The organism is Paracoccus actinidiae (genome assembly GCF_030863885.1).
In the GTDB taxonomy this organism is placed as follows: Bacteria; Pseudomonadota; Alphaproteobacteria; order Rhodobacterales; family Rhodobacteraceae; genus Paracoccus; species Paracoccus everestensis.
Genome location: NZ_CP132956.1, coordinates 4,220,259 through 4,277,929 on the forward strand (window position 1 = coordinate 4,220,259; position 57,671 = coordinate 4,277,929).

At 60.6% G+C, this 57,671-nt stretch carries 44 protein-coding genes, 12 pseudogenes and 1 other annotated feature (1 of these 57 only partly in view); of the genes and pseudogenes, 24 read left to right on the forward strand and 32 right to left on the reverse strand.

Going from position 1 to position 57,671, the window contains the following annotated elements; translation table 11 throughout:
• Positions 1–362: 362 nt before the first annotated feature.
• The 7 genes and pseudogenes from Q5701_RS20930 to Q5701_RS20960 all read right to left on the reverse strand — a co-directional run.
• Positions 363–551 (reverse strand): annotated as a pseudogene (locus Q5701_RS20930) (ATP-binding protein); the annotation flags it as partial.
• Positions 552–1,194: 643 nt separating this feature from the next.
• A complete protein-coding gene (locus Q5701_RS20935; protein ID WP_306752871.1) occupies positions 1,195–4,254 on the reverse strand; it encodes a hypothetical protein in 3,060 nt (1,019 codons plus the stop codon).
• A 1-nt stretch (position 4,255) separates the two neighbouring features.
• Positions 4,256–5,026: a hypothetical protein gene (locus tag Q5701_RS20940; protein WP_306752872.1), complete on the reverse strand. Its 771-nt coding sequence runs from the start codon at positions 5,024–5,026 to the stop codon at positions 4,256–4,258.
• Positions 5,007–6,929: a hypothetical protein gene (locus Q5701_RS20945; RefSeq protein ID WP_306752873.1), complete on the reverse strand. Its 1,923-nt coding sequence runs from the start codon at positions 6,927–6,929 to the stop codon at positions 5,007–5,009. Before Q5701_RS20945 ends, Q5701_RS20940 begins: the two co-directional genes overlap by 20 nt.
• Positions 6,930–7,500: 571 nt before the next feature.
• Positions 7,501–8,434 (reverse strand): annotated as a pseudogene (locus tag Q5701_RS20950) (IS5 family transposase).
• Positions 8,435–9,263: 829 nt separating this feature from the next.
• Positions 9,264–11,954, reverse strand: coding sequence for an IS66 family transposase (gene tnpC / locus Q5701_RS20955; RefSeq protein ID WP_306752874.1), 2,691 nt, complete (start codon positions 11,952–11,954; stop codon positions 9,264–9,266).
• 459 nt (positions 11,955–12,413) lie between these two features.
• Positions 12,414–13,046, reverse strand: coding sequence for a tyrosine-type recombinase/integrase (locus tag Q5701_RS20960; RefSeq protein ID WP_306752875.1), 633 nt, complete (start codon positions 13,044–13,046; stop codon positions 12,414–12,416).
• Positions 13,047–13,300: 254 nt separating this feature from the next.
• On the opposite strand from Q5701_RS20960, the gene Q5701_RS20965 reads away from it, so the two are divergent.
• The 4 genes from Q5701_RS20965 to Q5701_RS20980 all read left to right on the forward strand — a co-directional run bounded on the left by Q5701_RS20965 (position 13,301) and on the right by Q5701_RS20980 (position 15,510).
• Positions 13,301–13,600: a nucleotidyltransferase family protein gene (locus tag Q5701_RS20965; RefSeq protein ID WP_306752876.1), complete on the forward strand. Its 300-nt coding sequence runs from the start codon at positions 13,301–13,303 to the stop codon at positions 13,598–13,600.
• A gap of 35 nt (positions 13,601–13,635) precedes the next feature.
• Positions 13,636–13,938 (forward strand): HepT-like ribonuclease domain-containing protein, encoded by a 303-nt coding sequence (locus Q5701_RS20970; protein WP_306752878.1) that lies wholly within the window; start codon positions 13,636–13,638, stop codon positions 13,936–13,938.
• Positions 13,939–14,224: 286 nt separating this feature from the next.
• Entirely contained in the window at positions 14,225–14,665 is a 441-nt protein-coding gene (locus Q5701_RS20975) for a GNAT family N-acetyltransferase (protein WP_306752879.1), read from the forward strand.
• 143 nt (positions 14,666–14,808) lie between these two features.
• A complete protein-coding gene (locus Q5701_RS20980) occupies positions 14,809–15,510 on the forward strand; it encodes a ZinT family metal-binding protein (protein WP_373568581.1) in 702 nt (233 codons plus the stop codon).
• Positions 15,511–15,753: 243 nt separating this feature from the next.
• On the opposite strand, the gene Q5701_RS20985 is transcribed toward Q5701_RS20980, so the two are convergent.
• Complete coding sequence (locus Q5701_RS20985) at positions 15,754–16,191, reverse strand: UPF0149 family protein (RefSeq protein WP_306755461.1); 438 nt, start codon at positions 16,189–16,191, stop codon at positions 15,754–15,756.
• Between the two features lie 71 nt (positions 16,192–16,262).
• On the opposite strand from Q5701_RS20985, the pseudogene Q5701_RS20990 reads away from it, so the two are divergent.
• A pseudogene (locus tag Q5701_RS20990) lies at positions 16,263–17,201 on the forward strand (IS3 family transposase); the annotation flags it as partial.
• Positions 16,550–16,666: a sequence feature (AL1L pseudoknot), on the forward strand. (Overlaps the previous pseudogene by 117 nt.)
• A 185-nt stretch (positions 17,202–17,386) precedes the next feature.
• On the opposite strand, the gene Q5701_RS21000 reads toward Q5701_RS20990, so the two are convergent.
• Positions 17,387–18,445 carry an SDR family oxidoreductase gene (locus tag Q5701_RS21000; protein ID WP_444875284.1) on the reverse strand — a complete coding sequence of 353 codons (1,059 nt, stop codon included), beginning with the start codon at positions 18,443–18,445 and terminating at the stop codon, positions 17,387–17,389.
• Between the two features lie 189 nt (positions 18,446–18,634).
• Here Q5701_RS21000 and Q5701_RS21005 point away from each other — a divergent pair, with 189 nt between their 5' ends.
• On the forward strand, positions 18,635–20,305 hold the full coding sequence (locus Q5701_RS21005; protein ID WP_306752880.1) for an alpha-amylase family protein: 1,671 nt from the start codon (positions 18,635–18,637) through the stop codon (positions 20,303–20,305).
• 62 nt (positions 20,306–20,367) lie between these two features.
• On the opposite strand, the pseudogene Q5701_RS21010 reads toward Q5701_RS21005, so the two are convergent.
• Both Q5701_RS21010 and Q5701_RS21015 read right to left on the reverse strand, forming a co-directional pair.
• A pseudogene (locus tag Q5701_RS21010) lies at positions 20,368–20,457 on the reverse strand (hypothetical protein); the annotation flags it as partial.
• A 113-nt stretch (positions 20,458–20,570) separates the two neighbouring features.
• The gene (locus Q5701_RS21015; protein WP_306752881.1) at positions 20,571–20,783 is read right to left on the reverse strand and encodes a hypothetical protein; all 213 of its coding nucleotides are present in this window, start codon (positions 20,781–20,783) and stop codon (positions 20,571–20,573) included.
• Between the two features lie 371 nt (positions 20,784–21,154).
• Between Q5701_RS21015 and Q5701_RS21020 the strand changes: the two genes are divergently transcribed.
• The 6 genes from Q5701_RS21020 (at position 21,155) to Q5701_RS21045 (ending at position 26,195) form a co-directional block, all read left to right on the forward strand.
• The gene (locus Q5701_RS21020; RefSeq protein ID WP_306752883.1) at positions 21,155–21,727 is read left to right on the forward strand and encodes a recombinase family protein; all 573 of its coding nucleotides are present in this window, start codon (positions 21,155–21,157) and stop codon (positions 21,725–21,727) included.
• A gap of 246 nt (positions 21,728–21,973) precedes the next feature.
• On the forward strand, positions 21,974–22,813 hold the full coding sequence (locus tag Q5701_RS21025) for an OST-HTH/LOTUS domain-containing protein (RefSeq protein WP_306752884.1): 840 nt from the start codon (positions 21,974–21,976) through the stop codon (positions 22,811–22,813).
• Positions 22,814–23,104: 291 nt separating this feature from the next.
• Complete coding sequence (locus tag Q5701_RS21030; protein WP_306752885.1) at positions 23,105–23,452, forward strand: helix-turn-helix domain-containing protein; 348 nt, start codon at positions 23,105–23,107, stop codon at positions 23,450–23,452.
• Positions 23,439–24,044 carry an IS630 family transposase gene (locus tag Q5701_RS21035; protein WP_306752886.1) on the forward strand — a complete coding sequence of 202 codons (606 nt, stop codon included), beginning with the start codon at positions 23,439–23,441 and terminating at the stop codon, positions 24,042–24,044. The genes Q5701_RS21030 and Q5701_RS21035 overlap by 14 nt, the downstream gene beginning before the upstream one ends.
• A gap of 229 nt (positions 24,045–24,273) precedes the next feature.
• The gene (locus Q5701_RS21040; RefSeq protein ID WP_306752887.1) at positions 24,274–25,494 is read left to right on the forward strand and encodes a pyridoxal phosphate-dependent aminotransferase; all 1,221 of its coding nucleotides are present in this window, start codon (positions 24,274–24,276) and stop codon (positions 25,492–25,494) included.
• Between the two features lie 14 nt (positions 25,495–25,508).
• Positions 25,509–26,195: an RraA family protein gene (locus tag Q5701_RS21045; protein ID WP_306752888.1), complete on the forward strand. Its 687-nt coding sequence runs from the start codon at positions 25,509–25,511 to the stop codon at positions 26,193–26,195.
• A 264-nt stretch (positions 26,196–26,459) separates the two neighbouring features.
• Here the strand turns inward: Q5701_RS21045 and Q5701_RS21050 are convergent, their stop codons facing one another.
• From Q5701_RS21050 to Q5701_RS21065, 4 genes and pseudogenes are all read right to left on the reverse strand, one after another.
• Entirely contained in the window at positions 26,460–31,706 is a 5,247-nt protein-coding gene (locus Q5701_RS21050; RefSeq protein ID WP_306752889.1) for a peroxidase family protein, read from the reverse strand.
• A gap of 181 nt (positions 31,707–31,887) precedes the next feature.
• The gene (locus tag Q5701_RS21055) at positions 31,888–32,499 is read right to left on the reverse strand and encodes a response regulator transcription factor (protein WP_306752890.1); all 612 of its coding nucleotides are present in this window, start codon (positions 32,497–32,499) and stop codon (positions 31,888–31,890) included.
• A complete protein-coding gene (locus Q5701_RS21060; protein ID WP_306752891.1) occupies positions 32,492–32,947 on the reverse strand; it encodes an ATP-binding protein in 456 nt (151 codons plus the stop codon). Before Q5701_RS21060 ends, Q5701_RS21055 begins: the two co-directional genes overlap by 8 nt.
• 369 nt (positions 32,948–33,316) lie before the next feature.
• Positions 33,317–33,671 (reverse strand): annotated as a pseudogene (locus Q5701_RS21065) (transposase); the annotation flags it as partial.
• A gap of 178 nt (positions 33,672–33,849) precedes the next feature.
• On the opposite strand from Q5701_RS21065, the gene Q5701_RS21070 reads away from it, so the two are divergent.
• From Q5701_RS21070 to Q5701_RS21085, 4 genes and pseudogenes are all read left to right on the forward strand, one after another.
• Positions 33,850–34,470 carry a hypothetical protein gene (locus Q5701_RS21070; RefSeq protein ID WP_306752892.1) on the forward strand — a complete coding sequence of 207 codons (621 nt, stop codon included), beginning with the start codon at positions 33,850–33,852 and terminating at the stop codon, positions 34,468–34,470.
• A 435-nt stretch (positions 34,471–34,905) separates the two neighbouring features.
• Positions 34,906–35,664: pseudogene (locus Q5701_RS21075) on the forward strand (HAD-IC family P-type ATPase); the annotation flags it as partial.
• Between the two features lie 789 nt (positions 35,665–36,453).
• Positions 36,454–37,530 (forward strand): YncE family protein, encoded by a 1,077-nt coding sequence (locus Q5701_RS21080; RefSeq protein ID WP_306752893.1) that lies wholly within the window; start codon positions 36,454–36,456, stop codon positions 37,528–37,530.
• Between the two features lie 195 nt (positions 37,531–37,725).
• Complete coding sequence (locus tag Q5701_RS21085) at positions 37,726–38,025, forward strand: c-type cytochrome (RefSeq protein ID WP_306752894.1); 300 nt, start codon at positions 37,726–37,728, stop codon at positions 38,023–38,025.
• A 51-nt stretch (positions 38,026–38,076) separates the two neighbouring features.
• Here the strand turns inward: Q5701_RS21085 and Q5701_RS21090 are convergent, their stop codons facing one another.
• The 3 genes from Q5701_RS21090 to Q5701_RS21100 are packed head-to-tail and all read right to left on the reverse strand — an operon-like array spanning position 38,077 to position 39,893.
• On the reverse strand, positions 38,077–38,586 hold the full coding sequence (locus tag Q5701_RS21090) for a c-type cytochrome (RefSeq protein WP_306752895.1): 510 nt from the start codon (positions 38,584–38,586) through the stop codon (positions 38,077–38,079).
• Positions 38,587–38,628: 42 nt separating this feature from the next.
• On the reverse strand, positions 38,629–39,618 hold the full coding sequence (gene dmeF, locus Q5701_RS21095; protein WP_306752896.1) for a CDF family Co(II)/Ni(II) efflux transporter DmeF: 990 nt from the start codon (positions 39,616–39,618) through the stop codon (positions 38,629–38,631).
• Entirely contained in the window at positions 39,615–39,893 is a 279-nt protein-coding gene (locus Q5701_RS21100; RefSeq protein ID WP_306752897.1) for a metal/formaldehyde-sensitive transcriptional repressor, read from the reverse strand. Before Q5701_RS21100 ends, dmeF begins: the two co-directional genes overlap by 4 nt.
• A gap of 471 nt (positions 39,894–40,364) precedes the next feature.
• Between Q5701_RS21100 and Q5701_RS21105 the strand changes: the two genes are divergently transcribed.
• Both Q5701_RS21105 and Q5701_RS21110 read left to right on the forward strand, forming a co-directional pair.
• Positions 40,365–41,258, forward strand: coding sequence for a TniB family NTP-binding protein (locus tag Q5701_RS21105; RefSeq protein WP_306752898.1), 894 nt, complete (start codon positions 40,365–40,367; stop codon positions 41,256–41,258).
• 115 nt (positions 41,259–41,373) lie between these two features.
• Positions 41,374–42,876 (forward strand): TniQ family protein, encoded by a 1,503-nt coding sequence (locus Q5701_RS21110; RefSeq protein WP_306752899.1) that lies wholly within the window; start codon positions 41,374–41,376, stop codon positions 42,874–42,876.
• 601 nt (positions 42,877–43,477) lie between these two features.
• Here the strand turns inward: Q5701_RS21110 and Q5701_RS21115 are convergent.
• From Q5701_RS21115 to napE, 6 genes are read right to left on the reverse strand one after another with little or no spacing between them, the layout of a single operon-like run.
• Positions 43,478–44,170, reverse strand: a complete 693-nt coding sequence (locus Q5701_RS21115; RefSeq protein ID WP_306752900.1) for a NapC/NirT family cytochrome c — start codon at positions 44,168–44,170, stop codon at positions 43,478–43,480.
• Position 44,171: 1 nt separating this feature from the next.
• A complete protein-coding gene (locus tag Q5701_RS21120; protein ID WP_306752901.1) occupies positions 44,172–44,630 on the reverse strand; it encodes a nitrate reductase cytochrome c-type subunit in 459 nt (152 codons plus the stop codon).
• Complete coding sequence (gene napA, locus Q5701_RS21125) at positions 44,630–47,137, reverse strand: periplasmic nitrate reductase subunit alpha (protein ID WP_306752902.1); 2,508 nt, start codon at positions 47,135–47,137, stop codon at positions 44,630–44,632. The genes Q5701_RS21120 and napA overlap by 1 nt, the downstream gene beginning before the upstream one ends.
• On the reverse strand, positions 47,122–47,391 hold the full coding sequence (locus tag Q5701_RS21130; RefSeq protein ID WP_306752903.1) for a chaperone NapD: 270 nt from the start codon (positions 47,389–47,391) through the stop codon (positions 47,122–47,124). The genes napA and Q5701_RS21130 overlap by 16 nt, the downstream gene beginning before the upstream one ends.
• Complete coding sequence (locus Q5701_RS21135) at positions 47,384–47,890, reverse strand: ferredoxin-type protein NapF (RefSeq protein WP_306752904.1); 507 nt, start codon at positions 47,888–47,890, stop codon at positions 47,384–47,386. Before Q5701_RS21135 ends, Q5701_RS21130 begins: the two co-directional genes overlap by 8 nt.
• A 3-nt stretch (positions 47,891–47,893) precedes the next feature.
• Positions 47,894–48,079 carry a periplasmic nitrate reductase, NapE protein gene (napE, locus tag Q5701_RS21140; RefSeq protein ID WP_306752905.1) on the reverse strand — a complete coding sequence of 62 codons (186 nt, stop codon included), beginning with the start codon at positions 48,077–48,079 and terminating at the stop codon, positions 47,894–47,896.
• 276 nt (positions 48,080–48,355) lie between these two features.
• Between napE and Q5701_RS21145 the strand changes: the two are divergent.
• Both Q5701_RS21145 and Q5701_RS21150 read left to right on the forward strand, forming a co-directional pair.
• Positions 48,356–48,607, forward strand: a pseudogene (locus Q5701_RS21145) (IS110 family transposase); the annotation flags it as partial.
• Positions 48,608–48,623: 16 nt separating this feature from the next.
• Positions 48,624–48,902 (forward strand): annotated as a pseudogene (locus tag Q5701_RS21150) (integrase core domain-containing protein); the annotation flags it as partial.
• Positions 48,903–48,957: 55 nt separating this feature from the next.
• On the opposite strand, the gene Q5701_RS21155 reads toward Q5701_RS21150, so the two are convergent.
• Together Q5701_RS21155 and Q5701_RS21160 are read right to left on the reverse strand one after the other, a co-directional pair.
• Positions 48,958–50,490, reverse strand: coding sequence for an MFS transporter (locus tag Q5701_RS21155; RefSeq protein WP_306752906.1), 1,533 nt, complete (start codon positions 50,488–50,490; stop codon positions 48,958–48,960).
• Between the two features lie 239 nt (positions 50,491–50,729).
• Positions 50,730–51,418: pseudogene (locus Q5701_RS21160) on the reverse strand (IS5 family transposase); the annotation flags it as partial.
• 158 nt (positions 51,419–51,576) lie between these two features.
• Here Q5701_RS21160 and Q5701_RS21165 point away from each other — a divergent pair.
• The 3 genes and pseudogenes from Q5701_RS21165 to Q5701_RS23005 all read left to right on the forward strand — a co-directional run.
• Complete coding sequence (locus Q5701_RS21165; RefSeq protein WP_306752907.1) at positions 51,577–51,840, forward strand: hypothetical protein; 264 nt, start codon at positions 51,577–51,579, stop codon at positions 51,838–51,840.
• A gap of 244 nt (positions 51,841–52,084) precedes the next feature.
• Positions 52,085–52,282: pseudogene (locus tag Q5701_RS23120) on the forward strand (transposase); the annotation flags it as partial.
• Between the two features lie 2 nt (positions 52,283–52,284).
• A pseudogene (locus Q5701_RS23005) lies at positions 52,285–52,596 on the forward strand (transposase); the annotation flags it as partial.
• On the opposite strand, the gene Q5701_RS21175 reads toward Q5701_RS23005, so the two are convergent.
• Entirely contained in the window at positions 52,568–52,807 is a 240-nt protein-coding gene (locus Q5701_RS21175) for an HNH endonuclease signature motif containing protein (RefSeq protein WP_306755463.1), read from the reverse strand. The pseudogene Q5701_RS23005 and the gene Q5701_RS21175 overlap by 29 nt on opposite strands.
• On the opposite strand from Q5701_RS21175, the gene Q5701_RS21180 reads away from it, so the two are divergent.
• Positions 52,799–53,020 carry a hypothetical protein gene (locus tag Q5701_RS21180; RefSeq protein WP_306752908.1) on the forward strand — a complete coding sequence of 74 codons (222 nt, stop codon included), beginning with the start codon at positions 52,799–52,801 and terminating at the stop codon, positions 53,018–53,020. The genes Q5701_RS21175 and Q5701_RS21180 overlap by 9 nt on opposite strands.
• A 31-nt stretch (positions 53,021–53,051) precedes the next feature.
• Here the strand turns inward: Q5701_RS21180 and Q5701_RS21185 are convergent, their stop codons facing one another.
• The 5 genes and pseudogenes from Q5701_RS21185 to Q5701_RS21205 all read right to left on the reverse strand — a co-directional run.
• The gene (locus Q5701_RS21185; RefSeq protein ID WP_306752909.1) at positions 53,052–53,360 is read right to left on the reverse strand and encodes a hypothetical protein; all 309 of its coding nucleotides are present in this window, start codon (positions 53,358–53,360) and stop codon (positions 53,052–53,054) included.
• Positions 53,361–53,577: 217 nt separating this feature from the next.
• Positions 53,578–54,287: pseudogene (locus Q5701_RS21190) on the reverse strand (IS3 family transposase); the annotation flags it as partial.
• Positions 54,288–54,389: 102 nt separating this feature from the next.
• Positions 54,390–55,418: a 2,3-butanediol dehydrogenase gene (locus Q5701_RS21195; protein ID WP_306752910.1), complete on the reverse strand. Its 1,029-nt coding sequence runs from the start codon at positions 55,416–55,418 to the stop codon at positions 54,390–54,392.
• Between the two features lie 88 nt (positions 55,419–55,506).
• Positions 55,507–57,306: an NAD(P)/FAD-dependent oxidoreductase gene (locus Q5701_RS21200; protein ID WP_306752913.1), complete on the reverse strand. Its 1,800-nt coding sequence runs from the start codon at positions 57,304–57,306 to the stop codon at positions 55,507–55,509.
• Between the two features lie 133 nt (positions 57,307–57,439).
• Positions 57,440–57,671: the 3' portion of a sigma-54-dependent Fis family transcriptional regulator gene (locus Q5701_RS21205; protein WP_306752914.1), read on the reverse strand. It continues 1,559 nt past the right edge of the window; only the last 232 of its 1,791 coding nucleotides appear in the window; the start codon falls outside the window, past its right edge; the stop codon is at positions 57,440–57,442.

The following is a 57,671-nucleotide window of genomic DNA, read 5'->3' on the forward strand; positions in this document are numbered from 1 at the left end:
TTTTTTGTCCCTGGCGCTGATGTGAGTAAACGAACCTACGATCAACTATGGGCTGCGGTCGGCCAGGTCTGCGATCTGTTCTCCGACGAGGAATGCTACAACTACTTCAAAGCCGCAGGTTATGAGGCCGATTGAGTGCAACAGGCTCTAGCAACATCCGACCAGCCGTTCCATGGCTATCTGACCGGTCGGCGGTAGCGATCTGAGGCAAAGTCCTCATCGTTGATCTGGGTGCATCCGGTCAAGGGGTGACGTTGGTGCGGAGCGTTGTCCATGGGAGGGACCACTGGGCAACCCGGGGTCGAGGTCGTCATGCTCATTGGCTGGCCCCGGGGCGGTTGTCGATGCCGGTCTTGCGCAGGCGACGGGCCATCCAGGGAGATCCGGTAGGCATTGTGAACCAACCTGTCGAGGATGGCGTCGGCGAAGGTGGGCTCACCGATGACATGGTGCCAGGTCTCCACGGGGAGTTGACTGGTGACGATGGTCAAGCGGCGGCCGTAGCGCTCCTCAACGATCTCCATCAGGTCGCGGCGCTGCAGTCCGATGAAGTGCGCAACCATGCGGGCGACGATGGATCGGCTGGGGGTCACGCCCTCCTTCAGTCGGCCGCGGGTCAGCAATGACAATCCTTTCTCGAAGGCGCTGTTTCGGAGCTGTAAATACCGGGACGACTGGCCCATGTGTGCGACTTTGCTTCACTCGAGGAGGCGCGGAACCGGGTCAAGGGCTTCAAACGTTGCTATAATGGCGGGAGTTATCATGGTGCGATCCGGTTCGTTACGCCCGAGGCTCGCCATCGCGAGGCAGGACGGTGACATCCTGGCAAAGCGGGCTCAAGTTACGAAGCGGCGCGTGCGGCAAAACCAGGAAGATGGTCAAGGGCGCACGCGGAACTGGCAGCCGATCGGTTCGGTCTGGCTGACCCCCGAGCGATCCAACCCGTGCCGCGATTACCATGGGGCCGGCGACGCGCTCACCCATAAAGCTGGCGGAGCAGACCCCATGGGCGGCGACGAAAAACATGCAGCCTGCAAACGAATACGGGTGACAACTACTTTGACAAACACCGCGCTGTCTTGCGGCTCAGAGTGTGTGCGTAGTCGTGGCGCTGCCGGGTGACGAACTTGTCCCATAATGCTTCCTTCGATCCGTTCGAAGGATCGCACCGTGTCAAACCGTAGAATCAAGAGCCTAGCGGCGTTCGCGCCAGCCCTCCGGATCGACCAGGGAATTGAACGTATCGTTGTCCAGCCTGCCGGTTTCCGGGAGGTTCATTAACTGCTGATATGCGTCCAATCCCGTCGACAGTTCTGCTTCGGACGGTGACACGGTCCCGAAACCCGGATCCAGCGCACCACGAGCTATCAGTATCTCGACCACCGCTTGGCGGGCGTCGGCATCATCGTCCTCCGAGACTCTGCCACCGAATGCGGCTTTCGCTTTCGGCAGCCAGAGCCGCGCCTCGGCGAGACCGTTCGTCCCGCCATTGACAAGGCGGCGCACCTTTTCTACGTCATCATCATCCGCAGGCCGGTTTATGCTCCGCGATGACCAGTAGGCCGTCGCTGCCTGCAGTCCTTCTGTTGGCTTCCGGGCGAGATCCGGGTTGGCTTCGAGCGGGAGGCCGATTTCCAGCCCCCGGTCGCGGAAATTGCCTCGGCCCGTTAGTTGCAGGAAGCCGGAGCCGCGGTAGTTCCAGCCGTCGTCGGGGCCGCCATTCTCCAGATCGCGCCGATTGCCATAGACGTGGTTCGCGATCTGCAGCGGCTTGTGCGCGAGTGCCTGTGCCTGAGCGGCCGTGACACGGTTTGGGAACACCTCTCTCAGCCTCTGCGCCGTGTAGTTCAGGTTCTCCTCGATCGTTCTCATCCCGCCCGTCTCGGTGGCGACCTGTGTCATAAAATGAGCAAGCCGAAGCCCGGGCGTGATATTCTGGTCGACGAGAAGTCCGGCGTGGCAGATCAGCGCCTCGATCAGCTCGGGCTTGGCCGAGGGGGAGAACTGCAGGATGTTCGCCCTGGAAAGGACCCCCCGCAACGCTATTGTGGCGCTGTCAGTTCGACAGATCGGGGCGGCGTCGGACTGCGGTTCACCACCAAACGACACCTGTTCCGAGCCACGAAAGCTCAGCGTCAGGGCGAATGGGCCCGGCTCTTCGCTGCAGGACTGACCTGCCGCATGCCGCCTCCCCCGAAGGGTAATCGCCGGGACACCGCCTGACGTCACCTCGAACCCGTCGACCGGGGATTCACTTGCACCGCACATCGGTTCTGGCCACAGGATCTTACCACGGTAGCTCCCGGATTCGACGCTTCCATCGAACAGGATTGGCTGGCGTGTCACCATGTCACGCAGGCCTTCCACTGGCTTGTAATAGTAAATCTTGCGACTGGCTCCATCCTCGGCCATTCCGACCACGGAATTGTCGGCGCACCAGAGCGAGGAGACCGTTATTGCAGCCTCCGGCATGACAGGCTCGAGCGTGGCGGTCCGGACGCAGGCGGATTCAGCGACCGGCCTGTTGCCCTGTCCGTCACCAATACTTGCAACGAGGGTGAAGTTCAGTGTCTCGGTTCGTGTGGACTGGACAGAACAGTTCGGCCGCAGCACTGACCGCGCTCCGACAAGTTTGATCGTTCTGGTACCATCAATGAGCACCTCCTGTCCCGTGACTTCGAAGGTGGGATCGCCACAGTTGCTGTTGAACTGCAGCGCCCGACCGGTGTAGCGACCGCCTTCGAGAGAGGCGTGGACGAGGATGCGGTTGCGCGCAACCGAGGGCCGCAAGGATCCCTGGGGCTTGATGTAAACGATCTGGCGTTCGCTTCCCTCAGCCACAAGCCCCATGAGCGATCCGTTGTGGCACCATAGAGAGATGACGTCGAACTCTGCAAACCCGTCAACGGGCACAGCGCCGGCCACTGCATCGCAGTCGCCGCTAACCCGCACGCCATATTCCGGGACCAGAACGCCGACATCAGGAACCGGAGCAGCGCCCGCGCCGTCGCGGATGAACGAAAAGATGAGTGTCTCGTCAAGGAAGTGCGGAGTGGCGCAAGCCGCGGTAAAGCTTGGGCGACGACCCGACAGTGTCACGTGGGGAACATTGTCGATCTGGCTCGCCCGACCCGAAATATCGAACAAGCGGTCGCCGCACCGGCTGTTGTACCAGGTCGCCGCTCCGCTCCACGCGCTCGAGTTGCGTGTGGCCTCGACGAGAACCGGCCGGCGGACAGCCACCGAGCGGATCCCCGGGCGCGGTTTGTGATAGATGAACTGTAGGCGATTGCCATTCTCGACCAGCCCCATGATCGAACCGTTGTGGCACCAAAAGGAGGCGAACGCCACCACGCCGCCGGGATCGAGAGGAGTCTCGTTTTCGGCCAGGGCACAGGGCTGAGCGGCGGCGCCTTCTGCGATCTCGAAGCGGCCGTCGAATGCCAGCGCACCGTCGGTGCCGATCGGGGTTTGATTAACCCCGAGGGCCCGCTCATAAGCGAGCACCAATGATGGAAGGTTGTCCCGGTCAGTGCCGGCAGGTCGCTCACTTTCTAGGTGCAGGTGGATCGAAGTGCTGCTGAGGTCTGTCACCTGCGCCAACCTGTCACCGACCGCAACGCGCACGCCTCGGCCATTCTGCGGCATGATCTCGGCGCGTGGCGTGCCGCCATGGCGGTACTTCCACTTAATGCCGCTGTCGCCCACCACCTCGACGAGGTTGTGCCGGGCCTTCACGACGGTGCCGGGCTCGACAGCGACCATCCAGTACCGGTCTGCATCGGGCGTGGGCGGGCGGCAGTCCGACCCCTGATGCGACTTTCGCAGGCGGCCGTCTGCCCCGCTGCCGCAGGCTTCGGTCAGCTGGTCGGCCGTGCCGGCGAAGTCGCGGCTTTCGCAGAAGGTGCTCGTCCAGGGAAACGAATAGTTGCGGATGTGGTTCGACTTGCCGGTCGGCTCTCCGTCATCGTCGAATCCCCAGACTTGGGTGTTGCAATACATGTGCTGCGGGTTGGATGCGCTGTGCGCAGCGGGGTCTATTTCCAGCGGCAGGTGCATGGTGCCATGGACAACGGTCCGCCCGCCGATATAGTTGCTCCACCCCGAGCGGACGGGAACGTGCCTGCCGAGCTGGTAGTAGCTGAATTGCGAGGTGGAACGAGGCAGTTCGTCTATCTCGGGGTCGCCATAGGCCCCGAAAGCGGCACACACCATAACAGCTGTAAGCGCGGGCAGCCGAATGGCCCCGATCATGTCATTCCTCCATCTGTTGAATAGCAATCTGCCCGGCTTTCAGGGACAGGAACCGCGCGTCACAAAGAAGGTCATCGCGGCCGTCGCAGTAGCGCGTGAGCGTACAGGGCCGCGTGCCGGCAAGCACCAGCGTCATTGAAAGCTCGGGATAGCCGTCGGTGTGGTCGTCGTTATATTGTGCAATTTCCGGGAGTTCGGCGAGGAGCCGCGGGTCGGGGTCCACCACCCCCGCCGATATGATGTCGGAGGATACACCCTGTTCATCGCTCCGCAAGAAATCCGCGGTGTCGGTTGCGGTGTCGACCAGCCAGTTGCAGTAAAGCGACATGTTGCAGGGCGATCCGTAGTTGACCTGAAACCAGCCCCGGCGCTCGTCAGGATCCGACGCGACGAGTTCTTCGGGGCAGATTTGCGCTGCCGCCTGTTCGATCAGGTCATCAGATTGCGCTTCGGCGCGAACGACCGCGCGGGAGGGGTCTATGGTGGCGAAGAACTGGTCCGCTGGCAGGCCGAGCTCGCGCGCGTTACGCAATAGATCGCTCGGCTCATCGCGGCTCTGCGAACGGAATTCGACGACATCCGGCGCATCAGGGTTTATTGGGCGCGCCGTGATCGTGGTCTGAGCCATGACCGGACTGGCTATCAGCAGGGAAACGGCAAGGACCTTCAGGTGTGCGCGGGCGAGATGGTGGGTCGGCAGCGCGGCCGAGGTGGTGTGCTCAACTGAGTACATGGTATCACGTCCAACTCGCTCATTGCTGTGGAAGGCCATCGGGGACGGGAATGCGACGCGATTTCGCGGCAGCGGTAATCTGGCGCGAGTGAGGCGTCCCGTTCGTCAGGTCGAGGTCGTCATCGTCAATGTCGAACGTCAGCAAGATTGCATTCTCGATGCTTGTAGGATTGGCAAGCGCCACCTGAAGGGCCAGCCGCCTGGTGATGTCCAGCGCCTGCTGCCGGGAATAGGTTTGCGAGAGCTGCTCAAGCAATTCCCAGTTGAAGCCCGAATAGGCTCTGCCCTGATCGTGAATCGAACCAGATGTGCCGAGCACCATTATTGGCTCGATTGCGCTGCGTAGGCATGTGCCTGGTCCACGTGAATTCTCGCCGTAACAGCTATTATCCTTCATCAGGACTGCCAGTGAATCGCCGAAACCCTCGCTGTAGGCCTTGTTCTGAATTTCGCCGAATGCGAAGTCAACTGCATGCCCGAATTCGTGGAAGATAGTATCGCGATATGCTCGGTTCACGCATTTGTTGGGTCCGGACGCCGGACTGGCCCGGCGCAGCGAAATTCGGTTCAGAAGGGATTCCCATGAGGCATTGCAGTCATTAGCATCGTTTACAAGCAACTCGATCGCGAGGAGTTCGGTCGGGGTCAGAACGTCGCCGACAAAGTCGCGTGCTATATTGGCCCAGTAAAACGCGCTGTGTTGGGCGACGGCAAACTCAGCCCCTTCGCTCAGCGTGAGAAGTGTACCTTCGTCCGGATCGCTAATCACCGAGAGAGTGACGGGAGCGCCGGCGGCGTTGCTGATCTTGAAGTGATCGTTCGAAAGCTCGACTTGCAGCGTCGACACCGGGGACGGCCCTTCGAAGCGGAAGACTCCGTTTTCGTCCGTAATCGCCACGTCGCGCGCGGCATCTTCGGCAACTGGCGTCAGGCTCCCGGAGCCGCTGACGGGCTGAACCTGATCGCCCTGTTCTGATTGTAAATCGCTCGTGGCCTGCCTCGTCACCCGCACCTTGGTGAGTGGCACCAGTCCATCTCCATCCAACGGCGTTCTCTGCCAGACGCGAGCTAGAACGACCCCGTAGTCTTCCCTCAGTACCAGTTCCTCAACCTCAAAGACTTCGGCAGGGGCTTGGCCGGGTTTGGCCTCGACCCAGACCCGATAGGCGGTGCTTTCCTGTTCGGTAACGAGGGGCAGCGCGAGGTCGAGAGACCAAGCCAGATGGCCGATGCGCGTCTCAGGATCCACCCAGATCTGCACCTCCTCGTTTATTATGTCAGCGCCCTGCAATTCCGGCACCGGCACGCCTATTTCGCGAAGTTTCACCATGGCAGCCTCAAGAGCGACGGTTGCGGCGATATCCGGAGACGGCGACAGCGGGCCCGAAACGTCAAAGCTGAAGCTCGTCGGTGTGTTGCGGCCGCGAAACTTCGAACGGTCGGCCGTGGGTGAGTAGAGGCTAGAAATATCCGTCCGGCTGCTGAGATCTATCCCCTTAAATCGTAGTCCGTATGTGGCGATCCAATTGTTGCCGACCTTGCGCGGCTCACTGGAAGTTATCACCTCCAAATCCGGTGCTGACGCCGCATCAGCATCGGTCCGCGTAGATGCCTCATTGTTGCTGTTGAGGTTAGAGGTGATTGCTTCGCGGAACATCAGGTCAACGTCCTGCGCCGCCCGCGCCGCCTCAAATGATCTAGAAGAGGTTGGGCCCGGCTCGCTGAAGGTCCCGAACGTCTCCTCCGTGGGAGCGCGCATTGTTTCCAGATAAGTGCCCGTCTGAGCTGAGGCAGCAAGAGCGGTTGCGAGTGCGAAGCCGGTGCTTGCGAGGACGCAGCCAAGGATGCTCGGGCCATTCAAACCGTGATCCATCGTGCGACCGATAGAGCAACGCCGCACGACTGTATTTCCAACCCAGATCCAATGGTTCATTTCAGACACCAAACCTATTATTCCTCGACGAGAGTTCCTTCAACGGCAATGCCGTTGACAGTAACAGTCGCTATCCTCGGTCGCTCATCCGTCTCGAATTGCGGCAGCTTGGCGACCTCCTGGCAGATCGAATTGGCAAGTGTCCCGGCTGGAGCAGTCCCAGCGCTCAAGAGCGCTGCGATCGCGGCCGCCGAAGGTATGAAATTGCAAGCGGCCTTAGTTCCTTCAACCACAGCTCTCGCGAAATCTTGGTCAGGGGAACTGGTTGGTGGATCGAAGCATCCTACAACGAATAATAGGCAAATTAGTGGTGCAAAACGACTAAACATAGCGTCCTCACGCAAAACCACTCAATCGGCATTGATAATCTTATTCTTACTGCTTTTCAAGATTTATGTCCAATGGTGAACCTGAATATAGACAATACAGTGGAGCTGCAGGGGCGGGTGTTTTGAGCGGCAGGCGGGTATTTCGCGGCTGGGCATACCTCGCTCTAAGGGTTGCAAGCTTGGTTAACCTGTTCAGTGGCTCTGTTGCACAAAACGTCTGAGGGTTGAGGCTCCCCTTTCCCCGGACGGACTCATCCCGTTGCTTCAGTGACGGGTATGCCGAGTGCGGTGAAGCCGTTCAGGACGGCGACCCGGATCTGAAACTCGGCAACCTGTCGGTCGAAGTCCCTGGCAGTCAGACGCTGGCCCAGCAGCTTCACACAATGCATCTTTGTCTCAATACGGCTCCGGCGGTGATAGCCGCTCCATCGTCGCCAGATGGTTCGCCCGAAGCGGCGGGACGCGCGCAAGGCTTCGTTGCGCGCGATTGCTCCGGGAGTGTCGGGCTTCCATGGACTGGCGTTTCTGCGGGGCGGTATGACTGCGGCAGCACCTCGAGCGGCGATGGCATCGTGGCACTTACAGGTGTCAAAGGCGCCATCGGCGGTGACGCTGGCGATCTCCTGATCCGGCGGGATCTGGTCGAGCAGATCGGGCAGCATGGGCGCATCGCCTACGTTGCTGGTGGTGAACTCGGCTGCGCGTATTTCAAGCGTTTGCTCGTCAATTCCGATGTGGATCTTGCGCCAGACCCGGCGCTTGGTGCCACCATGCTTGCGGGCGTTCCACTCCCCTTCGCCCTCAACCTTGATGCCTGTGCTGTCGATCAGCAGGTGCAATGGGCCTGGCGAGCCACGATACGGAATGTTGACCTTCAGGGTCTTCTGGCGCCGCGACAACGTGCTGAAGTTGGGCACGGGCCAGTCCAGGCCGGTCAGGCGCAGCAGGCTCTCAACGAAACCAGTCGTCTGCCTGAGTGCCATGCCGAACAGCACCTTCATCGTCAGGCAGGTCTGGATGGCTGCGTCACTGTAGTCAGGCTGTCGGCCACGTTTGCCGGTTGGCCTGGCCTCCCACGTCATCTCGGGATCGAACCAGATCAAACAGCGAGCCACGGCGCTTCAGAGCTTCGTTATAGGCTGGCCAGTTCCTGGTCTTGTAGGCGGGGGGTGCGGGTCTGCTCATGCGCCCCGCCTACCACGCTGGATTCAAAAAATGAATCCTTCAGCCGATTTGTGCAACAGAGCCCTGTTCAGTCTATTATAGAAACTAACCCTTTGATGTCTGGAATGTTTCTTTTTCCATAGTGAAAGCGTGTAAGAGGTTTTCGAACGCGACTTGCACGAATACTCGATCCTTCCTTGCACATGCATTGCTGAGGTGCTTCCGCTGATCGAGGACGTCGCCTTCCTTAGGCTCCAGATGCATTGTTTCTGAACGCTGGCCACCGAAGTTCGACAGTTCCGACGGCATTTTGATCCTGATTGAACGTCTCACTTATGTGGAAACAATGGGTTAGCAGTCGAGGACGAGGCGTTCTCCGCGGTTTTTGTTGTGGCACGTTGTTCGGCTTGGCCCAACGTCAGATCGAACCGGCTCATATCATCGCATGGTCGATGTGGCGAAGGGCCCATCAAGCCGCGGCAAGGCAGGCCCACCTTCGACGAAAGGTGCAACTGTAATGCTAAGCCGCTCCGCGGCAATAGCACGCGTAGTAGGCGTTCGGCGCCGCTTGCACGGTAGCTCTGAGTGTGAGGCCTCTCTAGTCCGACGATCGGGGTCTTCCCCTTTACCATATATGAGGTTCACATGACGCAGGAACGAACCAACTCACTCCGGCAGCGGACAATCAAAGACATGCGCATCCGCGGCATGGGCAAGAAGGCTCGGCAGGCCCAGACTCGTGCCCGTCAAGAAGTTAGCGCGACCGCTTTGCGGAAAAGATCGTGTACGACAAGGTCGCTCAAACGGCCCCTCCTGAACCGCCGCTAAACTGAGTCCATGTAATACTTGATCAATCCTTTATACCAAGTATTTCGGCCTCTCGCCCGTCCGACATAAAGAACTCCGAGACGCACTGCCCTCGTCGCTTAAGTGTCTCAGATAGGCTTAGTAACGTCAAATACTCGCCTATCCCTTCTTCAGTCGACGATCCGAGGATTACTCTTCGCAAGAACGCAAATCGTTTTACGCCATTTTCAGCGATGTTGTTGTTCCACGCTACTCCATCGTGGTTAAGAAATTCAAATAATTTGGACTGGTTTTTTCGGAGCCGCCCCCGAAAGGCCGCAGCAACATCGGATTCTTGTGGCGACATGGAAAGATCACCAAAAAAAAGTTCTACATCGTGCCGGTGTTTGCGCAGATAACGCTTCTTTAGTCCGTACGTATCGATGGTCTTGACGATAGGCCTGAGCACGGCGGTGAAGCGCTGAGCTAAATCATGTAGGCTGTCGTCCAGTGGATTTTTGTGTAGATCATCATTTATGTCTCTGATTAGATGCACAAGGCATTTTTGCTGGGAACAAGGAAGCGAGTCGTAGGCAGCATAAAAATCGGACACCAACACACCTTTAAAATCTCCTAACATCTTCTTCAGAAATTCTCCTTCGCGAGTTGGCCGGTAGACGTATAAAATAGAATCGGCAGTTGAGAATACCCACACATACCCACTGCCGCCAACATACTTAACTGTGGTTTCGTCTGCGTAAATCACCGGTCCTTTGACCAGCTCCGCCAGTAATCTGTCGTATAGAGGCCCCAGTCGCTGAGCAGTTACCTTCTTGAAACTTGAAGATAGCGCACGCCGGACGCTTAAGCCAAATAACTCTCTTGCTTCTTCGACTATTTCTCCATGCGATTGACGTAAACCAATGTTTTTGTAAACGCACCAACCTATGAAACCCGATCCGTATTTAGAATGCGGTCGATCGATCCCCTTCAAGTTTGTCGAGATCTTTCCGCACGCACGGCACCTAAAGTCTGCATAGTTATGCTTGACGATCCATTTCTTTATACCACTTCTCGTGCGCTTTAGGTCATAAACAGTTTTCGACAAGTATCTATGGGTGTATGGCCTTTGCGTCGTGCAATGTGGGCAAGCGGCAAGAGCAACGATATTGATTTCCTTGTTCGGCCTCCCTTCCAACACACCGTTCCTTGCCTCGCGGATGAGCGCCTTCCTTACGAGAGGGCTTGTACGAACCTGCACTTTTCGGCGCTGATAGTCGAAATAAGCGGCTTTGTTGATGACGTGCAGATCCGGAAGCACGAAATCGACCTCGCCATATTGGCGGGACACCAAAGGAATCAATGAGGCAACATCCACGACCCTCCCTGACCCTCCACGCGCTAGTAGCTCGATGGAACTTACCACCAGGCGTAGAGCGGAGCAGTCATCGTAATTGTAGGTCAGAAGGCGCTGCATCCCCTCTCTGGTGGGATTTTGTTCCCATCGTTTCCGCCATACAATGCTTATCGCACCTCCCGAACCTTTTTCCGTCCATTGAAACCCAAGGTATGTGGCAATTTCTTTTAGGCTGTTGGAGTACACCGGGAAGTAGATTTGCGAATATACCGAGCTTAGAACGTTTACCAGGTTTGATTGCAAGCGCTCCACTTCAGCCCCATCACCACCGTAACGCCTCACCATTCGGCGAACATATCTCCGCTCAAAGTCGCCATAATGGTAGATGGGACACGATTTCCTTTCAGTCACTAGCGACAAAAGCTGCAACCATATCTTCGACTCCTCGGATTCGTCATTTGCCCAGAACTGGTCACATCTGGGCTCTACCCCTGTTGTGTCTAAAACGCCCACTAGATAATAGAAGTCTCTGTCCGGGTCGCACTCTACGTCGAAATAGAGCCCGGCTTGACTATGTGGCGCAAGATCTTCTTTGGTGACGTATATTTTTCCTGTCCTTAGGGCTATTGCCTGTAGCGCCAAGTTATGTTTGGGCTTCGCGGGTCGTGACCGCCTTTTCGGCGGACGATAGGTGTAGGAGTATTGGGCAATTGTCGTTATTCCACGGGCCTCGAGACTGCTAATCTCACGTGGGGAAAGCCGCGGAAGCAAGGTGAGACAGTCTCGCTCCTTAGCCTGCTCGCGACAAAGACGAGAATACACGCAGGCATTACAATGGGCATTGAGTGCGGTCTTTGGAGGGGTGGTTTGCCGCTTTAGGCTGCCTACTTCTTGAAGGATACGTTCGGCTTCCGCAGAAAAGGTGGCGAGCGAAACGAAAGTCTGAGAATAGTTATTACCGTGAATGATCTTTGCTTGTGGGATCGCGGTATCGAACTGCCTTCCAAGCGCAACTGCTTGTGCAGCGATCTGCAGCTTCTCTAACCTAGTTATTTTTTCTCCGTAATGAAACGCCACCGGAATTAGCTCCAGAATCGACTTGGCGTCTCGCTGATACTTCTGTACAGCGTCAATCCGGAAGTTTAAATAGCCATAACTTGCCAAAACTCCAGGATAATAGCCTATTCCGCCGGAACCTGTTGTTAAGGCGGTGTCGCACTGCATTTGGCCAAGCTTAGTAAGTCGGGCGCATATTGTCTCCTTGTATTCTGCAGATCGTTCCAAATGCCATTCATGTACAGCATTTGATTCACCCTCCTGCTTGGCAATCCCAAGGAAAGCTTTGGATTCGCAGGTGATGTAATCACCTAAGAGCCAATCGTCAGTAACCTTGGTCATCTGTGGCCTCTTGCCTAGTTCAGGCAGGAGAATATTCTGGTGGTGGGACCACGCAGTCAAGCGTCTGGTGCCGAAAGATTAGTTTCTGAAGATTGATCTTAACCGCGAGACCGATATCAGTTCGCCGTTAAAGTATACAGCATAGTTGTCACCTTCTTCGCCTAACGAACTTTTGGCAGCATCTACCGGGTTCCTGCAATAATTGCCTATGGAACTCCCCGCTCTTACATTTGCGGCGCAATACGATAACAAGGGTAATTCTCTTTTAGAATGCAGGCGGTAGACCTCCCGCCAGTTGGCTACCAGCAGGAAGATGGCGCGGTACGCCTTAGCCTCGATCAACCTCGCGCAAATTCTAAGACTGAAGGGCGGCTATGGAGATGTTGCGGCATAGCGCCAGCCAAGGTCAACTGGCCGCGGCGGGCCGGCCGGCAGGAAATCTGTCGGCCGGATTCCGGACTAGAGATCTATCCCTTCTGACAGCGTCAGCGCATCGTCGAGGTCGACGCCGAGGTATCGAACAGTGCTGTCCATCTTCGTGTGTCCTAGCAGCAGTTGTACGGCCCGCAGGTTGCCCGTCTTCTTGTAGATCTGCGCCACCTTCGTCCGGCGCATCGAATGTGTGCCATAGGCGCTTGGCTCGAGACCTATCGACGAGACCCATTCGCGTAGGATGCGCGCATATTGGCGCGTCGACAGATGCGCACTGTGGTGGAGACGGCTGGGCCAGAGATACTCCAGCCCAAGCATCTCCGGATCTGCGATCCAGCATTCAAGCGAGTGGCGTGTCGTTTCGGTGATTTCGAAGCGGACCGGCTTGCCTGTCTTGCTATGGGTAACGGAGGCCCGCTGCTTCACCCTTCCAGCTGCAAAAACGTCCCGGACCTTCAGGCAGACCAAGTCGCAGCCTCGAAGCTTGCTGTCGACAGCCATGTTGAACAACGCCAGGTCGCGTCGGTTGTTCGCCATCTCCAGGCGGACCCGGATCGACCAGACGTGTTTCGGCAGCAGCGGGCGTTTCTGGCCGATGACACGCCCCTTGTTCCAGGCAGGACGTTCAGGCCGGAGCGCAGGGAGAAGATCAATGGACATGGTGTTACCTCCTGTCCTCCTGCCCCACCCTGACTTCGGATGATCCGACAGTCTCAATGCTATCACGAGATTTCCGAGTCGTTTTGTGTAGCCTCACGGCGATGCGGCATGGCGATTGCGGCAACCTGCACAAACAGTCGTTCATGCTACTCTCAGCGAACAGAGAGCCTGGCGACCTGATGCCTCCCGAGGGCGTGATCACGGATTGGATGTCGCCACCAGATCGCCTATATTAGTCGTAGGAGAACCTTGTGATGCAGAGCCAGACGCCATCCCAAGCCCTGCAACAGGGGCGCAGCCTGATCCGTGAACTTGCGGTCCGGCATCGCACGGCCAATCCCCGGGTGTTCGGTTCCGTTCTGACAGGCAGGGATCGGGCGGACAGCGACTTGGATGTGCTAGTCGAACCTCTGCCGGAGACCACGCTCTTCGATCTGGGAGGCTTGCAGGATGCGCTGGAAGAAGCACTTGGCGTTCGGGTCGATGTGAAGACCCCGATGGACCTGCCTCCGCATATCCGTGCGGAAGTCCTGCGGCAGGCGCTCCCGGTTTGAGAGCAGACAATCGGCTTCCAGACTACATCCTGCAGATGGTGACAGCAGCGGCCGATGCCCTCACCTTTACGGAAGGCATGTCCGAAGAGGATTTCCTAGCTGATCTGCGGACGCAGCGCGCCGTGGTGATGAGCCTGATGATCGTTGGAGAGGCCGCGAGCCGGATCGTATCGGATCACCCTGACTTTGCGGATGCAAAGACTGCGATCCCATGGCGCGGTATCCGTGGGATGCGTAACCGCATCGCCCATGGGTATTTCGACATCGACCTGCATGTCGTCTGGACCACAGTGCAGACTGAACTGCCCGCGCTCATCAAGCATCTATCTCAGCCATAGTCGGGCCACAGCAGCCAAAGGGGCGGTAGTCACGAGAACTGCCCAGCTACCAAACCCAGCAGCATCTGGGCGGTAAGCTGCCTGACATATGCGCAGCGCCAGCCGCAGGACATTCTGCAGAAGCCACCATTCGCCGTTGCTTCAAGTAGTCATAGGTCAACGCCGGTGCCGCCGGTCTACTGAGCTCTTTGCAGTCATTCGGGGCCTCGATTAGGCTTCCGTTAATCTGTGAAGCTCTGGCGTCCCAAGCCTTGGGCGCGGACTTGCTATGATAAGGATAGTGCTGATGTCAGTCACGGTTCGTCCCCTGCGCCCTGCCGACGAAACGGAATGGAGAGCGCTTTGGAAGGCATACTTGGAGTTCTATGAAACATCGGTGTCGGATCAGGTCTACTCGACAACATTTGGCAGGCTTGTAGATCCGGCTGTTTCGACTCAGTTTGGCTTGATCGCAGAGGCGAATGATCAAGCCATTGGCCTTGTTCATGTCATCCTTCATCCGCACAATTGGCGTGTCGAGGATGTTTGTTACCTTCAGGACCTTTATGTGGTTCCGGAAGCTCGCGGCACCGGAGCGGGGCGTTCTCTGATCGAAGCGGTTTACGTGGCGGCGGATGCCAATGGCACGCCTTCGGTCTACTGGCTCACGCAGGAGTTCAATACGTCAGCACGACAGCTTTACGATCGCGTCGCGAAAGTAACGCCGTTTATCAAGTATCAACGCTAAGAGCCGCACTGGTCACGCCTTGCGCGACAAATGCGACGGACAGGAAAGTCCCGCATCCAAACTGTTGCATATTGTTATAGTATTACATATCGGTTAGCCGGTGAACTGTGACGCCCCTGTTGCAGATATAAGGAAGTTGGAACATGACGATGAAATTTGTCACACGCACCGGGTTGTTGGCTGCAGCGGGGTCGTTGCTGCTCCTGACGGCACAGGTTCAAGCGCAGCAGCCAAATACCCCCACAGGCTCGGCACATACACACGATCATGACCATCTCCACGCTCATGGCCATTCACATGATCCTGTCTCCCAAGACATCCGTCGCGGCATCTTCGAGGACGCGCAGATCAAGGAGCGTACGCTTTCGGATTGGGAAGGCGATTGGCAGTCGGTTTATCCTTATCTGCAGGATGGCACGCTGGATGTTGTCATGGAACACAAAGCAAAGAACGGGTCGAAAACAGCGGAAGAGTACCGGGCCGAATACGAAACCGGCTATCGCACCGATGTCGACCGGATTGTCATCGACGGCAGCAGCGTGACCTTCCATGAAGGTGATCAGGTCATAACGGGGATGTACGAAGACGATGGCTACGAGATCCTTACTTACAAGGCCGGCAACCGAGGCGTCCGCTACGTCTTCGAGAAGGTCGAGGGCGATGACGCGGCCCCTGACTTCATCCAGTTCAGCGATCATGGGATCTTCCCGGAGGACGCAAGTCATTATCACCTGTATTGGGGCGATGATCGGGCGGCGCTGCTTGAAGAGGTCACCAACTGGCCGACCTACTATCCGTCTTCCTTGAGCAGCGAAGAGATCGCTCAGGAGATGCTGGCGCATTAACGCCTGCCATACATATCAGGGGCGCGCCTGATCAACGCGCAAGTTTTTCAGCTGACAGTAAAAGACATCGCTGCACGTTTTCTTATGACGGTCTGCTTCGTCCGATCGCTGCCCCGATGGCCAACCCTGATCTAGCCGCTGCAGCAAACCTGAATGGCTGCTTTGGAGAAGCTGCAGTGCAGCAGGTTGCTCCCCCCGGTCGGCAGCTTAGGGCCGAACCTGCTCGGTCGTGTAACAATGATCCTACTGCCTCAAAGCATGGCGACGAACGATCCAAGACGGTAGTATGGCGCGCAAGGCTGCGCTCTCGGCACCTTGGGCAATCGACTCGACCTCACGCAGAACGCGCTTGTCGTCGGCCGCCAGCGATTTCTCCCGCCAAGAGCGCGGGCAAGCAGACACGAGATCGGAAAATCCGGTCGACCAATCCTGCAAGCCTTTCGAGTCGAAGGTGGCAAGCCATCCCGCCACGATCTTGGCATCACTGGCTCCGTCACTGGCAAGCTCGGCTTGTATCGTCACAAAGCCAAGCAGCTGGTTGACCGACCCCTCCCCCGGAAACTCAATCCCGCCCAGGAGCGGGCCCAGCCATGCCTCCGGAGAAGGCTCTCGAGGCGCCACGGCAAGGGCCACGAGATGTCCTTGAAGATAGGCTTCAGTTATTCCGGCATGCTCAAGCAGCGCGCCGACCTCCCCACCAGCTGAACCGCCCCGGGTTTACCGGAGAGTAAAACACTCAAAGGATGAGCCCTATGTCAAAGCCGAGATTCACCCCCGCCTATCCGGCCGAGCTTCGCGAACGCGGTGTTCGGCTTTTCCGAGAGAACCGTGGCGACTATGCCAGCGACACGGCTGCCTACAGGGCGATCGCGCCGAAGCTTGGCTGTTCGCCCGATAGCCTACGCGTGTGGTGCCAGCAGGCTGAACGTGATGCCGGTCAGCGCGGCGGCCTGACGAGCGCGGAGAAGGACCGGATCAAGGAACTGGAGCGCGAGGTCCGTGAATTGCGCCAGGCCAATGAGATCCTGAAGAAGGCGAGCGCATATTTCGCAGCGGCGGAGCTCGACCGCCCGTTCCGCAGATGATCGCGTTTATCGATGATCACCGTTGTGTCCATGGTGTCGGGCCGATCTGCCGGGTTCTGGGGATCGCACCATCGACATTCTACAGCTTCAAGGCTGGGGAGCGAGACCCCGCCCTGGCATCGGATCGGGCCAAACAGGATCGCCTCGACCTGGCTGCCATCAAGGAGGCCTTCGATGACAGCCGGGGCCGTTATGGCGCGCGCAAGGTCTGGCACCAGTTGCGCCGCGAAGGGCACGATATCGCTCGCTGCACGGTGGAGCGGCTGATGAAGGCGATGGGATTGCAAGGCGTTGTGCGCGGCAAGAAGGTGGTCACGACCAATCCCGATACCGCCCAGCCATGCCCGGACGACAAGGTGAACCGGGCCTTCAAGGCAGACATGCCGAACCAGCTCTGGGTCAGCGACTTCACCTATGTCTCAAGCTGGCAAGGGATGGTGTATGTCGCCATTCGTCGGGAAAACAGTCCACTGGACTGTTTTCTGACCCTCCTCATTCATCGACGTCTTTGCCCGGAAGATCGTTGGCTGGCGCGTCTCAACCTCGATGACGACCGGTTTTGTTCTCGATGCCCTGAACCAAGCCATCTGCCAGAGGGCACCATCCGACCATTCGTCGGGAAAACAGTCCACTGGACTGTTTTCTGACCCTCCTCATTCATCGACGTCTTTGCCCGGAAGATCGTTGGCTGGCGCGTCTCAACCTCGATGACGACCGGTTTTGTTCTCGATGCCCTGAACCAAGCCATCTGCCAGAGGGCACCATCCGAGGCTGACAAGCTGATCCATCATTCAGACCGCGGCAGCCAAGGCGATCTCAACCGGTCGTCGCAACACCCTTTTGAAGGAGGTTGCCATGGCAAGGGGCAAGCGAAGATCAGAGCGCTGCACGAGAGCGGCGCTGCATTCACCCGGGCGTCCTGGCGTTGCGCGTCGAGAAGAACGGTTGCAGTTTTGGTGATATGCGGTCACACGGGTTCGCGCGGCGTCGCCAAATCGACCCGAAGCGCCATAGTCCCGGGCATCGTCCATCGGCTCGAACAGGTTGTCGGGCCGGTCCCGGGCTGGCTCGTCGGTCTGCTGGCCGGAATAGCCATTCCGCGCCAGAACATTGTCCACGATAGCTGGAACAGCGGCATCGCCCAGGATCGCCTGTACGGCTGAACCAGCCAGCCAGACTTCTCTTGGGGCCTGGAGGGCTGCACGATACACGGCCTTGGCAATCGCCTCGGGCTTGTGGATGGGCGGCACCGGCTGAGCACGATGCGGCATCTTGTTGCGCGCCCAGTCGAACTGGGGAGTGTTCACGGCAGGAAGATGAACCTCTGTCAGACGCACCGGACTTTGTTCATGGATAAGCTCGGCCCGCAGGGCATCCAGGAACCCACGGGTTGCAAACTTGGCCGCGCAATAGGGTGCCTGCAGCGGAATGCCGCGATACGCCAAGGCCGAACCGATGCTGAGGATTGTGCCGCTTCCCTGGTGCCGCATGTGGCGCAAGGCAGCCTGCGTGCCGAATACCTGGCCTAGGTAGGTCACTTCGGTCACACGGCGGAACTCTTCGGGCGTGACATCGGCGACCGGTGCCAGCACTGTTGCCATTGCGGCGTTGATCCACAGGTCGATCCGCCCCCAGTGGTCTACGATGGCATTGGCCGCCTTGTCGATGGCTGCTGCATCAGCGACGTCAGCGGGCAGGACCAGTGCTTCACTGTCTCGCGCCTCGACATCAGCGCGCGCGCCATCCAGACCTGCACGGCCGCGCGCGATCAGCCCGACGCGCCAGCCGTGGTCTGCAAATTCCCGCACGACCGCCCGACCGACCCCGGCCGAGGCGCCGGTAATGACCACGACGCGACTGTCCCCCATGCTCCCGCTCATGCGATTTCTCCCTTTCCGCTGTCTTGCGCAACGTCTTGGGCGACAACGGGTTCGGGCGTGCCGGCCGGTCCCTGTGGTGAACCGATCCCACAGCCATAGCGTTCGACGGCAGATCTCTCGCCCAGGGCACCGACGCATTGCGTGGAGAAAGGAGCCTGCATGGATATCAGCCGCACGGGCGACGTCTGGTGGAAGAATGCTGTCTTCTACTGCCTCGATGTTGAAACCTTCCAAGACAGCAATGGCGACGGCATTGGCGATTTTGCCGGTCTGACGCGCCGCATCGACCATCTGGCGGGATTGGGCGTGACCTGCATCTGGCTGATGCCCTTCTATCCCACAGCGAACCAGGACGACGGCTATGACGTGACCGATTATTACGGGGTGGACCCGCGGCTGGGAACGCTGGGGGATCTGGCGGTTTTCCTGCGCACCGCGCGGGACCGGGGGATCCGCGTGATCGCGGATCTTGTCGTCAACCACACGTCGGACCAGCATCCCTGGTTCGCTGCGGCTTCCGCTGACCGAAATTCGCCTTATCGTGATTGGTATGTCTGGCGCGACGCGCTCCCGCCGAACGGGTCGGACGACCTTGTCTTTCCAGACAAGGAGAACAGCAACTGGGAATGGCACGAGGCCACCAGCCAGTTTTACCTGCACCGCTTTTATCGCCACCAGCCCGACCTGAACATCGGCAATCCTCGCGTGCGCGACGAGATCCACAAGATCGTCGGCTTCTGGCTGCAACTCGGCCTGTCTGGCTTTCGCGTCGATGCCGTTCCCTTCCTTCTGGAAACCCAAGGGCAGGACACTCCCCCGGAACTGGATCTCCACGACTGGCTGCGCGATCTGCGCAGCTTCATCACTCGCCGCTGCGGCGACGCTGTTCTTCTGGGCGAGGTCAACCTGCCCTACCAGGAAGTCCGGCGCTTTTATGGCGACGAAGACGGCGGCGAATTGAACATGTGCCTGGACTTCAACATGAACCAGGCGCTTGCCCTTTCTCTGGTGCGAGAGGACGCGGGTGCCCTGGTCCATTGCCTGCGGGCGATGCCGCAGCTCCATCCCGACGACGGCTGGGCGCAGTTCGCGCGCAACCACGATGAGTGGTCGCTGGACAAGCTGACCGAGGCCGAGCGCCAGGAGGTGTTCCGCGCCTTCGGTCCCAAGAAGGACATGCAACTGTTCGGCCGCGGTCTACGCCGGCGCATTCCCACCATGCTGAAGGGGAACGCCGATCACATCCGGCTGGTCTACAGCCTTGTCTTTGCGCTGCCGGGCGCACCGGTCCTGTTCTACGGCGAAGAGATCGGCATGGCCGAAAACCTGGACATTCCCGGCAGACTGAGCGTGCGCAGCCCGATGCAGTGGTCTGATGACCCGAATGGCGGCTTTTCGACGGCACCCGAGGACAAGCTGTCCCGCCCTCAGGTCCCCAGCAGGAAATGGGCTCCGGGCGCCATCAATGTCTCCGCCCAGGAACATGAGCCGGATGCGATGCTGACCTGGATGCAGCGCCTGATCCGCCGCCGGCGCGAGATGCCCGAGATCGCGTTCGGCGAGTGGAGCTTCATCCCCTTCCCTGATGCCGAGATCTTCGCGCTCCGCTACACCTGGAACAGCCGATCCGTCCTGCTTTTGCACAATCTGAGCAAGCGGCCCAGCAGATCCCAATGCCGGCCGGACAGCGCGGAGGCTTGGGGTAGGCTGGCGACCATCCTCGGGAGCGGGCCGTTCGACCTGGCCAAGGACGGCACCTTGAGCATCGACCTGCCAGCGCATGGGACATTGTGGCTGCGCGTTCGCCCACGGGTGGATGGTGGGCTCTGACAACGGCAGTGCCTGCTTGCCATCCGACGCGGTTCGAGAAATCGTGGACATGTAGTGGGCATGTAGAGCGCCTTGCGGAGGATCTTGCGCCTGCCTTGGACGAAGGCATTGCAGCGCCACTGGCCGGATTGTCGTGCCATCGGCGCAAGGCCTGCGAAACTGGCATCTGCTTCCCAGTCGTAGTCTGTTCCTAGCTCTTTTCGCTACCCTCACCGATCTCATTCCGCCCAACAAACGCGCGTGAGGCGACGAAAATATAGCCGCCTCATGAGATCTGCAGATACAGTAATAGACAGCCGCTGTCGGGATAGTGGGTAGGTGTTGCGGGTTCGACCGGGTCGGGCGCGAGCGCCGAGGTCCGTCCAAGCAGCTCCTCCAGGACCAAGCGCAGCTCCATGCGGGCAAGCGGGGCACAGGGGCAGAGATGGATGCCGACCATGCCGCCCGACTGCATCGGTGCAAACAGTGTCGCGGGCATGGGCCTGGAACATCGCCGAATTGTCGCTGTCTACCAGACGCTCTTCTGCCAGGCACGGCTGCCGACAGGTGTCAGGCGCCTACCTACCCTTAACTTTTTGTCCAAAAACTGTGTCTGGAAATCAGGCGTCCAAAATCCGCTCTTCGGTTGCGACCTAGACATGCCTGCCTGAGAGATAGCTGCAGAGGTATAGGATAGACGACAGCCGTGGCGTTCTGCCGCCTGGTAGCCTCGGATCGGGCTCTACGTCACCTTCGGGCACACCCATAGGTTGCGATCAAATGTGACAGCCCAGAATGTCACAAATGCCTGGCAAAAAGGTGCTTGTGACAGTATCAGCAGATCAGCCACCCTAATGTGACAAATCACCCATGCCCTGGATCGGATACGCTCGCGTCAGCACATCGAGTCAGGATCTCGACATTCAAAAGGCCAGCCTCAAGGCGGCAGGCTGCGAGATCATTCGGGCCGAGACAGGATCCGGGGCATCCCGCGACGGTCGCAGCGAACTGGCAACCGTTCTGGAGTTTATGCGCGCGGGCGACGAGTTGGTCGTGCATCGTCTCGACCGCCTTGGCCGGTCCACCCGCGACGTGCTGAACCTGGTGCACGAGTTGGATGCCAAGGGGGCGTCACTTCGCGTCCTCGAACCCGAAGTCACCACGGCCGGGGACATGGGCCGGATGCTCATCACCGTTCTCGGCATGGTGGCTGATATGGAGCTGAAGTTCATTCGTGATCGTCAGCGCGCCGGTATTGAGGCGGCGAAGGGCAAGGGCGTCTACAAGGGACGGGAGAAGCGGGTGGACGATGCGAAAATCCGAAAGCTCGCATCGGACGGCGTTTCCAAGGCCCGGATCGCCCGCGACCTCGGCGTGTCCCGGATGACGGTCTATCGGGCGCTTCATGCCGGAAGCAGCAATGCAGATATGGAAATCCGGTGAGTCCAGCGGCCGCTTTGCGGACAGAGCGGACGTTCGGTATTGTTGCTTGGTCGCCGTTTGCAGCCAGCGTAAAATCGTCACGGAGGATAGAAAATGGTCATTCGCCGCAGCGTGAGCGACGGGCCGGTTTGGGTCCGGACATCCGCATATCTCCTGCGCAATCAATCGCCCGCACTCCGTTGACCGACGGCACGGTCTTGGGCACCATGGCGGGTGCATGGCCAAGCAGACCAGTAAGGAGATTGGATGACGCTGCATGACGAGGGCCTGCCAGCGGCACGACATGCAGTCGAGCACCTGTTCGGGCAGTGCCTTCTTCGGTTGCAGGCCAACGAACTCCTGATGAAGTCGATGGTGGCAGGGCATCAGCTTTCGGCCCCCATGACCGGCGCAAAAGAAGCTCAGGCCGATCGCGCGGCCGAGACAGGGCGGAAAACCATGGGATCGCTGGTCAACGAAATGCTGGGCTCCTTCCTCGTGCGCGAGGGCCAGGAGGGGATGTGCAAAGACCGGGAGGATGCCCCATCCATAGCCTGGAAGTTTATGATTGCCTTCCCCGCCGAGGAATTCGCCCGCATAGAGACCGAGCACCGCAACCTCGTCCTGCTGCGCAATACGCTTGCCCATCAATTCCTGGAGCAACATAACCTGCGGACCGTCGGCGGCTGTCGTGCTGCGCAGAAGACTCTTACAAGGACTTTGGATCGCATCACCCGAGCTTCCGAGGAGCTGCGCTGCTGGGCGAGCGATATGAAGCGGTCCCGCCAAGTCCTTGCCGATTATCTTGCCTCACCTGATTTTGAGGATTTTTTTGTTCATCGCCGTATTCCTTGGCACATCACGACCATCAACAAGGCCTTGCATGAGGCCGCGATGGAACTGGCAAGCGGTGACTGGGCATCCGTCGACACAGCCATCAGCTGGATCACGAAGCGCTACCCCGAAGAGCAGCCTGAGAGCTATGGATGCCGGAGTTGGCGGCAGGTCATTCATGAAACAGGACGTTTCGACCTACAGGTCCGCAAGGTCGATGGCCGCTCCCAAGCGTGGTATCGCCCACGCAATCGAGTGTCGGCCCAGCTTTGACGATGTGTTTGCAGTGGTATGCCCGCAGAGCCATCCCATAGGACGTAGAGCGGTCATTCGCTGCTGGCGCACATACCCGAGATTGCGCACGGACCCGTAGCTGCAACTGCATTGTGATCGACAATCTTGCGCATGGGCTGAACGACTGCTCAGGGCTCTTCGCATTATTATGCCAGCCTCGGACGCTAGAGCGTGTCGCGGGCATCGAGATTCAGGATTCCCAGCTTGCCTATGATGTGCTTCCCTTGTGCTGAGGCAGGTATGGGGGGTCTGATGGGCAAGCCACATCCAATGGAGCTTCGGACGCGGGTCGTCGCCTATGTGGACGAAGGCCACGGCCATCGTGAGGCGGCCCGGCACTTTCGAGTGTCGCCCAAATTCGTTAACGATCTGGTGAAGCTGCGGCGCGAGACCGGGTTGTTGACGCCCAAGCGGCAAGGCAATGGCGGCGGATACGGGAAGCTGGCAGGCGTAACCGATTGGCTCAAGGCGCGTGTCACCAAAAAGGGCGAGATCACGCTCAACGAATTGGTGGTCGAACTGGACAGAACCCACGGCATCGCCGTGCACCGTGCCACCGTTTGGCGGGTGTTGCGCGGGCTCGGGCTGACACACAAAAAAAGCCTTGCAGGCGCTTGAACAGAAGCGCCAGGACGTCGCCGCTCTGCGCCATGCCTGGATCGGGAGACGCCAGCCTTTCATGGCCAACCATCTGGAGCGATTGGCGTTCATCGATGAGACCGGGATCAAGACGAACATGGCCAAGACCACCGGCTGGGCGCCTTGTGGGCAGCGCCTCGTCGATCATGCGCCGTTCGGACATTGGCGGAGCCAGACCTTCATTGCAGCTCTGCGCCATGACCGGTTGGACGCGCCTTGGGTGATCGATGGCGCAATGAACGCCGAGATGTTCAACCTTTATACCAAAACCCAGCTGGTCCCGACGCTCAGGGCTGGCGACGTTGTCATTCTGGACAACCTTTCCAGCCACAAGAGCCCCGCCGCGGCGGCAGCACTGCGCGATGTCGGCGCGTGGTTCCTGTTCCTGCCGCCATACAGTCCTGACCTCAACCCGATCGAAATGGCTTTCGCCAAGCTCAAGGCGCTGATCAGAAAAGCTGCCGCACGAACCTACGATCAACTATGGGCTGCGGTCGGCCAGGTCTGCGATCTGTTCTCCGACGAGGAATGCTACAACTACTTCAAAGCCGCAGGGTATGAGGCCGATTGAGTGCAACAGGCTCTAATGCACTTGTTCCCAAGGCAGTGCAAAGAAGTGATCGTTCCTTCTCTCTAAAGAAGCGCTTTTACGATACAAACGGTGCGATTTGATGATCCCACTACAGCGAACCTCATAACAAACAATTCCTTTTAGGAATATAATTGTAGTAAAAAATATCGCTTTTTTTATCATTCGATTCGCCGCACTTTCCTTGTCACATTGTGGAAGGAGAGGTCCTATGAGCGTTCAGCTCAATAAACGCGTGATCCGGCTGAAGCCCTCGGCAAGTATTGCTGCAAAGCAAAAAGTGACTGAACTTCAAGCTGCCGGACGCCGCATCATTGACCTGACCATTGGGGAGCCCGACTTTGACTCGCCTCAGCACGTCATTGAGGCGGGCATCGATGCGATGACGAGCGGGAAGACCCACTACACCCCGACTCCAGGCATTCCTCAACTTCGCAAAGCGATCGTCGAGAAATTCCGGAACGAGAACGGGCTGGATGTGTCGCTGGAAAACGTGATCGTTGGGACCGGCGCCAAGCAGCTTATCTACGAGGCGTTCGCAGCAACTGTCGAAGAAGGGGTAGAGGTCATTATTCCTGCCCCCTACTGGGTGTCGTACCCGGACATGGTGGAGTTGAACGGCGGGACGCCCGTGATTGTCCCGTGCCCGGAAAGCAAGGGGTTCAAACTCACTCCAGAAGCACTGGAAAAAGCAATCACCCCGAATACCCGTTGGGTCGTGCTGAACGCACCGAACAACCCTTCTGGCGCTCTTTACTCAGTTGAAGAACTAGAAGCCCTTGCTGAGGTCCTGAAGCGCCATCCGCATGTCGCCGTGATGAGCGACGAGATTTATGAGCACATCGTTTACGATGGTGCGGAAGCTGTCACGCTGCTGAAGGTCGCGCCCGAACTGGCCGACCGGATGCTTGTCGTCAACGGCGTCTCAAAAGCATACGCGATGACAGGTTGGCGTCTTGGTTACGCCGCTGGGCCAAAGGAACTCATTGGCGCCATTGCCAAGCTCATTGGGCAGAGCACGACGTGTGCCAGTTCGATCAGCCAGATTGCTGCAGTCGCCGCGCTGACTGGTGACCAGTCCTGCGTGGCGAAAGCAACCGACCTTTTCCGGCAGCGTCGCGATCGGATGGTCGAAATCCTAAAGGACGCGCCTGGTATCGATGTGACCGCTCCGGCTGGTGCCTTTTATCTTTACCCTTCGGTTTCCGGAATGATCGGGCGCACGACCCCGGCCGGCAAGGTTCTGGAAACAGATGTCGATGTCGCATTCTACTTTCTGGAGGAAGCAGGTGTCGCGGTTCTTGATGGCTCTGCCTACGGAATGTCGCCCTACATCCGCCTGTCCTTTGGAACCTCAATGGATGAGGTCGAGGCCGGTAGTCATGCCCTCCGGGAAGCCTGTGTGAAGCTGCAACAACTGGAGAATGTCTGATGACATCGAACAGTATGACGATTGACGAACTGATTGCCGGTTTCAAGAAAACGGCGACTGCCAACATCAGCGATAACCTGGATCGCTTGCCCGGCTTTGTCGGAATCCGCCCTTATCATCGTGTGAATGGAACGATGGTTGGCCGGGCCATGACTATTCGCGTAGCGGCCGGGGACAATCTGTATGTCCACAAAGCTCTTGATCAAATGCGTCCCGGAGACGTCCTTGTCGTTGATGCCGAGGGCGCGACAAATCGGGCCATCATTGGCGAAATCATCACGACTCTGGCCGAAACCCGCGGTGCTGCCGGCTTCGTCATCGACGGCGCCATTCGTGATCTGGGCACCATCGCTGCCAACGAGTTTCCGTGCTTTGCCCGCGAGGTGACGCATCGGGGGCCTTATAAATTCGGGCCTGGCGCAATCAATATCCCGGTGACCATCGGCGGCCAAGTCGTCAATCCGGGAGATATCGTCGTAGGTGACGAAGACGGGGTTCTGTCCTTCCCTGTCGAGGGTGCAGAAGACCTCTTGTCAAAGGTGCGTGCCCACGAGGCCCGCGAGGTGGAAATCCTCATGTCAACGTCGGTGCAAAACCCGGCCACGCGGCGGCGTAAAACCAGGCCAGGTGGCGGTGGCCTGCGCCATGGCGCGCGCGCTTACCATAGAGCTGGCGCGTGCCATGGCGCATTGGCCCCTTAGGGCCTGAACAATCTCCAGCCTATTCCGTCGGGCAGCTTCTGCCTCGCGTATTCTGGCACGAGATGCATCTTCAGGTAGAAAAGACATAACAACCTCCACCAATTTGTCACGAAGCACCACTGTTTGAAGTTCAGTTCAGTTTGATGAAATCTGACAACTTTTATTGGAAAGGCAGCGACATACCGCCGCAGCATGTAGTATCGCTGCGGCTGTAATTGCTGTCGATTTCTAACGCAGAGATTGCTGGCGAAGCCTGCCCCCCTTCTAGACCAGCAGGAAGTCCGTCTGGTTGACGTTGGCCAGGGCCATCCCCAGCAGCCGGATGCTGTCCGTGGTGTTGCCGAACTGGATCAGCACGTCCGCGCCGTCCTGGTCGATCAGCACCGTCTGATTGAACTGGACCGTGGTGGTGATGCCCATCGAACGGATGTCGATCAGGTCCTGGCCGCCCGTGGGGTTGCCGTCGAAGCCTGTGATCCTGTCGCTGCCGTCCCCGACGTTGAACACGAAGACATCACTGCTCGCACCGCCGTTCAAGGCGTCATCACCTAGGCCGCCGACGACTCGATCGGAGCCGCCCGCTCCGCCGATCGTGTCGTTCCCTGTGCCACCCTCCAGCGTCTCGGCGCCGCCATTGCCGGTGATGGTGGCGTTCCCAATGCCGACGAAACGCACGACCTCGACATTGGCGCGGTTCGTGTAGGTCAGGGCCGACACCTCGACTGTGTCGGTACCGCCACCGACCACCTCGGTCACCACGTCGGTGGCGACGTCCAGCCTGTAGGTATCGTTACCGCCTTCGCCAACCATCCTGTCCGTGCCGGTTCCGCCGTCGAGAACGTCATCGCCGCCACCGCCAATCAGTTGGTCGTTGTTGCCCAGGCCTGACAGGGTGTCGTTGCCCGTCCCGCCCCGGATCGTGTTGACGAGCGCATTGCCGGTCCCGGTGAAGGCCCCGGCGCCGGTGAAGGTAAGCCGCTCGAGGTTGGCCCCTAGGGTGTAGTCGTTGAGCGTGGTCTCCACCGTGTCCGTGCCGGCTCCCGTCGCCTCGGTCACGGTATCAACAACCGCGGCGTCATCGCCGACGACGTAGGTGTCGTTCCCGCCGCCGCCTGCCATGTTGTCTGTCCCGAGGCCGCCATCGAGGCGATCTGCCCCTCCCCCTCCGACGAGGCTGTCGTTGCCGGCGCCGCCCGTCAGATTGTCGTTGCCGCCGCCGCCGTCCAAGGTGTCGTCGCCGCCCAGCCCAAACAGGGTGTCGTTGCCGTTGCGGCCTCCGGCATTGTCGGCGCCCGCTGTGCCGGAGAAGTTGTCGGCCAGGAGGGGATCGGTGCTGTTGCTGCCGACGAACAGGTCGCCCACGACGTCGGTCGGCGCCGAAATGCGCGTTTCAGCATTGCCCTGGTTGTCCTGGAAGTTCGCTACAACCCGGACCTGACGGTTCACCTGCGTTTGGCCGGGCGTGAAGCTGACTCCGGTCGCGCCCGCGATGCTGGTCCAGACTCCGCTGATAAGCTCCTGCCACTGCCAGGTCACGCTTGCCAGGTTCACCCCACCGTTCGGGTCGGTGATATCACCCAGCGAGGCCGTTAGGACCGCGCCTTCGGTGGGCGTGTCGTCGCTGACGAGCGGCGTTCCGACGGCCGCGGAGTTGGCCGTGAGCACCATGGTCCCGTCGAGGAAACGGACCTCCTCAATGTTCCAGAGCGTGTCCACTCCGTCTGCTTGGGTACCGCCGACATGGGCAACTCGATAGGAGCCGTTGGCGTTCCGAGTTACATCGTACTCAACCGAGGCAAAGCGATAGACTGCCGCGTCGGTGTCCCCGGTCCCATTGGCCGCGAGGATCTCGCGCACGATGCCGAGCTGGCTAGGCCTGATCGTGCCGGCGAACAGAAGATCCTGAATTTGGGTCATGCTGGTGACGTTGCCGAAGTCCCGGCCCGGCACAGTCGCCGCCACGCTGATGCGCACGTTCAGCCACTTGTCGCCGTCGATGATGTCATCGCCGCCGCGGCCGGTGATAATGTCGTCGCCGTCCCCGCCCAGGATGATGTTTCCGCCGGCGAAGCTGGTAGCTCCGGCAGGCAGAAGGGCTGCCAGCCCGCTGATCAGGCCGATATTGGTGAGAACGCTGCCCTGCTGGCCCGCCAGGGGCAGCGTGGCGGCGGTTTCCTCGTCCCCGAGCAATTGGTCGTTGCCGGCCGAGCCCGACAGTCCCTCGACCTCGGCGTAGCGATCGAGCGCGGTATCTTGCGAGGGCGGAAGCGGCGTCTCGTCGAAGGCGGGCAATGTCAGGTCGGCCCGGACGGTGGCCAGATTCTTGTAGGTGACCCAGTCATAGCCCGACATGCCCTCATTGCGGTTGATGCCGAAGCTGCCCACCATGATGTCGTCGCCGCCCTCGGCCACGAACTCGTCGAAGCCGCCGTTTCCGAAGAACACGTCATGGCCGATCACGTTGTCACGGCCGAAGGGGTCGAAATTGTCGCCGGGCGCGCCGTCCTGGGTCCCGACCTCGATCCAGTCGTTGCCTTCGTTGCCCTGCATTCCCTCGTTGGCGGTCGTGCCGAGGATGAAGTCGTTGCCGCGGCCGCCGAAGACCTCGGAGATGTCCTCGCCGGTGACGATGAAGTCGCTGCCATCGCCGCCGATGATCAGGTTGATGCCGTTGCCGCCCTGAATGACGTCGTCGCCCGCCTCGCCCTTGATGACGTCGTCGCCGCCCAGGTCGGTGATTATGTCGTTGCCGGCGCCGCCCATGATGTTGTCGTTGCCGAAGCCGCCCTCGAGCCGGTCGTTGCCGCCGTCGCCCCACAGCGCGTCATCGCCTTCGCTCGCGATCAGGATGTCGTTGCCGTCGGTGCCGCCCAGCACGACGTGCTGATCGCCGGTGTAGCGCAGGTAGTTGGTGTCCACCCCCGACGTGGCCGGGTTGTTGCGGATGACCAGCGGGGTGAGGATCGAGCCCCCGGTCGGATCGGCGTTGCCCAGACCATCATTGAACTGGTTGGCCCGGCTCACCTCGAGGACGAGGCCCGGGGTCGAGAACACGTCGGCCGGGAGGTGCCTGAGCCCGGTGCCCTCCGTGTTCTTCATGATGAGTTCGGCGAAGGAGTTGTTCTCGAGCTCGTTGAGGAAGTTGGTCCCCGCTAGGCGGGCCAGGTAGTAGAAGCGATCGCCGTTCTGCAGCGCCTCCATCTGGTTCTCGAAGACGAAGCCAAAGGTCGAGCCGAGCATGCCCCCGAAGGGCATGGTCTTCTCGGCCAGGCCGCCGACCCAGAAGTCCACGTTGTCCAGCCCGCCGAGCCTGGTGGCGTAGGTTCCCTCGGCGTTCAGGAAAGCCTGCCGGTCGGCCTCGTCCAGCGAGGCATGGCCGAACACGAGATTGATGGCTGCCTCACGCTTCCCTGCCACCGTGGTCTGTGCCGTGATTGTGACGTGGGTGCCGTAGGCGGCGATGAAGTTGATGATGGACGCTTCGTTCTTGAGGTTCGCCGCAAAGTCTACCCAGCTCGTGTAGGGGGTAAGCTGGCTGTCTTGTGTCATGGCGAAGAACTGCCGGCGGGCCTCGTTCAGCGACGGGATCCCCGCGTCCCGGCCCCGCGCGATGTTGAGCGTGGCGAGGTCCAGCGGCAGGCCTAGCAGGTTGTTGCGCACGTCGCCGGTCACGAACTCGTCGATCTCGTTGCCGACCTGCCGCGTCATGCCGCGCACGATCTGGGCGGTCGCCTCCTCGGCCGAGATGGTGCCGTCCTTATTGAACTCGATCGGGTTCAGGAACGCTTCGATCAGGCCGATGCTGCTGTCGTTGAAGCTACCGTCGAGCCGGTCGATCGAGTTGCTCAGCATCGAGTGACCGAAGCGGTAGACCGTGTGCGCGAACTCGGCCACGATGGAGGGATCGACCGTGGCGTCATAGCCGGTAGGAGCGATGAAGACGTCGACCTGCGGCGCGATCTTGCGGGCGAATTCCTCGAAAACGAGGTGCTGGTACTGCATTTCGGTGGTGAAGCGGGCCGCCTGGAAGAGGCGCTCGCCGTCCCACTGCAGGGCTTCGATCGCGGCCGGGGTCGTGGGTATCGCGGTTACGTCAGCGGTCAGCCACTGGTTGAGGAATGCCACCGCGTCCGGCTCGGTGCTGCCAAGCAGCAGCTCCTTGATGTGGCCGACCATGCGGTTGTGCTCGGCGTGGAAGATCGTATGCACCGCGGTCAGGCCGATGTTCTCGTTGCCGCGTCCGTCGCCTGTCGAGAAATGCGCGTCGAGCAGTTCGTCGTCGTACTGGCCGGCGGCGACCGTTCCGGGTGCGTTCACGATGTTATCGGAGTCAGCGACCTTCATCGTGCCATTGGTATTGCGCGGACCAGCCGCATGGGCAATGTCGTCGAGCGCCGCATGCCCAGTGCGGAAGGCGTTGGCCGGGACCGTGACGCCCAAGCCGCCATTCGCGGCCGGGTCTCCCTCCACGAGGCCGGTTGGGGTGACGATCTGCACGAAGCCGTTAGGTCCCCGCAGGAAATGTCCGTACTGGTCCGTCGCCAGGAGGGGCAGGTTGGTCACATCCGCGTCGGTGAGCTGGATGCCCAGCAGATCGGCCGCCTGCGTCTTGACGTCGCCCCAGGTGGCCAGCCCGCCGGCGTCGCCGTCCAGGAACTCGCCCGTGGCCACGGGCCTGCCGTCCGATCCCAGCACATATTCGCGCAGCAGGACCTGGTGCGAGGCGTGGGACGTGTAGGTCTGGTTCTGGTCCACGAAGGAGGTGGTCTGGTTGACAGTCGTGTCGTCTTCCGTCCCTATGACTCCGTCAGCGCCGGGGCTGCGCGTGGCGCGGGTCAGCACCATGAAGTTGTTGGGGCTTCCCGCGACATAACGGGGGTCGTCTGGCATCAGTGGGACGAACACGGTGCCGTTGCCACCCTTGTTTACCAGATCGAGCCCGTGGTCGAAGAACTGGCCGAACAGCGTCATCCATGAGTTGAAGGGCGCCGACAGGCCAAGGTCCGGCGCGACGTTGGGGATCTCGTAGTCTGGATTGTTCGGGATGGCGACGTCGTCTGCGGTGCCGGGTCGTCCGTCGGCGCCCCAGGGGTTCTCCCCGGCGGCGATCGCCGCGGCCGGGTTCCCCGAGCTGTTGTCAACGATGAGGTTGCTGATGACCCGGATGCTCGGGTCCCACACGTTGCCATTCGTCAGATAATCCCCGTTCAGCGCAGGTGCGCCACCAGGACCATCCGGATCATAAGACCCCACGTTGCGGTAGCTCGGATCAGTGAGGCGGGGGAACTCCTCGTCGGCGGTCCCGAGAAACTGCTGCCCTGGCAGCAGGTTGTTGAAGCTGCCGTCCACCGTGCGCACGCCGAGGCTCAGGACCGGGCTGGGGACAAGGGTCGTGAGTGGCGTTCCCCCAGTGCCCGCGCCGTTGGTGCCGAACCCGGTCCAGGCATTCTGCTCGGACAGTTGGACCTGCGCCATGATGAAGTCCAGATCGCTTCTGATCAGCGTAACCATCTTCACTCCTCCCTGAACGGAGGCGCATGCAGATGGCACGCCACAGCCGAGCCCCGGATGCGGCGTCAGATCACCTGAAGCCCCTCACCGCAATGTTACACCTCCGGACAGAGGCGCAGAATGAGTAGAACTACTCATACTGCGGCGCAGGATGGAGCTCCTGTCCAGATACGCGACGGGATCAATCCAGAAGTCCCGCGTTGAGGGCGAACCGCACCACCTGAGACAGCTTGTGCATCCCGAGTTTCTCCATGATGTGCGCCCGGTGGTTCTCCACGGTCCGCGGACTGATCCCGAGGTCTCCGGCAATGCCCTTGCTGGTCCGGCCCAGTGCCAAGCCCTTCAGCACGTCGCACTCGCGGGCGGTCAGCACCTCCAGCCCGGCGCGCGCGTAGGCCCTCGACCGCACGTCTCGCTCCTCCCGCTCCAGACGTGCGTACCCTTCCTCGAGCGCACCCGGCAGGGCTACCTTGTCGATCGGTTTCTCCAGGACATGCATTGCTCCCGCCCGCATGGCTGCGACCGCCAGAGCCACGCTGCCGCGGTCGGTGATCGCGATGACCGGCATCGGAATGCCAAGCGTCCGAAGCTCGCCAAGGAGGGCGAACCCGTCCATCTCCGCCAGGTCGAGGTCCAGCAGGATGCATCCGGGCTCCGCGTGCCTGATCGCGGACAGGAAGTGCTCGGCCGAGCGGAAGGTCGCGGTCCTGTAGTGCAAGGCCCCCACCATGAGGCTCAGCGACAGGCGCACGGCGTAGTCACCCTCGACGATGTGAACAACCTTCTCAGCCATGCGGGCCACCCCGCATCCGGGGCAGGGCCACAACGATCGTTGCACCGTGCGGAGAGTAATTGTCGAGCCAAGGGACGCCATGGCTGTCCACGATGTCCCTGCACACGTACACGCCCAGGTCATGACCAGCGGCATCAGTCGTCATGAAGGACAGGAACATCCTTGAGGTGACCGCCGGGGGAACGGTGGGTCCGGTGTCCGAGAGCCGGACCTCGACCCATTCGTTGTCGTATGGATGTACGTCCAGCCGCAGCCTGCGCACCAGCCGCCGCGCGATGGCCGTGTCAGGCATCAGGTTCAGGATCACCTGCTGGACCTGAACCCGGTTGGCGAGCGTCCGGAGGTCGTCGCCGGCCCTGGCCAAGGCAAGCAGGAACTCCTGCAAGGCGGAAGCCAGAACCGCGATGGCGGGGAAGGGTTGCGCAAATTCCGTCCGAAGCGACAGCATCGTCAGTTCCGCCCTTGTCGCGCGCCTCACGCTTTGCGGGCTGATGCTAGACTCTCCTGCAGCATGTTGCCTTCGGTCAGACATCCCAAGAGCCTTATCGTCTCGCTCCAGCGATCTCGGTGGGCAAACGATGCTGCCTTGAGCTCCCCTTTCTCAGGCGAGCCATCCGAGCGACGCAACATTATAGCACGAAATCACCAGCACTGTTCGAAAGACTGGCTGTCCGGAACGGATGGATAATGGACAGCCTCTGCAGGTACGTCGTAATTAGCTTGACCGGATTCTTATGGGAAAGAAGAGCCGTACTCCCTTTGCGGAGCGTTGTTGCAAACTTGTTTTTCGACGTGAGTTCCCTTTACCCCACAAACCTCAAGCCACGCGCTTGATCTCGGCGGTACCGAGCGTGTTGAGGCGGTTCATAAATGCAATGCGGATTTGGATTTCGGCCGTTTGTCTGTCCGGATCTCCTGAGGCGATCCGCTCGCCAAGGATTTGAAGCAGCGCATTCTTGCTTCGAGTTGACTTCGCACGTGATATCCGAACCCGTGCTTCCAGGTGGCCGACCGAAGCGTTTGCTTATCCGCAGGATGTCGTTGCGGGCAAGGGCGGCAGAGCAATCTTCTTTCTACATGCGTCCGTTCTTGCGAATCAGTAGGACAGCGGTGCCCCCGAGATCCAGGATTGCAGTGTAGCACTGGCGGGCGTCAAAGGCGCCGTCGCCGGTGGCGGCTCTGCTCAGCAGAAATCCTCTACAGATCGAGATCAGCAGGGGCAGGGCAGAGTTCCCGCCTGATGTCAGCGTACCAAGCCCACGTTTCCGTGAGATGCTGCGATTGTTTCACAGGATCAGTTCGATAGATGCGAAACTCAAAGGACCACATCGCAAAGAAGGAGCCGCAAGCATGACATCTTCATTTGGTCTCTCGCTCCTGGCGCTGGCCTGTACGGCTGTGATGGCCTCGGCACAGGACACGTCGATGAGCTTTTTCGTGACCAGCAAGAACCCCGGACACGGTGGCAATCTGGGCGGACTGGAAGGAGCCGATGCACATTGCACGACGTTAGCAGAAGCGGCCGGAGCTGCTGGCAAGACGTGGCGCGCGTATCTCTCGAGCAACACGGTCGACGCACGCGACCGGATCGGAGACGGCCCGTGGCACAATGCGGCCGGCACTCTGATTGCCGAGAATGTCGAGGCCCTTCACGGTGAGGCGAACGGGATCTCCAAGGAGACCGCTCTTGATGAGTCTGGGAAGACCGTCAACGGGCGGGGTGACAAGCCCAATCGCCACGATATCCTTACCGGATCGATGCCCGACGGCACGGCGGCCGAGGAGACCTGCGCCGACTGGACAAGCGGAAGCGAAGGTTCAGCCATGCTGGGCCACCATGACCGCACGGGTCTGGATGAGTCCGCGGCGGCAAAGTCGTGGAACTCCTCTCATCCCTCTCGCGGATGCGACATCCCTGCGCTGCAAGGCACAGGGGGCGACGGCCTTTTCTATTGCTTTGCTGCTGATTAGGCAGTTTCCGTCCAAGGAGCGTGAGAACTTGGCCAGAGCGGCGGTTGTCGCGTAGAGGGCCCTCGTGAACCCACGAGGAACCGCTTGACTACACAGGATGTCCCAAAATAGCTCGCGGGGTGCATCCTGTCCAAATCGACAGCTTCTTCTTCGCTTCAGGCTTAGACATAAAGCTCTTATCAGCCGAGTGGCTTTTGTGTGTGGTTTCCGAGTTCTTCGCCTCTCGGCCGACTGTTCCCAAAGGCTCTGGTCCCGGTAATTACGCACCAGGGTGGTCCTGCACAGGAACCCTGGTGCGGCTTTTCTTCAGCCAACTGACCATCCAGAACCGGCGCTTGAACCATCAGCGCCACGCAGCATAACCTCAACCCACAGAGCCAAAGCCCTCCAGACCAACATCAGGCCGCCTGTTCCAAATCATTCGACGACGGACAGGCAGAGTTCGACTCGCCCACGGGCAAGGGCGCCCTGGGCATGGTCGAGGGCAAGCGCATCGCCTTGGGCAATGTCCGGTTCCTTGCCGAGCAGGGCGTGGATGTCGCGTCCCTTGCCGCCCGCGCCGACGCGTTGCGTGCCGATGGTGCCACCGCCATCTTTCTGGGCGTGGATGGCGAGCCCGCGGCGATCTTTGCCATCGCAGACCCGGTCAAATCATCAACGCCCGAGGCCCTCGCTGCCCTCAAGGCGGACGGCATCCGGGTTGTCATGTTGACCGGCGACAACTGGACCACGGCAAGAGCCGTAGCGCGGCAGCTTGGCATCGACGATGTCGAGGCCGAGGTTCTGCCCGACCAGAAAAGCGCCGTGGTCCAGCGCTACAAGGCGGAAGGGCGGGTCGTTGCCATGGCGGGCGACGGGGTCAACGATGCGCCCGCCCTGGCTGCCGCCGATGTCGGCATCGCGATGGGCACCGGCACCGATGTAGCAATGGAGAGCGCCGGCGTTACCCTGCTGAAGGGCGATCTGACCGGCATCGTCCGGGCACGGCGTCTGTCTGAGGCGGTGATGCGCAACATCCGGCAGAACCTGTTCTTCGCCTTCATCTACAACGCACTCGGCATCCCGGTGGCGGCAGGGGTTCTTTATCCGGTCTTCGGCCTTCTGCTGTCGCCGATCATTGCAGCGGCCGCCATGGCCCTGTCCTCGGTCAGCGTGATCGCCAATGCCGCGCGGCTGCGGGGCGTGAAGCTGTGACAGCATGACCTGAATGCCTGAGGCCGCAGGAGGCGCGGCACATTGCCGCTCCCGCTTTCCTTCGGCCGGTTTCTGGCTGAAGTTAGGGTGTGTCAGACGCATGAGGCATGACGTGCGCACCATCCATGATCGATCGCGGCGCGCGTTTGACAGGACACCGTGGGGCTTGCGTGATGACCCTGCCGGCAGAGTTCCCGAAAAGCTGGCCTCTCACTGCGGGACGATGCGATGAACGCGCATTCCGGATTTGCCAAAGGACGCCTACGGGATTGGCTGCGGCGAGCCGCCGCGGTTCTCCTGCTGGTGGCCTCGGTGGTTCTGGTTCTGCAGACAACGGCTCATGCAGGGATGAGCGTTTGGATGACGTCCAGGCAGGCGACAGCTTCCATGCTGGATCATCACTGCTCCCATTCTGGGGCAAAGGCTGACGCCTCCACCCCGTCCATTCCCAATCCCTGTAGTCCTAGCACGGAAGGCCTTGGGAACCACGGCGACAGTTGCGAGCAGCTTTGTGCAATGACCGTCGTTCTGCCCGATCCCTTGACGATCCTGTCGTCTGCCGGCAGAAACATTCCGGATATGATCTGGACAGGGCTTTGGGGCCATTCGGCCGGGGCGATCCTGCGTCCGCCGCGCCGCTTCGCCGTTGCATCATAGCGCTTTCGGCCAAAGGCTCACCGGTCCCTTGCCGTCAGCCCATCGGCTGCGAACGCCATCCCATCCAGATTTTAGAGGAAAACGGACGTTCCTGCGTAACGCCGCACCTCACAAAGACAGGACGTAAAACCCATGAAACGAACTGCAATGACCCTTTGCGGGGTTTTGGCGGCAATGCTGCCTGCCGCTGCCCTGGCCGATGCCTCACACGACGGCCATCACCCTGCCGTGCAGCAAGGCCAGATCGCGGCGCTTGGCACAGGCGGAACGGTCTATTCCGCCAACGAAGGCGACAGCACCATCAGCGCCCTCGATCTGGCCAAGGGAACCGTCAATACGGTGGCCATCCCCGTGGCGCCCCATAATGTGGACCTGACGCCCGACGGCCGCTTTCTCCTCGCGGTCGGCACCCCGCCATCCGATGATCATGGATCGGAAGGGCATGGTCATGATGGAGGGACCACTGGTCTTCTGGTGCTGCTCGATCCTAAGGATTTGTCGAAGCCCCCGGTCACGGTCGAGCTTGGGGATCATCCTGCCCATGTCGTGCCTGATCGGAATGGCCGCGCCTTCGCCTCGCTTTCGGGCAGCAATGAAATCGCGGTGGTCGATCTGGCCAAAGGCACCCTGGTCAAGCGGATCGGAACCGGCGCCTATCCGCATGGACTGCGCTTGAGCCCCGACGGCACCGAGCTTTACGTGGCCAATGTCGAGGACGGGTCTGTTTCGATCATCGACACCCGGGATCTCAGCGAGGCAGCCCGCATCACTGTCGGCGTCACCCCGGTTCAGGTAGGCTTCGCCCCTGACGGCACCCGCGCCTATGTCTCGCTGCGCGACGAAAACCGCGTCGCGGTGATCGATACCGTCTCTCGCAAGGTCGAGGGCAAGATCGATGTTGGGTCTGGTCCCGTCCAGCTCATGGTGACGCCCGATGGTGCGCAGGTCTATGTTGCGAACCAGGGCTCTGAGGGCGCGCCGAACAACACCGTGTCCATCATCGACACGTCGGGCGGCAAGGTGACGAAAACCGTGAAGACAGGCCTTGGCGCGCATGGCGTGTCGATCTCGGCGGACGGGGCCTTCGTGTTCGTGACGAATATCAACGATGACAGCGTCTCGGTCATCAATGCCCGGCGGTACGAGGTGGTGGCGACCGTGCCGGTCGGCGATAGCCCGAACGGCATCGCGTATGGACCTTCACGCTGATGCGCCGAGCCAGGGGGCACCGGCTTGTCCGGTGCCTCCAAGTTCGCACCATCAGATCATTCGGGAAAGAGCATCATGAGAGTATTTTGGATCGCGGCGCTTGCCGTCCTGATTGCGGGTGGCGCCTGGTGGGTTCTGAACGGCCCCGGCACCGATATCCCGGCAGCAGGCGACTAGGCGCTTGCCGCCGTGACAATGCCCGCCACATTGTCGGCGGAAGCGCGCGCCGGCCAGAAGGCCTTTGCCAGGAACTGTGCTTCCTGCCATGGCAACGATGCCGAGGGAAAGGCAGGGGTCGCCCCACCGCTCATCCACAAGATCTACGAGCCTGGCCATCACAGCGACATGGCCTTCGTGATAGCCGCGCGCAGTGGTGTCCGCGCGCATCACTGGACCTTCGGCGACATGGCTCCGGTGCCGGAGGTGACTGATGCTGAACTGGCCCACATCATCCTGTTCGTGCGGGAGGTTCAGGTGGCGAATGGCATCATGTGAGCACGGGCATTATTTGCGGCAGTCATGCCTTGGCCGTCCTCAGAAAGGCGCTCAGTCGCTGTTCCGCGCTGCCTGAAGAGCCTGGATTCGCGCGGGCCAAGTCGATTTGATATAGGCAAGGATGGCGGCGATGTCGTCATCTTCCAGGATGCCACCAAATGCGGGCATGCCGGACGTGATGCGGACGCCCATGCCATCCAGGACGGCTTGGCCGCCCCGCCGGATATAGTCAATCAGCATCGCATCGTCGTGATGCCACGTGTGACCTGTCTCGTCATGCGGCGGGGCGGGCATGACGCCATCCTCGCGCATGATCTGCCAGTCCGGCTGCCCTTCCAGCTGAGCACCGTGGCACGCCGCGCAATGCTCGGCATAGAGCTGAGCGCCCCGCTGCAGGTCTTGCGCTCTGCTGATGGTCCATATGGCCCAGACGGCTGCCCCGACAAGCGCCGGGACCAGCAGCCATCGCAGCCAGACAGGAAAAGAGGATGGGACGTTTGCTGGCACTACCGAGAACTTGCTGCCCTTTGAAGAAAGGTCAACCTCCGCTTGAGCCTGCATCTCTCAACAACTGAAGCAGAAAAGCGCATGGGATAGCCTGCATCACGCTTCCCGTTCGACCTCGACGGTCAGATGCGAAAGATCGTGGATGTGCGAGAGCTTTGCCCGATAGGCTGCCGGCTCCTGCGGGTCTGTGGACCGGATCGAGAGGATCGCACCGTGATGTCCGGGTCCGAGTTGCCAGACGTGCAGGTCGGTGATCCGGTCCGAGCCTGTTTCAATCGCGGCGCGGATCTCCTCCGGCAAATCCTCCTCCTCGGAAACGTAGTCAAGCAGCACCCGACCCGTGTCCCGGATCAGACTCCAGGACCATCGGGCAATCACCAGAGCCCCGACAATGCCCATGCTCGGATCAAGCCAGTTCCAGCCGTAGAGGCTGCCCATGGTCAACGCCACGATCGCCATCACGGAGGTAAGGGCATCGGCCAGGACGTGCAGATAGGCGGCCCGCAGATTGTTGTCGGTCGCATGACCATGGTGCAGGCCCGGCGCGTGGGAATGATCATGCCCATGCTCATGATGCTCATGGTTATGAGGATGACCGTGCCCGGGGCCATGATGGTGATGGCCGTGGTCCTCGCGCAGCAGCCAGGCGCAGAGCAGATTGACGATCAGACCGACTACGGCCACTGTAATGGCCTGGCGAAAGCTGATCGCAACCGGGCTGTAGAACCGCATCAGGCTTTCCCAGGCGATCAGTAGGGCGATCAGCGCCAGCACGACCGCACTGGCAAATCCCGCCAGATCCCCGATCTTGCCGGTGCCGAAGGTGAAGCGGGCATTGCGAGCGTTGCGCCGGGCATAACGATAAGCGAGCGCGGCAATCAGCATGGCCCCGGCATGGGTAGACATGTGCCACCCGTCGGCAATCAGGGCTATCGAGCCGAAGATACTGCCCGCAGTGATCTCCACGACCATCATCGCGGTGGTGATGGCTATGACCAGCCAGGTCCGGCGCTCGTTCCGTTCGTGCTTATCACCGAGGTAGACATGCTCGTGCGGGCTGGCCAGCCGCGAGGCCTGAATGTTCATTTGAGATAGGTCCTGATGATGTCGATCAGTTCGCCCGCGGCCTCTCCGCGCGCCACGTCCTCGTCCCGTTCCGGATTCGAGACATGCTCCCGGATATGGTCCTCGATCAGCTCTGCCGTCAGCCCGCCCACTGCGCCGCGGATGGAGGCGACCAGGTTCAGGACCTCGCCGCAGGGAGCATCAGTGTCCAGAGCACGTTCGACGGCCTCGATCTGGCCCTTAAGGCGGCGGACACGGGCCAGGAGTTTCATCTTGTGCTTCGTCGTATGGCTCATAAGATAGGGGGATACCCTATTTTATAGAGAGTGCAAGATCGATATCACGTCTCGTGGGACGACTGTTTTGCTCTCCGACGAAGGCATTCCCGTGCCAGGATTACAGGAAGGATGAGCGACTGGTTTGAGGAAGCCGCGTTACGGTATGTTTCGAGGGCCGATTGTCGGCTATGGGCCGGAAGTTCACGCTGCAACTGCATTCGCTGCGACGAGTGTGAATGTCGCTGATGGGCTCGGAGAAGTCACGTGAGTGGTTCGTTCAAAGCTGCCGGCTCCGAGCCGATACCTCGCTTCCATCGTGAATCTTATGTCAGGTGGCGAGCACGAGAAGCTCGGGATCCGGGGAGCGGCAAATTAGGCCGCGCAGAGACCATCACCTGCCAACATGCTACTGCTGATGCCGTCAGCCACCCCGACCGCCTTTCCGCCCACCACGTCGACGTCCTTGGACGACGATGACGACATCATGGAATGAAAACGATGAAGGCGATGATCGAGTTCGACGCACAGCCTGCAACCGCGATCGCTCCCCCGCCCGCGCCGTCCGACCTGCCGGGCCGCATTGCGTGGTTGGATGCCCGCTACCTCAAGAATGCCCGCGACGCCGAGTTTCAGGAGTGCCTGCGCGATATCCTCCAGGTCGGACCCGAGGGCACGCTCCTGCCGATCGCCATCCGCGATCCTCTGAACGGAGAGACGCGCGGCATGCAGGTCATTGGCGCATCCGGGGACGGCCAGTCCGTCATGATCCAGCGCAACCTGTTCGCACTGCCCGGCTTCGTGGAAATGAAGGCTGGCACCGCGGGAAACTATCTTCACATCACCGTGTCCCCGGAAGCCACGATCAAGAGCCTTGCTTCAGATATCGCGGCTGCTACGGGATATGGCCGGCTGGCGGAACGCACAAAGACACATGAAGCATGGGCTATCGTCCGCCATCGCCTCAAGAAGTTCGAGATTGCGATGCTGTGGATCGACGAAGCACATCACCTGCTGCGGGGAGGAGCTGGGCGCGATATTGCAGGCGCCCTCCAGACCCTGAAGAACCTGTTGCAGGGAGATGGGGCTGTCTCCGTCATCCTGTCCGGCGTGCAGCACCTTGATGACCGCATCGCAGCGGATCCAGAGACTTTTCGTCGTTATCGCCTGCGCCAGCGCCTCCAATCCCTCACCGCCGGCAGTGGGGATATGCAGCTGCTGAGGCGATTTATCGAAAAATGCTGCCAGAAGCTTGATCTTTCGCTTCCGGACGATCCGTCCTTCGCTGAGCGTATCGTGTTTTCACAGACTGGTGGCCTGGGCCGCTCGATCATCTTCGCCAAGATGACCATTCGCCGTGCGCTGATTAATCAAAGGAGGGCGTGAGTATGGAGGATGCCCGCCGAACTTGGGTTCTTAACGGTGGAGATGACAGCGAGCCCAGCCCCTTCGATCCCATTCCTTGGCCGGACGTGTGCAAGCTTCTGGAAGAGCGAGGTTGGTGACGAAGTTGTTGACGCCCTATATTCCTTACGATGCGGCTGAGACTGTCCAGTCCTATGCCGCTCGCCTTTCCTTCTTTCACACCGGACAAGGCACGTCGCGCCTGCTCGAAGACTGCGGGATGAGGCCGGCGCGCTTCGCAGCAGGGCACCTTGACGAGGTAGGCAAATTCGCTGCTGCGGTGAATGAAGATATCAGTGGCCTCCAGGCTGGCACGGTCCGCACAGACTCTCGTTATAATTCCTTCCGGGAGGAGGAGTTCTCGAGGAGTGTTCTGTCAGCGCACGTCCGGCAGTTCTGCCCGCATTGTTTGCGCGAGGATGGGCCACCCGCTGAGTGGCGCCATCGGCTCATCTGGTGTTTTCTGCCAATCCCAATCTGCCTGCGGCACCGTTCCAGCCTCGTGGAGGTTACGGCTGGGGGCGCGGCCGATATTCTCGATGCCGTCGCGCGTGTCGGGGGCCTTCATGTGGCTGAGAGGTTGACGTCTTACGCTGAGGGCGGTCGTCATCTTGCTTGGCTGCATGCGCGCCTGTCGTCGTCGAATCATCCTAGATGGCTGGATGGACAAAGCATCGAGCAGGTGCTGAACGCATCGGAAATGCTTGGCATTGTCCTGGAGCACGGGCAGGGCGCCCGCCCCGGGCGCTTGTCACGGCGGGATAGGAATTCCGCATTGGCAACTGGCTTCCGCACCTATGAGGAAGGTGCCGACGCGGTCTATGGGGCGCTTGACGAGATACGGAGAAGCGCTACGGCAACAGCCGTTCATGCCGGACCCTTGGCGGTGTATGGAGCCCTCTATGACTGGCTTGATCGTCGGTCGCAGCTAATCGCCCCAGGACCTGTGCGCGATATCCTGCGCGAGCACATCCTGAACCATGATGCGTATGCGCCAGGCGAGAGGCTCCTGGGCGAGCCGGTGGGAAAACGGCGCCTACACTCGGTGATCAGTCTTGCGGTGACGCTGAAAGTCAACCGCCGGCGCATGTCCCGCCTGCTGCAGAAACTGGGACTGGTGCCCGAGGGTGCTACGAACGGTGAAAGCGGACGCCTTGTATTTCCCGTTGAGGAGGTGGAACAGCTTATCAAGGATTACGAGACCGCGATCCCGCTTGCGCAGGTGCCGGACTACATCGGCGGCACGCAGAGCCAGACATTGGCCTTGTATCGCGCGGGGGTCTTGCCACCTGTCATCCCGGCCGACGCGCCGGGCGCCGTGCGCAGGGTCATTTTCGCGCGGCGCGTCCTGGATGATCTGCTGTTAAGGATCGGGGAGCTCTCACCTGTCAATGTTGTGCAGCATGAGAAGGTTCTATCCATCGGAGAAGCCTGCCAACGTCACGGCGGCCGAACTGAGGATCTGACGCAAGCCGTGCTTGCAGGAAAAATCAAAGCCCTTCGCCTACCAGGAGATGCTCGCCTTCACGCTGTTCGAGTCAGTGCCTCGGAGCTTGCGGCTGCAGGATACCCGGGGAGGCACGTAGGCAACGGGCCTTAGCAATCCTCTTGTTCAACTCGATAATCTTGTCACAGGGCCCATATATGCGGGCCCTTTTTCTTTTGCATGGTTCGAAGCGCCACGAGAACTATATCCCGAACTGCAGAAACCTTTGCTCTAGATAAAGTGGATACATTGTTTTTGTTGGAAGAATTACCTATGGCGGCACTAACTATGCTCTGAATAACAACTGGTGTTGTTCGGAGCATAGTTGCTGCCGGCTAGGGGTATATTTGTTCAGTTCGGGGCAAAGATTTCGTAACCCATTGATTCTCTTCTGACCGCCTCCGGGCGGTCATCTCTTTTCCAGGACATGCGAACAACGTGCCACAACAAAAACCGCGGAGAACGCCTCGTCCTCGACTGCTAACCCATTGTTTCCACATAAGTGAGACGTTCAATCAGGATCAAAATGCCGTCGGAACTGTCGAACTTCGGTTGTCAGGTCTGCATCTCCCAATACCAAAATCGATGCCAGTTCATCCGAGTGCCTCTGCGGACCTAACGGGTGTTATGGCACAAGGTTTTAATAACTACTGCAGTGCGTTTAGGTGTGGAAAGCTCTGCCTGCTGTGACAGCAGGGAGGACGACAAGCCGCTCTTATCGTGCCCCGGGCACCTGGCCCAGAAAGCTCCGGATCTCCTCGGCCTCGGTCAGGCCCGGCAGCGTCTCTCCCTGAAGTTCCCTGGGCACGGTCCAACCGGGATCAACGCCGGTCATGTTCGGCAGTTCGTGGGCAATACCCTGGTGACACTCGATGCAGGTGCGCTCTCCGGACAAAAGATATTCAGTGTGGATCTCGGCCGCGCGTGGCGCCTGGCGTCCCAGGTCCATCGCGATGGCCGAATGGCAGTTGCGGCATTCCAGGCTGTCATTCGCCTTCAGCCGCGCCCATTCACGCTTGGCCATCACCAGCCGGTGTTCGAGGAACTTCTGCCTTGTATCGATCGTCCCGAAGACCGCCCCCCAGACCTCTTTCGAGGCCTGCATCTTGCGGGCGATCTTGTCGGTCCAGTCATGCGGCACATGGCACTGGGGGCAGCCGGCCCGCACGCCCGAGCGGTTCGAGTAGTGCACCGTATGCGACATTTCCTCGTAAACGTTGTCGCGCATCTCGTGGCACGAGATGCAGAAGCCCTCGGTATTGGTAAATTCTAGGGCTGTGTTGAACGCCCCCCAGAAAAACACGCCGCCGACAAAGCCGCCCAGCGTCAGAAAGCCCAAGCCAAGCGTGCCCGCCGGGGTCCACAGGACACGCCAGAACCAGCGGAACGGTTGCAAGAGCCTGCGCATCTCACTCACTCCCCGCGCCCGTCGCGCCCATCTCGGACATGTCTGTGAAAGTGTTCTGGATCAGGGCCGGCGCATCAGCCTGCGGCACATGGCACTGGGTGCAGAAGTACCGCCTGGGCGACACATCGGCCAGCATCTGCGCCTCACGCGTCATGTAGTGCGTGATCGAGATCATCGGCGCGCCCGATCCTTGGGTCATCTCTCGCGTGTGGCAAGACATGCAGCGGTTGGTGTTGACCGAAAGCTGATAACCCTCGATCGAATGGGGAATGACCGGCGGCTGTTCGGGATAGGCGCGCATCTGCCGCACGTCGTCCGCGACGAACCGAGGGATCGGCGCGGCCTCTACCGACTGCATCGGATCGGGCTGTGGGCCAGACAATTCGGGAACGTTCTGCGCCATGACGAAGCTGGCGGTGAAACAGGCGGCAAGGGCGATTGAAAGGCGAAGCTGTCCCATCACACCCGCTCCACGCGCACGGCGCATTTCTTGAAGTCGGTCTGTTTCGAGATCGGATCGGTCGCATCCAGCGTCACCTTGTTGATCAGCTGACTGGCATCGAACCACGGCACGAAGATCACGCCGGGCGGCATCCGGTTGCGTCCGCGCGTCTCGACTCGGCTGCGGATCTCGCCCCGGCGCGAGACGATGCGCACCTCCATGCCCTGGTTGAGGCCGCGTTCGCGGGCGTCGATGGCGTTCATGAAGACCTTGGCGCCCGGAAACGCCTTGTACAGCTCGGGGACGCGCATCGTCATCGAACCGGAATGCCAATGCTCGAGAACCCGGCCCGTCACCAGCCACATGTCGAACTCGTCGTCGGGGCTTTCGGCGGGCGGCTCGTAGGGGACAGCGAGGATGACCGCACGACCGTCTGGGTTGCCATAGAACTCGACGCCTTTGCCCGGCTTGACGTAAGGATCATAACCCTCGCGGAAACGCCACCGGGTTTCCTGGCCATCGACCACCGGCCACCGCAGGCCGCGCACATCGTCGCTTTGATAAACGTCATAGGGGGCAAGGTCGTGGCCATGCCCGCGGCCAAAGGTGGCATATTCCTCGAACAGGCCCTTCTGGATGTAGAAGCCGAAATCCCTTGCCTCCTGGTTGGCGTAATCTTCGCGAAGCTCCTCCAGCGGATATTGGTCGACCTGGCCGTTGGCAAAGCAGACGTCAAACAAGCTCTTGCCGCGGAACTCGGGATGCGCATCGAGGATGTCGGCCGGCCAGGTTTCGTCGGTAGTGAAGCGTTTAGAAAATTCGACAAGCTGCCACAGGTCCGACCGCGCCTCGCCCGGCGCATCGACAAGCTGGTGCCAGGCATGGGTGCGCCGCTCGGCATTGCCATAAACGCCCTCTTTCTCGACCCACATGGCGGCGGGCAGGATGATGTCGGCAGCCATCGCCGTCACCGTCGGATAGGCATCCGACACCACGATCAGGTTGTCGGGGTTGCGGTAGCCCTGATATGTCTCGTTCTGGGAATTGGGCGCGGCCTGAAGGTTGTTGTTCACCTGCACCCAGTAGAAGTTCAGCACCCCGTCCTTCAGCATCCGGTCCTGCAGCACCGCGTGAAAGCCGGGCTTGGTGTTCAAGAGCCCATGCGGCAGCTTCCACAACTCTTCGGTATGGGCGACATGTTCGGGGTTCGTGACCACCATGTCGGCGGGCAGGCGATGGGCGAAGGTACCCACCTCGCGCGCCGTGCCACAAGCCGAGGGTTGTCCCGTCAGTGAGAAGGGCGAGTTGCCGGGCTCCGAGATCTTTCCGGTCAGCAGGTGGATGTTGTAGATCATCTGGTTGGCCCAGACACCCCGGACATGCTGGTTGAACCCCATCGTCCACAGCGACATGACCTTCCTGTCCGGGTCCGCGTAAATCTCGGCCAGCTCCTCCAGGAAGCCCGGCTCGACGCCCGTAAGTTCGCTCGCGTATTCCAGCGTATAGGTCGAGACATGCTCCTTGAACGCTTCGAAATCGCTGTCCTCCATCAGGCCGGGATTGCCGGCGCCGGTGGCAGCCAGTTCCAGTTCGTGTTCAGGGCGCAGGCCATAACCGATGTTGGTGGCGCCTTTCTTGAACACCGTGTGCCGGTCCACGAACTCCTGGTTTACGCGCCCGGTCTGGATGATGTGGTTGGCGATATAGTTCAGGATCGCCAGATCGGTGCCCGGCTTGAAAATGATCGGAATGTCGGCCAGGTCCATTGACCGGTGGGTGAAGGTGGAGAGGACCGCGCATTTCACATTCGGCGTTCCCAAACGCCGGTCGGCCAGTCGGGTCCACAGGATCGGATGCATTTCGGCCATGTTCGATCCCCACAGCACGAAGGCATCCGCGTGTTCGAAATCGTCATAGCACCCCATTGGCTCGTCGATGCCGAAGGTGCGCATGAAGGCCACGGCGGCGGAGGCCATGCAGTGGCGTGCATTGGGATCGAGATTGTTCGACCGGAACCCCGCCCGCATCAGCTTTGTCGCCGCATATCCCTCCAGCACGGTCCACTGGCCCGACCCGAACATGCCGATCCCCTCGGGACCCTTTTCGGCTAGGACCTTCTTGACCTTCTCGGCCATGACGTCGAAGGCCTCATCCCAGCTGACCGGCTCGAACTCGCCGTTCTTGTCGAACTGGCCGTTCGTCTTGCGCATCAGCGGCGTGGTCAGCCGGTCGGCGCCGTACATGATCTTGGACAGGAAGTAGCCCTTGACGCAGTTCAGGCCGCGATTGACCTCGTGCTGCATGTCGCCATGGGTTGCGACGACCTTGCCTTCCTTCACCCCGACCATGACGCCGCAGCCGGTGCCGCAGAAGCGGCAGGGCGCCTTGGACCACTGGATCTTCAGCGCCTCGACGCCGCCCGGAACGGGCTGGGATAGGGCCTGGTGCGGCAGCCCCGCGGCGGAGGCGGCAAGTGCTGCGGCATGCGCCTTGAGAAGCTGGCGCCGGTTCAGGTCAAGGGGCATGGCGTTTCCTCCGTTTCCTCGGCGTGCTCGAAGACCATGCTGGCCGCTAAAACGCCCGTCATTAGATTGATCTCGGTCAGCCGGTCCCCCAGCATCCCGGTGCTTTTGCCCTCGATGGTGACGATCAGCCGGGTGGCGTCCCCACCATGGATCTCGACCCCCTCCAGCCGGCCGATCAGATTGCGCACCCCCGGCATCGCGTCCCGGGTGACCGTTACAACAGCGGATGAGACATGCCAGCGGGTCTCAGGCATCCTCGACCTCTCTTTCCTCGGCTTCCCTTTGCACGGCCAGAATGGCTTCGGCTGGGCAGGTCGCCGAACAGGCTCCGCAGCCGGTACAGGAGGCCGCGTCGATTTGAGGCAGGAACGGTGCGCCGATCCTGGGCTGCATTGCAATCGCCTGTTCAGGACAAACATCCCGGCAGCTCATGCAGGCAATGCCCACATGGGCAAAACAGCCTGCGGAGATCTGCATTACATGCGCCATGCGCCGGTCAGGCAGGAATACCTCTTCGGGACAGGACGCGGCGCAGTCGCCGCAAAAGACGCATTCGCCGGCCTCCGGTCGCAGCACCACGACGGCCGGTGACAAAGCCAGGATGGTCTGGGGACAAGCATCGACGCATGCGCCACAGCCGGTGCAGGCCGCAAGTGACATCATCGAAACACCAGGGGGGCGCGGCAGAAACGGCGCCGGGCGGGGGGCACCGCGCAGCAGATCCCGTCTCGATATGCTGGGACCGGCGGGCATGACCTAGTGTCCCGACGGACCAGGCGGTCCGGCGATCATCTGATATATCCAGACAAGAAAGCCGTAGCCGCCCACAAAAGCTACTGCGGCAATTGGCCAGACGCCGAAAGCCAAAAGAAGGAATTGCGCCATCTCTCCGCGGCGACTTGGTCTTTGCTTCTCGGGTTCGGTGGCATGTCGATCCGACATTGCTGCCTCGGTCGCTCCCACAGTTTGACTCTCGGCCAGGTCGCCAAGCTATGTTGCATGCAACGATCCAGCCTGAGGTGCCTTATAAACGCTTCAATATGGGAGGGCTTGTGATAACGAAAAACAACGGATCCTGTGTAAATCACTGTTACATACATCCAGGGTGCGCGCCATCTGAGGAGCAGAAACCTCGCTGCCGGGAAAGGGGCGAGCAATTCCGGTGGTCGCCTTGCACCGCTAAACCAGCAGAGTGCGATGTCCACATTCAAGGATCTCGCGTCCGGGAGGACCATCCGACATCGGCTCAACCGTGGCGGCGACCGGGCTGCCAACAGCGCTTTGCACATCATCGCCATTGGGCGGCTTAGAGCCGACGAGAAGACCATGGCCTATGTCAAGCGCCGGATTGCAGAAGGCCATTCCCGGCTGGAGGCGATCCGCGCCCTGAAGCGCTACATTGCCCACGAAGTCTTCAACATCATCATGCGCCGAAACTACGAGATCAACCGCACCCGTATTGCCGCTTGACAAACAGAAGGGCGTCCGCGGCAGCCAATATAGTTCACATGACTACCGGAGGACTCTGTGCGAATATTGCCTGCAAGCGTCGATGAGCGGCAAAGGCAACTGCTATGACAATGCCTCCATCGAAACCTTCTTCAAAACAATCAAGGCCGAGCTGATGGGGCGCAGGTCATGGGAAGCTCGTCGCCAGGTCCAAACCGCTATCTTCCAATACATCAACGGCTTCTATAACCCGCGCCGCCGGCACTCAGCGTTGGGAGGAAAAAGCCCCTTGGCCTTCGAACGCCAAGGGGCCTAAACGAGCACCTGGAGCGGCACAAACACGTGACAGGTCCAGTCCAATCTCGCCGCCATCACGAAGCGAACTTCCGCTCCGCCGCCGCGTCGTCCTCTCGCGCTCCCGCGAAGGTTTCGGTCATCGCGAGGCTGGTCGTCGGCGCTTCGGCGAGGCCGCTCGAGGCAGGCTCCATGCCCCCCGTCGACGCCCGCCGCCACAACGCGTAGGTCGCCGTCAGACCCGAGGCGACGACGATGACGGTCGTCAGTGCGTTCTCGCCCAGTGACGGCAGCAGGGCCGCGACCAGCAGCGGCCCCGCCACCGCGCCGGCCGAGTTCACCAGAAGCAGCGTTGTCGCGATCTTCACCGCCGGTAGCTCCCCGGCCCGCGCGAACGCCAGCGAATTCGCGACCGTATAGAGCGGCAGGATCAGCCCGCCAAGCAGCGCCATGATTGCGAGAAACAACAGAAGCAGCGTTGTCGCGATCTTCACCGCCGGTAGCTCCCCGGCCCGCGCGAACGCCAGCGAATTCGCGACCGTATAGAGCGGCAGGATCAGCCCGCCAAGCAGCGCCATGATTGCGAGAAACAACAGGTGGCTCGCCGCGCTTGCCTCGGCCACCGCGCTCGCGGCGTCGGAGAGCACCAGCAGCGAACCGGTCAGCGTCACGGCGCCGGTCAGCGCCGCGATGATCGCGATCAGCAGCCGTAGATCCATCCGGTCGGCGATCAGCCCCATGGGGATTTGCCAGATCAACCGGCCGACGAAGAAGGCCGCCACGACCAGTGCGATCGGGCGCTCGCCGACGCCCTTGCCCGCGAGGATCGCCGGCAGGATGGAAAGGATCGCCGTCGTCACGAGACCCGCGTAGATCGCGCCGACCGCGGCCGTCGTCGAGGTGACGACCAGCGCGCCGCCGCGCACCGGGTTGTCCGCGTCGGGGGTCGGCGCGGGAGCAGTCGACGGCGCGCTCGCGCGCGTCAGCGTCACCAGCATCACCGCGGCGTTGAAGCCGAGCGCCAGCAGCGTGACGAACCCGACCGCCAGGCCGTCCCAGACTACCAGCAACAGCTGGCCGAGCACGGCCGAAGCGCCGATGCACCAGCCGTAGGTCGAGTACACGGTCCCCCGCATCCTGTCAGGCGTCGTCGCATTGATCCAGCCGTCGACCGAGGCGAAGATCGCCGCGATCGACAGGCCCATGAAGAACCGAAGTGCGATCCACAGCGTCGGCCACGCGGTTAGGTCGATCACGACGGCCAACGCCGTGCAGAAGGCCGCAGAGGCAGCGAAGGCGCGAATGTAGCCGACCCGCAGGATGCGCGGCGGCTCGGAGAAGCAGCCCACTGCGAAACCGAGGAAATACGCCGCGCCGAAAATCGCGACTGAGGCCTCGCGAGCGCCGTCCTCGAGCATCCGCAAAGGGATGATCGTCGTCATGGTCGCATTCGCGATCGTGACCATAGAGGCCGCCGCGATCAGCGCAGCGAGAGAGACGAGGATCTGCCTCATCCTTGCCACTATAGAGCCGTCGATCGATTTTTCAAGGTGGCCTTTGTAGAGCCGTCGGGCCGCCGTCTCGGTGCCAAACACGCGGAGGTCGGACAAGCGAGTGAGCTCGAAGATCAGCGACTGCGTCAGGCCGCGGGTTACGCTTGAGAAGTAATTGATCGCCCTCCTCTTCGAAGGCCGCGACCAGCGGTCGGGGTAGGCGGACAGTAGCCTGAAGGAACGGCCAGGGATTCATCGGCACGAAAATCGGCGCAAACGCCCCCCGGAATCAATTTTGAGCGGGCTCTTCCCGTCCGTCGGTCAGGTAGACCGCTCAAGAGAACGCCTAAGAACACCTAACAAAACCTTCTGATCTGGTTGAGGCAGATGAGAGCGCAGCCGAGGATCACAAAAGCCTCATGGATGTCGGCGCGCCGCTCGTAGCGGATGGCGAGGCGGCGAAAACGGTTGAGACATGCCAGTGTCCGCTCGATTACCCAGCGATATCTGCCCAGTCTATCGCTGCTGTCGACGCGGCGTCTGGCAATGCGGGGCTTGATGGCGCGTTTTCGGCATTCGCTCCGGCAGCGGTGATGGTCATAGGCCTTGTCGGCGTGGAGCTTGTCAGGGCGCTTGCGCGGACGTCCACGACCGTGGCGCACGCCTGGCACGGCATCCAAGTGGGTGCCAGCATCATGCTGTCGTGCCGGTTGGCCGGGCTCAGCCGCACCCCGAGCGGGGTGCCCCGGCGATCGACCACAAGATGGCGCCTCAAACCCGGTTTTCCGCGATCCGTTGGGTTCGGGCCGGTCTCGGCCCCCCTTTTCGCGGCAACGGCAGCGATGTCGAGGGACGCGCGGCTCCACTCCAGATGCCCGGCGTTTGACAGCCGCTCAAGCAGCACGCGATGGAGCGTGGTCCAAACGCCAGCCGTCTGCCAGTCACGCAGCCTGCGCCAGCAGGTCATGCCGGAGCAGCCAAACTCACGCGGCAGCATCTCCCAGGGAATGCCGGAGCGGAGCACAAAGATGATGCCAGCCTCGGCTTTCGTCGTCATGGGTTTCTTGCTCATCTTCGCTCCATAAGGGCTACGATGAGCCAAAAACCCTCCATCACGCAATCTGCCTAATCTGTCCCATGGGCGCTGACGTCAGACAGGGCAAGCCACATCCAATGGAGCTTTAGACGCGGGGTGTCGCGTATGTGGATGAAGGCCACCGGCATCGCGAGGTGGCGCGGCACTTTCGAGTGTCGCCCAAATTCGTTAACGATCTGGTGAAGCTGCGGCGCGAGACTGGGTTGCTGAGGCCGAGGCGGCAAGGCAATGGTGGGGGACATGACAAGCTCGCCGGCGTAACCGATTGGCTCAAGGCGCGTGTCACCAAAAAGGGCGAGATCACGCTCAACGAATTGGTGGTCGAACTGGACAGAACCCACGACATCGCCGTGCACCGTGCCACTGTCTAGCGGGTGTTGCGCGGGCTCGGGCTGACACACAAAAAATGGCTTGCAGGCGCTTGAACAGAAGCGCCAGGACGTAGCCGCTCTGCGCCATGTCTGGATCGCGAGACGCCAGCCTTCATGGCCAACCATCTGGAGCGATTGGCGTTCGTTGATGGTGAGGCGTGAGCCCGCCACGGTCCGAGGGCCACGCCGAACGGGGTCAAGACGAACATGGCCAAGACCACCGGCTGGGCGCCTCGTCGATCATGCGCCGTTCGGACATTGGCGGAGCCAGACCTTCATTGCAGCTCTGCGCCATGACCGGCTGGACGCGCCTTGGGTGATCGATGGCGCAATGAACGCCGAGATGTTCAACCTTTATACCAAAACCCAGCTGGTCCCGACGCTCAGGGCCGGCGACGTTGTCATTCTGGACAACCTTTCCAGCCACAAGAGCCCTGCCGCCTTTATACCAAAACCCAGCTGGTCCCGACGCTCAGGGCCGGCGACGTTGTCATTCTGGACAACCTTTCCAGCCACAAGAGCCCTGCCGCAGCGGCAGCGCTGCGCGATGTCGGCGCGTGGTTCCTGTTCCTGCCGCCATACAGTCCTGACCTCAACCCAATCGAAATGGCTTTCGCCAAGCTCAAGGCGCTGATCAGAAAAGCCGCCGCCCGCACCTACGATCAGCTTTGGGCTGCAGTTGGCCAGGTCTGCGACCTCTTCTCCGACGAGGAATGCTACAACTGCTTCAAAGCCGCAGGGTATGAGGTCGATTGAATGCAACAGGCTCTAGGCCCCACAGGATCAGCGTATCGACATCGGCTTGAGGCGACACCAGCAACGCACCATCATCGGCAAAGCTAATGAAACCCTGATCAAACAGATGGCCGATGTGGAGACTCAACAGCAACCCATTGTTGCCATCAAGCTTCTCATAGGTGGTTGAGGCGCGCCAGGGTTTGATATGGCTGGCGCGGAGATGGCGCATGTTGGTCACGCCGGTGATGCGACAGGCCCTTTCGAAGCCTTCAAGGTTCTGGCGGTAGATGCCTTGCCCTCGGCGGGCTCTGACGAGTCGGAGCTTTTCAGTTTCACTAAGGTCGGTGCGATTGCGCAGCTCTTGTTCAACCTGATCTGCGGATTTCTCGATTGCCTCGGCTTGTTGGGCCGGCTCGATAGCAGCACTGTGATCGAGCCCTAACCACCGATCCTCCCAGCAAATCTATCACCACCTAAGCCATTTTAACTGGCACGGTTGCAAGATAGGCTCCTTGGTTGCCGTTTCCGTCAGGCTTAATAGGAGAGTATTTTTCGGGCAGGGTCGGCGCCAGGACGTCTATGTGATCTTTCGGGCGCAGTGGCGTGCTTAAGCGCGTAAATTCCACGGGAACGCGCCAGCCCTCGTTGCTCCAGACATTGCCCGCCATACCGAACTCTCCGGGCTTCGGCGCAAGGATCGCGGGAGCAGAACAGATCCCGACAGCTTTGATCTCACCGGCAGCGAAGGCGAAGACGACATAGCCGGGGCGCAGGCGCTTCATGTTTTCATAGAATTCGCTGCGCCTACCATTACTTTGCGCAGTTGGAGACCAAAGGTAGTTGCCTTGCAAGGGCGGGCACTTCGTCGATAACGATGGGGTGCCGGTCAGCGTACCGAGAGAATGCTTCTGCAAAGTAGTGCCAGCTTTGGATACGCTTCGGCTTGTAGCGGGACACTGTCTTTTTCCGAAGCGAGGGAAGCACTTGTGCTTGAAGTGAGTAAACCCAGCCCTCACGCGTCCAGATGTAGGTGATGTCGCCCGCCCACTTCTGGTTCGGGGCACTCGCCGAAAAGTCCTGTTGCAAGAGGTTCGGCGCGATGTTGAAGGCGTGATCGCTGTCTGTGGTGCGCTTGAACTGAGCTGGCTGCGGATGATGCGGATGCCGTTCTGGCGCATCAGACGGCCTAGCCGGCGCTGTCCGACCCGCAGGTCCAGCTCGTTCAGTTCCTCGGTCATCCGCGGCCTGCCGTAGCTGCTAAAGGCTCAGCCGATGCTGTTCGCGGATATGCGCCAGGATCACCATGTCGCGCCGCTGACGGATGGAGGGGGGCCTGCGCAGCCACGCGCGCAACCCGCGATCCGTTACGCCCATCATGCGGCAGAGATGGCTGCGCGAAAGGCTGCCCCGATAGCTGGCAATGAACTGAAACTTCACGGCCTTTGAGCCGCGAAGAACTGAGCCGCCTTTTTTAATACTTCCCTCTCCTCGCGCAATATACGGTTCTCTTTCCGCAGCCGTTCATTCTCGCGCAGAAGATCGGCGTCCCGGTCAGGCACCTTCGCCTCATCGGAAATCGCCCGTATCCACTTGCCGAGCGTCGAAAGCCCAACCCCAAGATCAGACGCAACCTGACGTCTCGTCAGGCCGCTGCTGAGCGCGATGCGAACCGCATCCCGCTTGAACTCGTCGCCGTGTGTCGCTGCCATATCCTGTCTCCTTTGGTGAGAGCATCGCTCGCAGAAGACCGGAACGAAACCGGGGCAGGTCCAGAAGGCGGGCGCGGGTTCATCTTCCGCGGCTTGCAGCTTTCATTCGGGTGCTTCCACGAGGATCTTCACATGGGATTTCTCCGTGGCCAGCGCTTCGAACCCTTCGGCCACGATGTCGTCGATGGCGATCCGCTTGGTTACCAGCTTTTCAGCGCTGAAATAGCCCTGCGTCATGAGTTCCATCTCGGCTGGGTACACGTTGCGATAAGCGATGGTTCCCTGAAGCTGGCGTTCCTTCAGCACGACCGTGTTAGGTTGGAAGGCGGCGTCGGTTTCCCAGATTGAAACGATCAGGGTCTGGCCTTCGTGCCGCGTGGCGTTGATGCATTGCGCCAGAACCTGCGGCACGCCCGTCACTTCGAAGGCAACATGCACACCGCCAGTCGCTTTGCGGATCAGAGCGACGGCATCGGCGGACACCGGGTCTATGGCGGTGTTGGCGCCAAGATCCAGTGCCTTCTGCCGCCGCACCTCGGATGGCTCCACCACATGGATTTGGGCGGCACCGGCGACGCGCAGTGCTTCGACGACCAGCAGCCCGATCGGACCAGCCCCAAAGATCGCTGCCGTGTCGCCGGCCTTGATCTTCGAAAGCGGTACGGCGTGCAGTGCCACGGCGGCCGGCTCCACCAGTGCGCCTTGCTCCATCGAGAGAGCCTCTGGCATCTTGTGGACCATGCGCGCGGGCACCACCGAATAGGCCGCAAAGCCGCCATGCCCACCGGACAGCCCCACGAAGCCCAGCGACTCGCAGAGGTTGTACTTGCCCTCCAGGCAGGCGGAACATGCACCACAGGCGAAGATCGGCTCGATCGCCACCCGGTCTCCTACGGCCAGGCCAGTGACCCCATCGCCCAACTCGGTGACGGTGCCGCAGTATTCATGGCCCATGGTGATCGGTGCCTTGTCGTGGCTGAGTGGGTGGTCCTGTTCCACCGGCACGAAGATCGGGCCTGCGAGGTATTCGTGCAGGTCGCTGCCGCAGATGCCGGTCCAGGCAACCTTGACCTTGACCTCGCCCGCTCTTGGGTTTGGCTCTGCGACGTCTTCGACGCGGATGTCTTTCACGCCGTGCCAACGTGCTGCTTTCATCTTCTTACTCCAAGCTCTTGAGGTATGGGGCGCCCGGCCGGGAGGCAGCCGGGCGCAAGATGCATCACGACAGGTGATGCACCTGCTGCAGGCCGTAGACGGGCGTATTCAACCCCTCCATCCGGGCCTTGAGCTGGAGTGCGAGATACAACGAGTAGTGCCGCGACTGGTGCAGGTTGCCGCCGTGAAACCAAAGGTTCTGCTGCTGCGTGGGTTTCCACATGTTGCGCTGCTCGCCTTCCCATGGGCCAGGGTCCTTGGTGGTGTCCGAGCCGAGGCCCCAAACCTTGCCCACCTTGTCGGCAACCTTTTGGCTGATAAGGTCTGCGGCCCAACCGTTCATGCTGCCATAGCCGGTTGCCATGACGACAAGATCCGCCTGCAGACGCGTGCCATCTGTTAGCACCACAGCATCTTCCTCGAAGTGATCGACCTGGCCTTTGACCAGCTTTACCTCACCGTCAATGATGAGCTGGCTGGCACCCACGTCGATGTAGTAGCCCGAGCCGCGGCGAAGGTACTTCATGAACAGGCCCGATCCGTCCTCGCCCCAGTCCAGTTCAAACCCGGCCTTCTCCAACCCGGCATAGAACTCGGCGTCGCGCTCGCGCATCTGCTTGTAAAGCGGGATCTGGAACTCGTGCATGATCCGATAGGGCAGGGAGGCGAAGATCATGTCGGCCTTTTCGGTCGTCACGCCGTTTGCCAGCGCCTCCTCGGAGTAAAGTGCGCCGAGACCGACCTCCATCAGGCTGTCCGACCGGACGATATGGGTCGAGGAGCGCTGCACCATGGTCACGTCCGCATCCGCCTCCCACAACGCGGCGCAGATATCATGGGCCGAATTGTTGGAGCCGATGACGACGACCTTCTTGCCGGTCCAGGCGTCCGGGCCCTTGTGCTGCGAGGAGTGCTGGATCTCGCCCTTGAAGCTCTCCATTCCGGGGAACTTCGGCATGTTTGGCTTGCCCGACATGCCGGTGGCCAGCACCAGCTGCGTGGGCCTCAGCGTGACCTGTTCGCCATCACGGTTGACTTCGACGGTCCATGTGCCTGACGCTTCGTCGTACTGGGCCGACTGCACCTCCGAGCGGGTCCAGTAGTTGATTTCCATCACTTTGGTGTACATTTCCAGCCAGTCGCCCACCTTGTCCTTGGGCGTAAACACCGGCCAGTTGTCGGGAAACTTGATATAGGGCAGGTGGTCGTACCAGATCGGGTCATGAAGGCAGAGAGACTTGTAGCGGCTGCGCCACTGGTCACCAGGGCGGTCGTGCTTGTCCAGCACGATGGTCGGCACACCAAGCTGCCGCAGCCTTGCCCCAAGCGCGATCCCGCCCTGACCGCCGCCCACGATCACCGTGTAGGGTTGGGTATCATAACCAAGACGGGCCTCCTCGGTTTCACGGCTTTCCTTCCAAGTGGTGCGGTTCTTCTGCGCGCCATGCTCGGCGCCCATGGGGCGACGCTTGCCGCGGTTTTCCTCAAAACCCTTCAGTTCCTGAAGCGCCGTCAGCAGCGTCCAGATACGGTCGTCCTTCAGCCTCATCAGGCCCCAGCCACGCCCCGCCTTGGTCTCGAAGGTGATCCAGGTGGTGATCACGCCGCCCTCCTCGGCAGGGATCTCTCCTGTCTGGATCCGGAAATTGCCGGGCCTCGTATGCTCCAACTGCTGCGACAGCATGTCGGCCACGCCCTCCGGGCCTTCGACTGTCTTCAGGTTCCACGTCACCGACACCAGATCGCGCCAATAGCTGTCGGCGGCGAACAGCGCCTTGGCGCTGTCCACATCTCCTGCGGCCAGCGCGGCATTGAGCGTATCCAGTACCGCCTGCGTGCGGGACGTCACGGTTGAATCAAGCATTGCGTCTCCTCCTCCTATGTTCGGAGAAGTATCGGGTGCGGTTCGACGCACGATCTAGGAAAATACCAGCGCAGGTGCCGAAAATTCGTCCGCTGCGATGCGGCATGTTGCAGACGCAACGCCGCGCAACAATCTAGTCGGGATGTTGCAAACCGGCTCTGCGCATGCGGCGCAGGACGGTCGAGCGATTGACCCCGAGGCGACGCGCGGCACATGACATGTTCCACCCGCAGGCTTCCATGATCTGCTCGAGCGGTTCCTCCGCTCCGGTGGCTTGGGTCATCGCGTCGATGGGTGCGGGAAGATCGGGCTGATCGATCACCCGTCCCTCGCAAAGTGCGACAGCTACGTCGATTACCTGCTCG

Excerpts from the sequence above, each read along its gene's own strand:
- Q5701_RS21005 (WP_306752880.1), top strand. The coding sequence starts at position 18,635 with ATGGATATCAGCCGCACGGGCGACGTCTGGTGGAAGAATGCTGTCTTC.
- Q5701_RS21015 (WP_306752881.1), bottom strand. The coding sequence starts at position 20,783 with ATGCCCGCGACACTGTTTGCACCGATGCAGTCGGGCGGCATGGTCGGC.
- Q5701_RS21040 (WP_306752887.1), top strand. The coding sequence starts at position 24,274 with ATGAGCGTTCAGCTCAATAAACGCGTGATCCGGCTGAAGCCCTCGGCA.
- Q5701_RS21100 (WP_306752897.1), bottom strand. The coding sequence starts at position 39,893 with ATGAGCCATACGACGAAGCACAAGATGAAACTCCTGGCCCGTGTCCGC.
- Q5701_RS20935 (WP_306752871.1), bottom strand. The coding sequence starts at position 4,254 with ATGATCGGGGCCATTCGGCTGCCCGCGCTTACAGCTGTTATGGTGTGT.
- Q5701_RS20960 (WP_306752875.1), bottom strand. The coding sequence starts at position 13,046 with ATGTCCATTGATCTTCTCCCTGCGCTCCGGCCTGAACGTCCTGCCTGG.
- tnpC (WP_306752874.1), bottom strand. The coding sequence starts at position 11,954 with ATGACCAAGGTTACTGACGATTGGCTCTTAGGTGATTACATCACCTGC.
- Q5701_RS21055 (WP_306752890.1), bottom strand. The coding sequence starts at position 32,499 with ATGGCTGAGAAGGTTGTTCACATCGTCGAGGGTGACTACGCCGTGCGC.
- napA (WP_306752902.1), bottom strand. The coding sequence starts at position 47,137 with ATGCCCCTTGACCTGAACCGGCGCCAGCTTCTCAAGGCGCATGCCGCA.
- Q5701_RS21045 (WP_306752888.1), top strand. The coding sequence starts at position 25,509 with ATGACGATTGACGAACTGATTGCCGGTTTCAAGAAAACGGCGACTGCC.
- Q5701_RS20980 (WP_373568581.1), top strand. The coding sequence starts at position 14,809 with ATGACGATGAAATTTGTCACACGCACCGGGTTGTTGGCTGCAGCGGGG.
- Q5701_RS20975 (WP_306752879.1), top strand. The coding sequence starts at position 14,225 with ATGTCAGTCACGGTTCGTCCCCTGCGCCCTGCCGACGAAACGGAATGG.
- Q5701_RS20940 (WP_306752872.1), bottom strand. The coding sequence starts at position 5,026 with ATGGCCTTCCACAGCAATGAGCGAGTTGGACGTGATACCATGTACTCA.
- Q5701_RS21120 (WP_306752901.1), bottom strand. The coding sequence starts at position 44,630 with ATGGGACAGCTTCGCCTTTCAATCGCCCTTGCCGCCTGTTTCACCGCC.
- dmeF (WP_306752896.1), bottom strand. The coding sequence starts at position 39,618 with ATGAACATTCAGGCCTCGCGGCTGGCCAGCCCGCACGAGCATGTCTAC.
- Q5701_RS21185 (WP_306752909.1), bottom strand. The coding sequence starts at position 53,360 with ATGAAGCGCCTGCGCCCCGGCTATGTCGTCTTCGCCTTCGCTGCCGGT.
- Q5701_RS21200 (WP_306752913.1), bottom strand. The coding sequence starts at position 57,306 with ATGCTTGATTCAACCGTGACGTCCCGCACGCAGGCGGTACTGGATACG.
- Q5701_RS20965 (WP_306752876.1), top strand. The coding sequence starts at position 13,301 with ATGCAGAGCCAGACGCCATCCCAAGCCCTGCAACAGGGGCGCAGCCTG.
- Q5701_RS21070 (WP_306752892.1), top strand. The coding sequence starts at position 33,850 with ATGACATCTTCATTTGGTCTCTCGCTCCTGGCGCTGGCCTGTACGGCT.
- Q5701_RS21080 (WP_306752893.1), top strand. The coding sequence starts at position 36,454 with ATGAAACGAACTGCAATGACCCTTTGCGGGGTTTTGGCGGCAATGCTG.
- Q5701_RS21030 (WP_306752885.1), top strand. The coding sequence starts at position 23,105 with ATGGAGCTTCGGACGCGGGTCGTCGCCTATGTGGACGAAGGCCACGGC.
- Q5701_RS21060 (WP_306752891.1), bottom strand. The coding sequence starts at position 32,947 with ATGCTGTCGCTTCGGACGGAATTTGCGCAACCCTTCCCCGCCATCGCG.
- Q5701_RS21050 (WP_306752889.1), bottom strand. The coding sequence starts at position 31,706 with ATGGTTACGCTGATCAGAAGCGATCTGGACTTCATCATGGCGCAGGTC.
- Q5701_RS20970 (WP_306752878.1), top strand. The coding sequence starts at position 13,636 with ATGGTGACAGCAGCGGCCGATGCCCTCACCTTTACGGAAGGCATGTCC.
- napE (WP_306752905.1), bottom strand. The coding sequence starts at position 48,079 with ATGTCGGATCGACATGCCACCGAACCCGAGAAGCAAAGACCAAGTCGC.
- Q5701_RS21020 (WP_306752883.1), top strand. The coding sequence starts at position 21,155 with ATGCCCTGGATCGGATACGCTCGCGTCAGCACATCGAGTCAGGATCTC.
- Q5701_RS21085 (WP_306752894.1), top strand. The coding sequence starts at position 37,726 with ATGCCCGCCACATTGTCGGCGGAAGCGCGCGCCGGCCAGAAGGCCTTT.
- Q5701_RS21025 (WP_306752884.1), top strand. The coding sequence starts at position 21,974 with ATGACGCTGCATGACGAGGGCCTGCCAGCGGCACGACATGCAGTCGAG.
- Q5701_RS21105 (WP_306752898.1), top strand. The coding sequence starts at position 40,365 with ATGAAAACGATGAAGGCGATGATCGAGTTCGACGCACAGCCTGCAACC.
- Q5701_RS21180 (WP_306752908.1), top strand. The coding sequence starts at position 52,799 with ATGGCGCATGTTGGTCACGCCGGTGATGCGACAGGCCCTTTCGAAGCC.
- Q5701_RS21175 (WP_306755463.1), bottom strand. The coding sequence starts at position 52,807 with ATGCGCCATCTCCGCGCCAGCCATATCAAACCCTGGCGCGCCTCAACC.
- Q5701_RS21135 (WP_306752904.1), bottom strand. The coding sequence starts at position 47,890 with ATGCCCGCCGGTCCCAGCATATCGAGACGGGATCTGCTGCGCGGTGCC.
- Q5701_RS21115 (WP_306752900.1), bottom strand. The coding sequence starts at position 44,170 with ATGCGCAGGCTCTTGCAACCGTTCCGCTGGTTCTGGCGTGTCCTGTGG.
- Q5701_RS21090 (WP_306752895.1), bottom strand. The coding sequence starts at position 38,586 with ATGCAGGCTCAAGCGGAGGTTGACCTTTCTTCAAAGGGCAGCAAGTTC.
- Q5701_RS21130 (WP_306752903.1), bottom strand. The coding sequence starts at position 47,391 with ATGCCTGAGACCCGCTGGCATGTCTCATCCGCTGTTGTAACGGTCACC.